The organism is Flavobacterium chungangense LMG 26729 (assembly GCF_000735715.2).
In the GTDB taxonomy this organism is placed as follows: Bacteria; Bacteroidota; Bacteroidia; order Flavobacteriales; family Flavobacteriaceae; genus Flavobacterium; species Flavobacterium chungangense.
This window is the reverse complement of the sequence record NZ_JASY01000002.1, coordinates 1-57,671: the sequence shown is the minus strand read 5'-3', so window position 1 is coordinate 57,671 and position 57,671 is coordinate 1. Positions and strand designations below refer to the sequence as shown.

41 protein-coding genes and 1 tRNA gene (1 of these 42 running past the window's edge) are annotated in these 57,671 nt (G+C 32.3%); 26 read left to right on the top strand and 16 right to left on the bottom strand.

Annotated elements, in window-relative coordinates; all coding sequences use genetic code 11:
• Positions 1-2,412, top strand: partial view of a T9SS type A sorting domain-containing protein gene (locus JE46_RS03300; protein WP_031453839.1) — the 3' portion only. It extends 87 nt beyond the left edge of the window; the window shows 2,412 of its 2,499 coding nt (coding positions 88-2,499); the start codon falls outside the window, past its left edge; it ends in the stop codon at positions 2,410-2,412.
• A gap of 55 nt (positions 2,413-2,467) precedes the next feature.
• Here the strand turns inward: JE46_RS03300 and JE46_RS03295 are convergent, their stop codons facing one another.
• The 3 genes from JE46_RS03295 to JE46_RS03285 are packed head-to-tail and all read right to left on the bottom strand — an operon-like array spanning position 2,468 to position 8,399.
• Positions 2,468-4,591 (bottom strand): Tex family protein, encoded by a 2,124-nt coding sequence (locus tag JE46_RS03295; RefSeq protein ID WP_031453838.1) that lies wholly within the window; start codon positions 4,589-4,591, stop codon positions 2,468-2,470.
• 41 nt (positions 4,592-4,632) lie between these two features.
• On the bottom strand, positions 4,633-6,537 hold the full coding sequence (locus tag JE46_RS03290) for a hypothetical protein (RefSeq protein ID WP_031453837.1): 1,905 nt from the start codon (positions 6,535-6,537) through the stop codon (positions 4,633-4,635).
• The gene (locus JE46_RS03285; RefSeq protein WP_031453836.1) at positions 6,537-8,399 is read right to left on the bottom strand and encodes a DUF3857 domain-containing protein; all 1,863 of its coding nucleotides are present in this window, start codon (positions 8,397-8,399) and stop codon (positions 6,537-6,539) included. The genes JE46_RS03290 and JE46_RS03285 overlap by 1 nt, the downstream gene beginning before the upstream one ends.
• Before the next feature lie 136 nt (positions 8,400-8,535).
• Between JE46_RS03285 and JE46_RS03280 the strand changes: the two genes are divergently transcribed.
• Entirely contained in the window at positions 8,536-8,805 is a 270-nt protein-coding gene (locus tag JE46_RS03280) for a DUF1294 domain-containing protein (protein WP_031453835.1), read from the top strand.
• A gap of 143 nt (positions 8,806-8,948) precedes the next feature.
• Here the strand turns inward: JE46_RS03280 and rpiB are convergent, their stop codons facing one another.
• Both rpiB and JE46_RS03265 read right to left on the bottom strand, forming a co-directional pair.
• Positions 8,949-9,380 carry a ribose 5-phosphate isomerase B gene (rpiB, locus tag JE46_RS03275; RefSeq protein WP_031453834.1) on the bottom strand — a complete coding sequence of 144 codons (432 nt, stop codon included), beginning with the start codon at positions 9,378-9,380 and terminating at the stop codon, positions 8,949-8,951.
• A 788-nt stretch (positions 9,381-10,168) separates the two neighbouring features.
• Positions 10,169-10,402 carry a DUF2007 domain-containing protein gene (locus tag JE46_RS03265; RefSeq protein WP_031453832.1) on the bottom strand — a complete coding sequence of 78 codons (234 nt, stop codon included), beginning with the start codon at positions 10,400-10,402 and terminating at the stop codon, positions 10,169-10,171.
• Positions 10,403-10,598: 196 nt separating this feature from the next.
• On the opposite strand from JE46_RS03265, the gene rnr reads away from it, so the two are divergent.
• The 4 genes from rnr to JE46_RS03245 are packed head-to-tail and all read left to right on the top strand — an operon-like array spanning position 10,599 to position 14,943.
• The gene (gene rnr, locus JE46_RS03260; RefSeq protein ID WP_031453831.1) at positions 10,599-12,779 is read left to right on the top strand and encodes a ribonuclease R; all 2,181 of its coding nucleotides are present in this window, start codon (positions 10,599-10,601) and stop codon (positions 12,777-12,779) included.
• 24 nt (positions 12,780-12,803) lie between these two features.
• The gene (locus JE46_RS03255; RefSeq protein WP_031453830.1) at positions 12,804-13,472 is read left to right on the top strand and encodes a head GIN domain-containing protein; all 669 of its coding nucleotides are present in this window, start codon (positions 12,804-12,806) and stop codon (positions 13,470-13,472) included.
• A 15-nt stretch (positions 13,473-13,487) separates the two neighbouring features.
• Positions 13,488-14,165 carry a LysE family translocator gene (locus JE46_RS03250; RefSeq protein ID WP_031453829.1) on the top strand — a complete coding sequence of 226 codons (678 nt, stop codon included), beginning with the start codon at positions 13,488-13,490 and terminating at the stop codon, positions 14,163-14,165.
• A gap of 10 nt (positions 14,166-14,175) precedes the next feature.
• A complete protein-coding gene (locus JE46_RS03245; protein WP_031453828.1) occupies positions 14,176-14,943 on the top strand; it encodes a GldM family protein in 768 nt (255 codons plus the stop codon).
• A 387-nt stretch (positions 14,944-15,330) separates the two neighbouring features.
• Here JE46_RS03245 and JE46_RS23985 read toward each other — a convergent pair.
• A tRNA-Cys gene (locus JE46_RS23985) sits at positions 15,331-15,401 on the bottom strand.
• A gap of 94 nt (positions 15,402-15,495) precedes the next feature.
• Positions 15,496-15,855, bottom strand: a complete 360-nt coding sequence (gene folB / locus JE46_RS03240; protein WP_031453827.1) for a dihydroneopterin aldolase — start codon at positions 15,853-15,855, stop codon at positions 15,496-15,498.
• Positions 15,856-15,961: 106 nt separating this feature from the next.
• Between folB and JE46_RS03235 the strand changes: the two genes are divergently transcribed.
• From JE46_RS03235 to JE46_RS03220, 4 genes are all read left to right on the top strand, one after another.
• A complete protein-coding gene (locus JE46_RS03235; RefSeq protein WP_031453826.1) occupies positions 15,962-18,088 on the top strand; it encodes a glutamine--tRNA ligase/YqeY domain fusion protein in 2,127 nt (708 codons plus the stop codon).
• Between the two features lie 640 nt (positions 18,089-18,728).
• On the top strand, positions 18,729-19,055 hold the full coding sequence (locus JE46_RS03230; protein ID WP_031453825.1) for a YtxH domain-containing protein: 327 nt from the start codon (positions 18,729-18,731) through the stop codon (positions 19,053-19,055).
• Positions 19,056-19,173: 118 nt separating this feature from the next.
• Positions 19,174-19,524, top strand: coding sequence for a hypothetical protein (locus JE46_RS03225; protein ID WP_031453824.1), 351 nt, complete (start codon positions 19,174-19,176; stop codon positions 19,522-19,524).
• Positions 19,525-19,527: 3 nt separating this feature from the next.
• Positions 19,528-19,782: a DUF6327 family protein gene (locus JE46_RS03220; RefSeq protein WP_031453823.1), complete on the top strand. Its 255-nt coding sequence runs from the start codon at positions 19,528-19,530 to the stop codon at positions 19,780-19,782.
• A 25-nt stretch (positions 19,783-19,807) separates the two neighbouring features.
• Here the strand turns inward: JE46_RS03220 and JE46_RS03215 are convergent, their stop codons facing one another.
• Both JE46_RS03215 and gltX read right to left on the bottom strand, forming a co-directional pair.
• Complete coding sequence (locus JE46_RS03215) at positions 19,808-20,785, bottom strand: SPFH domain-containing protein (protein WP_031453822.1); 978 nt, start codon at positions 20,783-20,785, stop codon at positions 19,808-19,810.
• 125 nt (positions 20,786-20,910) lie between these two features.
• Entirely contained in the window at positions 20,911-22,416 is a 1,506-nt protein-coding gene (gene gltX, locus JE46_RS03210; RefSeq protein ID WP_031453821.1) for a glutamate--tRNA ligase, read from the bottom strand.
• Positions 22,417-22,578: 162 nt separating this feature from the next.
• On the opposite strand from gltX, the gene JE46_RS03205 reads away from it, so the two are divergent.
• The 8 genes from JE46_RS03205 to JE46_RS03170 all read left to right on the top strand — a co-directional run bounded on the left by JE46_RS03205 (position 22,579) and on the right by JE46_RS03170 (position 34,236).
• Positions 22,579-25,965: a DUF4175 family protein gene (locus JE46_RS03205; protein ID WP_031453820.1), complete on the top strand. Its 3,387-nt coding sequence runs from the start codon at positions 22,579-22,581 to the stop codon at positions 25,963-25,965.
• A complete protein-coding gene (gene ybeY, locus JE46_RS03200; RefSeq protein WP_031453819.1) occupies positions 25,962-26,381 on the top strand; it encodes an rRNA maturation RNase YbeY in 420 nt (139 codons plus the stop codon). Before JE46_RS03205 ends, ybeY begins: the two co-directional genes overlap by 4 nt.
• Before the next feature lie 407 nt (positions 26,382-26,788).
• A complete protein-coding gene (gene mnmG / locus JE46_RS03195) occupies positions 26,789-28,660 on the top strand; it encodes a tRNA uridine-5-carboxymethylaminomethyl(34) synthesis enzyme MnmG (RefSeq protein ID WP_031453818.1) in 1,872 nt (623 codons plus the stop codon).
• Between the two features lie 153 nt (positions 28,661-28,813).
• Positions 28,814-29,290, top strand: a complete 477-nt coding sequence (locus tag JE46_RS03190; RefSeq protein WP_031453817.1) for a hypothetical protein — start codon at positions 28,814-28,816, stop codon at positions 29,288-29,290.
• A gap of 84 nt (positions 29,291-29,374) precedes the next feature.
• Entirely contained in the window at positions 29,375-30,223 is an 849-nt protein-coding gene (locus tag JE46_RS03185) for a class I SAM-dependent methyltransferase (RefSeq protein ID WP_031453816.1), read from the top strand.
• Positions 30,224-30,468: 245 nt separating this feature from the next.
• Positions 30,469-31,044, top strand: coding sequence for an OmpH family outer membrane protein (locus JE46_RS03180; protein ID WP_031453815.1), 576 nt, complete (start codon positions 30,469-30,471; stop codon positions 31,042-31,044).
• A 100-nt stretch (positions 31,045-31,144) separates the two neighbouring features.
• Positions 31,145-33,424 carry a helix-turn-helix domain-containing protein gene (locus JE46_RS03175; protein ID WP_031453814.1) on the top strand — a complete coding sequence of 760 codons (2,280 nt, stop codon included), beginning with the start codon at positions 31,145-31,147 and terminating at the stop codon, positions 33,422-33,424.
• A 47-nt stretch (positions 33,425-33,471) separates the two neighbouring features.
• Positions 33,472-34,236, top strand: coding sequence for a hypothetical protein (locus tag JE46_RS03170; RefSeq protein WP_031453813.1), 765 nt, complete (start codon positions 33,472-33,474; stop codon positions 34,234-34,236).
• A gap of 40 nt (positions 34,237-34,276) precedes the next feature.
• On the opposite strand, the gene JE46_RS03165 is transcribed toward JE46_RS03170, so the two are convergent.
• The gene (locus JE46_RS03165; RefSeq protein ID WP_031453812.1) at positions 34,277-34,636 is read right to left on the bottom strand and encodes a hypothetical protein; all 360 of its coding nucleotides are present in this window, start codon (positions 34,634-34,636) and stop codon (positions 34,277-34,279) included.
• 95 nt (positions 34,637-34,731) lie between these two features.
• Entirely contained in the window at positions 34,732-35,694 is a 963-nt protein-coding gene (locus JE46_RS03160; RefSeq protein ID WP_031453811.1) for an HU domain-containing protein, read from the bottom strand.
• 237 nt (positions 35,695-35,931) lie between these two features.
• Between JE46_RS03160 and dprA the strand changes: the two genes are divergently transcribed.
• Entirely contained in the window at positions 35,932-37,032 is a 1,101-nt protein-coding gene (gene dprA / locus JE46_RS03155) for a DNA-processing protein DprA (RefSeq protein ID WP_031453810.1), read from the top strand.
• A 476-nt stretch (positions 37,033-37,508) separates the two neighbouring features.
• Here the strand turns inward: dprA and trpS are convergent, their stop codons facing one another.
• Positions 37,509-38,483, bottom strand: coding sequence for a tryptophan--tRNA ligase (trpS, locus tag JE46_RS03145; RefSeq protein WP_031453808.1), 975 nt, complete (start codon positions 38,481-38,483; stop codon positions 37,509-37,511).
• A gap of 200 nt (positions 38,484-38,683) precedes the next feature.
• On the opposite strand from trpS, the gene JE46_RS03140 reads away from it, so the two are divergent.
• On the top strand, positions 38,684-39,436 hold the full coding sequence (locus tag JE46_RS03140) for a lysophospholipid acyltransferase family protein (protein ID WP_031453807.1): 753 nt from the start codon (positions 38,684-38,686) through the stop codon (positions 39,434-39,436).
• Between the two features lie 465 nt (positions 39,437-39,901).
• Here JE46_RS03140 and recA read toward each other — a convergent pair whose 3' ends face one another.
• From recA to JE46_RS03115, 4 genes are all read right to left on the bottom strand, one after another.
• Positions 39,902-40,909, bottom strand: coding sequence for a recombinase RecA (recA, locus tag JE46_RS03130; RefSeq protein WP_031453805.1), 1,008 nt, complete (start codon positions 40,907-40,909; stop codon positions 39,902-39,904).
• Between the two features lie 170 nt (positions 40,910-41,079).
• Positions 41,080-41,592, bottom strand: coding sequence for an acyl-CoA thioesterase (locus JE46_RS03125; RefSeq protein WP_031453804.1), 513 nt, complete (start codon positions 41,590-41,592; stop codon positions 41,080-41,082).
• Between the two features lie 35 nt (positions 41,593-41,627).
• On the bottom strand, positions 41,628-42,011 hold the full coding sequence (locus tag JE46_RS03120) for a hypothetical protein (RefSeq protein ID WP_031453803.1): 384 nt from the start codon (positions 42,009-42,011) through the stop codon (positions 41,628-41,630).
• Positions 42,012-42,018: 7 nt separating this feature from the next.
• Complete coding sequence (locus tag JE46_RS03115) at positions 42,019-43,167, bottom strand: DNA polymerase III subunit (protein ID WP_031453802.1); 1,149 nt, start codon at positions 43,165-43,167, stop codon at positions 42,019-42,021.
• A 449-nt stretch (positions 43,168-43,616) separates the two neighbouring features.
• On the opposite strand from JE46_RS03115, the gene JE46_RS03110 reads away from it, so the two are divergent.
• The 6 genes from JE46_RS03110 to JE46_RS03085 form a co-directional block, all read left to right on the top strand.
• Positions 43,617-44,069 (top strand): hypothetical protein, encoded by a 453-nt coding sequence (locus JE46_RS03110; RefSeq protein ID WP_031453801.1) that lies wholly within the window; start codon positions 43,617-43,619, stop codon positions 44,067-44,069.
• A 189-nt stretch (positions 44,070-44,258) separates the two neighbouring features.
• On the top strand, positions 44,259-45,551 hold the full coding sequence (locus JE46_RS03105; RefSeq protein ID WP_031453800.1) for a hypothetical protein: 1,293 nt from the start codon (positions 44,259-44,261) through the stop codon (positions 45,549-45,551).
• A gap of 103 nt (positions 45,552-45,654) precedes the next feature.
• Positions 45,655-46,074 (top strand): hypothetical protein, encoded by a 420-nt coding sequence (locus tag JE46_RS03100; protein WP_031453799.1) that lies wholly within the window; start codon positions 45,655-45,657, stop codon positions 46,072-46,074.
• Entirely contained in the window at positions 46,071-47,540 is a 1,470-nt protein-coding gene (sprC, locus tag JE46_RS03095) for a gliding motility protein SprC (RefSeq protein ID WP_031453798.1), read from the top strand. The genes JE46_RS03100 and sprC overlap by 4 nt, the downstream gene beginning before the upstream one ends.
• 1 nt (position 47,541) lies before the next feature.
• A complete protein-coding gene (locus tag JE46_RS24610) occupies positions 47,542-50,505 on the top strand; it encodes a PorP/SprF family type IX secretion system membrane protein (RefSeq protein WP_031453797.1) in 2,964 nt (987 codons plus the stop codon).
• 129 nt (positions 50,506-50,634) lie between these two features.
• Positions 50,635-57,671 (top strand): SprB repeat-containing protein (locus JE46_RS03085; protein ID WP_031453796.1); only part of this gene is annotated, 7,037 nt, incomplete at its 3' end.

Here is a 57,671-nt window from a genome sequence, read left to right as displayed (position 1 = left end):
GATAAAACTTTTGGATCCCAATCTCCAAAATCAACTTATGTAGCTGATATTGATAGAGATGGTTTTTTGGATATTATTTCAACATCATCCGATGAAGTTGTATGGTATAAGAATTTAGATGGTTCAGGTAATTATAGCAAGCCAAAGGTTATTACTAATACCCCAAGTAATAAACTGGATGTTGTAGATGTTGACGGAGATGGTTTTTTGGATGTAATTTTTACCGGAGGACCTAATAATGCAAAAGGAATATACTGGAGTAAAAATACAGATGGCCTGGGAACTTTTAATACACCTGTATTAATATTTGCAGTAACAACATTTGGAAATGGCTACAGTGACTATCAAGTGATTGATCATAACAATGATAAACATATTGATATCCTTTTTATATCATATCCTCAATATGGAGATACTTCTCTTAATTTTTTAAAAAATGATGGCAAAGGTAATTTTACAAGATCAATAATATTATCGAAATCTTTAAATTTTCACGCTACTGATGTGAATGGTGATAACTTACCTGACTTGATTGTTAGATATACAAATGAATTAAAAGTATTTAATCAAAACCCTGACGGCACCTATGCAGCTGCAAAAACCATTAACAGTTATTCTATGGAAAATCATTTTTCAAGCGGTGATGTAGACAATGATGGCGATCTTGATATTATAGCAATTTACAAAAATGGTCCTTCTGTTGTTGACATTAAATGGTATGAAAATAAAGATGGTTTAGGAACCTTTTCCGCTGCTAAATTTCTAGTAAATTTTCCAAATTTTACTAGTGAACTTGGATATTTTACTGAAGGACTAAAAGTGCTGTTTTGTTTAGAAGATTTTGATTCTGATGGTAAAGCTGATATCGTTTTCACATATACTGTAAATAATAAAATTATCTGGTTTAAAAACTTAGGAGAAGGTAAATTTAGTGCGGAGAATATTATTAGCACGACTTCTATTGATACCCAAAGTCTAGTAACTGGTGATCTTAATAATGATGGTAACAACGATATTGTAACTATTTCAATAGCTGAAAACAATATTTCCTGGTATAAAAACAATGGATTAGGAAAATTTGCCGATAAGCAAAATGTCTCTAATTATACACAAAATGTCATTACAATAGAAAGTGGCGACATTGATGGCGATGGTGCTATTGATATCATCTGTTCTTCGGGATATAACATTTCATGGTTTAAAAACAGTAATAATAATTTTTCTTCTAACAAATTGACTATTACCAATAATTACAATGCGAGAAATCTTTTAACTACAGACATAGACCATGATGGCGATTTAGATATTGTATTTACTTACCAGGATCAAAACGTTTTTCCTGTTATCAGTAAAATCCTTTGGTTTGAAAATGATGGAAAAGGTGCTTTTAAAGCAGTACAAACTATCCTGTCTACAGCTACTCCATACCAAATAAGATTTTATATAACGGATGTAAATAATGATGGTAGAAAAGATATACTTTACATCTTAAATAATGATACTGTCTATTTACTTAAAAATATTGGGAATGGTATTTTCGCTGAAAAAGAATTAATTCCTTATAATGATAAATATTACATTTATGGCTTTTATGTTCAGGATATGGATGAGGATGGCGACAATGATATCGTAATAGATAATAATTTGAAAGTAATTTGGTTAGAAAATATTGACGGTCTGGCAAATTACAGTATTAATCATATTTTAAACATTCCTGTAAAAGACCTTTCTAGTATTGTACTAAGTGATGTAGATGGAGACAATGACTTAGATATTATAGGTCAGTATGGAAATAAAATACGATGGTTTGAAAATTTAGATGGAAAAGGGAATTTTGGACCTAATAAAGAGATTGCTTCTACATCTTATTCTCAACCTCAAATATACACACTTGACATAGACTTAGACGGAGATGAAGACATTATTGGCACTGCTGTTGTTTCTGATTATAGAATTCCATTCAAGTGGTATGAAAATAAAGGTTCCGGAAAATTTGAAACAGGGGCAGAAATTCCAATTGAATTTAAAAATATCATCACCACTAAAATAGCAGATATTAATGGTGATGGGCGTCTTGATCTCATTACAGGTTCATATCTGGATGATAAAGTGGCATGGATAGAAAATTTGGGACCTAAGGGTACTTTGAATACCGAAAACCCTCCCAAAAATAATCTTCAGGCTTCTTTAAAAATATATCCCAATCCAACTAGAGATATCATTACAATTGAATTGAATGTATCCAATGAAAATAAATTGAAGGTTTTTGATATTAATGGGCGCTTTGTCTTTTCAAAAGAATTAAAATCCGCCTCTACACCTTTAAATATTTCAAATTTAGCTAATGGTATTTATCTGTTTGAAGTTTCAAATGAATTAGGAAGTGTAACCAAAAAAGTAATTAAAAAATAGTTCTTTATTTTGATTAATAAAAAAAGTCCCGAAATTTCGGGACTTTTTTCTGTTTTTACAATATCATCGTTAACTGAATTCTCTTTCTATCCTCATCAACCTCAGTAACTTTCACATCAACATGCTGATGTAATTTTACAACCTCGTTTACATCACTCACAAAACCGGCTTTCAATTGCGAAATATGGACCAGTCCGCTTTCCTTAATTCCGATATCAACAAAACAGCCAAAATTGGTAATGTTGTTCACAATTCCCGGCAAGATCATTCCGTTTTTTAAATCTTTAATTGATTTTACGTTTGCATCAAACTCAAAAACCTTAGCTGACTTTCTTGGATCTAATCCGGGCTTTTCAAGCTCTTTTATGATGTCTTTTAAGGTTAGTAAACCAATTTCAGGTGTAATGTAGTTTTCGGCCTTAATAAGCGCTGTTTTCTCTTTGTTGGCAATTAAGTCATTTACCGAAATTTTCAAATCTTTTGCTATCTTCTCCACAACCGGATACGCTTCAGGATGCACTGCCGAATTGTCCAATGGATTTTTTGCATTCGAAATTCTGATAAATGCTGCACCTTGCTGATACGCCTTATCTCCTAAACGAGGTACTTTTTTTAGCTGTTTTCTATCTTCAAAAGGCCCGTTTTCAGAACGGTATTGTACAATGTTTTCAGCGAGCTTCTCTCCTATTCCACTCACATAACTTAGTAAATGTTTACTGGCTGTGTTGATATTAATTCCAACTGAATTCACACATCTGATTACTGTATTATCAAGCTCTTCTTTTAATTTCGTCTGATCCACATCATGCTGGTACTGTCCTACTCCAATTGCTTTTGGATCGATTTTTACCAACTCTGCCAAAGGATCTGAAAGTCGTCTCCCGATAGAAACCGAACCACGAACCGTAACATCATAATTAGGAAATTCTTCTCTCGCAATTTTTGAAGCCGAATATACCGAAGCTCCGGCCTCAGAAACGATAAAAACCTGCAGCGGTTTGTCAAATGCGATTTTTTTGATAAAAAATTCCGTTTCTCTTGAAGCAGTTCCGTTTCCGATAGAAATTGCATCAATCTGATACGCATTGACCATCGAACGAATTTTTTTGATTGCCATTGCTTCCTCATTTTGAGGCGCGTGCGGATAAATGGTTTCATTATACAATAAATCGCCTTTTTCGTCCAGACAAACTACTTTACAACCGCTTCTGAATCCTGGGTCAATCGCCAAAATTCTTTTTTCTCCCAACGGCGGAGCCAATAACAACTGACCTAAATTGTTAGCAAAAACCTGAATAGAATTGGCATCTGCCTTTGCTTTTTCTTCTTGCAAAGTTTCATTTCCAATCGCCGGATTTAGTAAACGTTTGTAACTGTCTTCTATCGCCAGTTGTAAATGAGCCGTGGTACTATTTTGTTTTTTAATAATAATTTCATCAATAATATCGTATGCTTCATCCAAATCAACATCAATTTTCATCTTGATAAATCCTTCGTTTTCTGCACGAAGCATCGCTAATAAACGGTGCGCCGGAGCTTTTGTTAAAGGTTCTTCCCAATCAAAATACTGACTGAATTTTTGTGCTCCCTCTTCCTCTGCTTTCTTTTTAACTACTTTAGTAGCAATGGTTGCTTTTCGCTGAAACAATCTTCGCAGCTGCTTACGTACATAAATATTTTCATTGATCCATTCGGCTACAATATCTCTCGCGCCTTGCATCGCAGCTTCTTCATTAATTACATTTTTATTAATATATTGCGTTGAAATAAAATCAACATCGACATTACTTTCTGAGATAATGATTTTTGCCAATGGCTCTAAACCAAATTCGCGTGCGACATCGGCTTTTGTTTTTTTCTTCTTTTTGTACGGAAGGTAAAAATCTTCTATCTCTTGTAAATCAAAACTTTCATCAATTTTTTTCTTCAGTTCAGGCGTAAGGGCCTTTTGTTCTTCGATAGATTTTAAAACCGCTTCTTTACGTTTTATAAGTGTTTCGTATTCTTTTTGAAGCTTTGCAATCTGTTCAATTACAACTTCATCCAGATTTCCGGTTGTATCTTTTCGGTAACGGGAAATAAACGGAATGGTACAATCTTCTTCTAAAAGTTTTACCGTGTTTTGAATGTTTACTGGAGCCGTGTTAACGGATTTAGCGATAAATTGTATGTTAGTCATTTTTATTATTCTAATAATGAATATTTATTTTTAAAACCTTTTTATTTTTTTGGTCTCAATACTACTGATGCTTTTGTAAAATCTGAAGAAGCGTTGACTACATTTCTGTATTCCTGATAGATTTCTTTTGGGTAATTTATAGATTTGTAAATCTCAAAAACCTCAACAACTAATTGATTTCCTTCCACTTTTACGGTTGATTTGAAAGAACAATTTGTGGTTTCATCGCCACTTGTTTTCTTATCAATTTCCAAATCCTTAAAACTTTCAACCTCATAACCGTTCGGAATATTGAAAACTATTTTGTGTTTGAACGTTTTAGCATATTTTAAATCCACATCCCATTTTCTATCCGTTTCCTGATATAAATTTCCTTGTTTCCCAATCATTTTACCGAGGTTTACCAAAACCAGATTACCGGCATTTTCAGTTAAGGATTCCTGGGCTTCGGCTTTAACTATTACATGGTAAGGTGTGTTGGAGTAATTGTATTTGAACTCTTGATTTTCAAAACTATAATTGGTTATTTTTATATTAAAATCATCACCAAATACTCTTTCCTTGATATACTCCTCAAGTTTTTTTTCATCTTCATTTTCTTTAATGTATTTCACCCAATTCCTATTCAACTGTCCATCATACCCAGTATAAGAAAGTGTTTTTTCTATAGTAGCCATTGTCAGGTCGTCTGAAAATGAAACAGTACTTTGTGATTCGTTTACAGTAAATTCAGCAGGAGCAATTGGAAAACTTACTACATAATTCTCTTTAAGAGCAGGATAATATGTTCTGCCTTCTGAACCTTGAAGTTCATAAGATGGATAACCATAAGACAAATATTTCTCATACGGTGACAGGAATTTTTTAGTTTCAGGAATATAATACATGAATTCATGAGATAGAGGTACAACAAATTTTTCGGTATCAACCTCTCCATTAAATCGAGACATGCCAACTGCCACTTTATATGGAATTTTTAATTCTTTGAGTGTAAATCCATATAGGTCAAAAATATCACCGCCGGTTAATTTTTGTTTTCCATTGTTTAAATTCGTGATTTTTTGAGCTGTTTCTCCTCTACTTATAAAATCAAAATTGGTTTTTATGTACTCATCAATTTTAATTAATTTTTCTTCGGTTGATTCACTACCAATATTTAATTTTTCAATAAATTCTCTGGCCTGGGCTTTCTTAAAATATTGAAAAGACGGCTTAGAAACATATTGTGGTAAAAAATAATTCCAATTATAAATGTCCATTGATGGAGTCGAAACCATATAGATTAACTTCACTAAATTCTTTATGTTTCGTGCATTCGATTCTTCTTTAATAACCGGAATATTAGTAGCTGTTAATATAGTTTTGCTACTGCTGCCCGTTTTTTTAAACTCTGAAGAAGCATAGGTTTCAAATTTTACGCCATCCTGAGTATGTGTGAATTCGGCAAACAAAACCGGAATATCTTTCTGGAAAACTTCAACTCCATAAGCGGATGGATTTTCTTTTATAATGAAATAATATTCCAAAATATCTCCAGCTTCTACACCTTCAAAAACGATTGATTTTACTTTGTCTATCTCCGTTTCGATAATTTTATCCTGAGGTATTATTTTTATTTCTCCGTTAGGTTTTATGATACGCGCATGAAAATCACGAACATCACGAATGTATCCGTTATCTTGGGCTTTAATCTTATTGTATTTGTTAATTTCCCCGGCTTTATTGATTTTTATTGCAAAATGATTCATTCCAAAAGTTGCATATGCGTAAGCTCCAACTCGTGTATGTATCCAGCGTTTGTCAAACAAGACTACTGCAGGCTGGTCTTTGTGTTCAGCCGGAATTTCATTAAAGATTGGTTTTTCGTCCCAAGTATAGCTTTTTATTTCCTGAGAAAAACTTTGAAAGAAGAATAACAAGACAAAAATTAGAGTTATTTTTTTCATTATTTAGAAAGAATTATGGATTGATTGTAGTGTTTGGTTAGTGTTTTTATAAAGGAATTCCAAAGTATAAAATCCTTGTTATCCAATAGTAATTTTTTTGATTCTATCTTTTGAGTTACTATAATATTATTTTTCAGAAGCTTGTATTGCATATCAAAGCTTCCCAAATCGTTTTCAGTTTTCGAATTTTCAGGCATAAATTCTACTTTATAATCCAATGGTAATTGATACTCATACTGGATTTCATAAACATAAGCAAAGTCATTTTCTATAGAAAGTTTTCTTTTTTCAATATCAATAAGACTTTCTTTTAATGGAAAAAGCAATACCGGTTTTAATAATAATTTACCATTGACATCTTTAATACCATTTTCTAATTTTAATTTAAAATTTGCTTTTGATGGCAACTCCTGATAGTCGTTTTTTTGCAATTCCTGAATATCCAAAAGTATCTTCTGATTATTTTCAGTAATGATGTCTTTCCAAATTTCACTTTCTTTTTGATTATAAGCAGAAAGATGGTTTAACAAATAACTCTTTTTAAAACCTGATACAGTGACGCTTGCATCTCCCACAACACTGGAATTTTCCAGATTTAATTTCATTAGAATTGTGGTTTTATTCCTGCCGGATCCAACTTCCGGAATTTTTTCTATTTTAAATTCCTTTTCTGTTTTTCCTATCAAAGCTTCTTTACCCTGAATAAAAGTAGAAGGAAACGGAAAAGGACAAAATTTATCCGTGGCATCCATAAAATAACTTTTACCATCAATAACTACATTCGTAATCATATGGTTGTCTACCTGTGGCGTTGGAACATCTGCATATGTGTATGGTTTGTGGCGTGTTCCAATCCAGGTTAGATTAGAATTCAATTGCGCATATCTAAACATTTCATTCAAAAGATTCGCCATATCTTTACAGTCTCCATATAACTTTTGAAAAATATCTGAAGCTTCCCTGGGAATAAAACCGCCCATTCCGTCTTCAAAGGCAACATAATGTACATTTTGCTGAACCCATTGATAGATCGCTTTTGCCTTTTCTAAATCAGAGTTTTTATCTTTTACCAGCTCTAATGTTTTGTTCTCCAAAGCCGTTTGATCCGTTTTATTAATATCTTTTGTGATTGAATAATACCATTGATATAATTTTTCAGGTGTACCTAATAACTCTTCTTTTTTACCTTGTATTTCATAACTTTTGATATAAAAAATAATATGTGGCATGAAATATAAAGGACTTGGCATATCCTCTTCTCCTTCAAATTCAGGAATATCATTGGCTTCCCAGGTATAAATATCAAAATTTCCTTCTTTAGTTTTACTGAAAGCTATTTTTTCCTGATAATTTCCAAAAAGTTTATATCCAATTTCAGTAGAAGAATTACATCGAATCTGAAGTTTTGCAGTTTGTGTTTTTATCGGATTTTGAAATCGGAAACTGGATAAAAACCGAGGTTGTTTGAGTTTTGTTTTATAAGAGAATTCAATTAAGGAATTATCTTCCACTTTAGGCATCACAAAATATTTGTATTTATTGTCGCTTTTATAAATGTTTTCATTCTCTGCATCGATTGTAGCAATAGAATAAGAACTTAAATCTATCCTTTTATTTGTTTTTGTAATATAAGTCGACCCTTTTATATTTGAAATTTCACTAAAACTATCAAAAGGAATTCTAATAGCATATTCATGAGTATTTTTGCTTTTTGAAATTGCTCTGCTTTCGTTTACAAAAGTTTCAACTTCTAAGGCATTACCAGAATTTATTACCACGGTTTCGTTGCTGTAAACTATTTTTGACTTTTCCTGAGAATACAATTGAAAAGAAAATAAAAACAATACAATATACTTTTTCATTAATTTGATTTGGTCTAAAAAATATTCTTACTTATTATATTTATCACCGTTACTTGAAATTTTGTAAAAAATTAAATCTATTTTGGAGATAATTTCGGACAGCTAAAATAATATCTTTGTTTCTATTTTTTAACCCATGGAAGTTTTATTACTGTATTTTTTATTTGTAAATGTTCTTGAGTTTATAATTACAGGTTACGACAAATTTTTGGCTCGTAAACAAAAACGCAGAATTCCTGAAAACACCTTGTTTTTTCTCGCTTTTATTGGTGGTTCGATTGGCTTATTAACAGCAATGTTAATCTTTAGCCATAAAACGGCTAAAACTTCTTTTATTATAAAATTTATTGGAATTATTTTGATTCAGATTGTGATTATTTATTTGACAATCAATCATAAAATATAGATATCAACATTGTTAATAACTACATATTAAATATATAATAATTTGATTTACAATACTTTAAAATAAAAACCGGAAAGATTTAAAAAAATCCGCCCGGTTTGCTTTTGTTATATGGTGCGAAGCACCGAATTTTTTTGACTTGTTTACGAACAAGCTATTTTATTCACTCTGTTTTGATGTCTTCCTCCTTCAAATTCAGTACTAAGAAAAGTTTCCACCATTTCTACTGCCTGTGGAATTGAAGTAAAACGTGCCGGAATACTGATAATGTTAGCATCATTATGCAAACGGACTAAAACCGCAATTTCTTTACTCCAGCATAAACCGGCTCTTACTTTTGGATGTTTGTTAACTGTCATGGCTATTCCATTTCCGCTTCCGCAGATTACGATTCCAAAATCAGCTTTTCCTTCAGATACATCATTTGCAACCGGATGACCAAAATCAGGGTAATCAACAGAATCTTCAGAATCTGTTCCGTAATTTGTTACTTCATATCCTTTTGCTTTAAGCATTGCTACAATTGCTTTTTTATACTCCGGTCCTGCGTGATCGTTACCTATCGAAATTTTCATTTTAAATACTATTAAGTTGTGTTTGTGCAAATTTACTCAATAATTAAATGTTCTCCATAAATTACAGTAATTTTCACTTATTTTTTGTTTATTAACAGAAAATTGTTGTTCAAATATGTTCCTCAAAATGCAATACAAAAATGATAATTTCAATTATCTAAATTTCAAACCTTTATCAGTTATCAACATTTTTAATAAATATATAAAATACTGATATTCAATAAATAAAGATTATTTTTTTTATTAAATTTTTATGGTGTTAATAGGAGTTCTTAATTCGTTGATATTCAGTTAACTTTAAATTAACAGAAAATGTTAATAAGTTCAGATAGAAAATTAGAAGTTTTTTTTGGTTGTGTCGAAAAAAAACCTAATCCAAAACTAGAATTAAATATGCAAGAAAAGTTTCATGATTTTTTAGAAAAGTTATCAATATCAAAATTGCCATTTTCAACAGTAATCAACATATCAACTTATCTACAAAATCAATTCATTTTTGGTTGTCAACCTTTGTTAATTAAAATACAAAAAGTCTTATAAATTAATCATTTAACAAAATATAAGTATGTTGATAACTCTATATAACTAAGAGAAACTTCATTTCAATACTTTTAAAAATAAAATTATTATACATATTAACACACTATAATAACCATCAAAAATTAATTAAATTTAAAATTTTCTTTTTGTTGTATTTAATATATGTTGAAAACTAAAAAAGTTGAAAATGAAAAATTTTATTTTTGAAATGAATTTTAGTCTTATTTGAATTTGTTTGAATTTTTGTTTCAGACGATTTTAAGCGGATTGTTCAAATTGTCGAGAATTTCTTGAACTTGTTCGAAATCGCTCGGATGAACTTTGAGTTTGATTCCACCCAGTGCCGTTGTGTATAAAGGAACGACAGAGAGTGTTATTTCGTTTTCAAAAAAATAAGGAATCTCTTCCTGATCTAATAAGTGTTTGAGTATAACCGTTTCGTGGTCATAATTGAATATGGCGATTGTTTTAAAGCTTTCCATAAAGGTCTTTTTATAAAGATACGAAATGGGGAGTATTTAAGTTGGTAAATGCAATGATTAAAAAAAGCTAAATACAAATGACCTTTAAAATATTAATAGAATATTAGTTTGAAAGTTATAATTTTAATAATTCTATTTGTTAAAATCTATAATCTGGTATCTTATTTGTAATTTTAAACTTTATAAGAAAAGATATATGAGTAAGAAAATTAGAAAACCGATAAAAAATGAGAATGATTTCTCAGGAAAAATACTGAAGATTTTATCGAAAAGCCCTAATAAAGCATTTAATTACAAACAAATAGCTGCAAAGCTTGAACTTGATGATACAAAAAGCAGAAACCAGATCATAAAAGATTTAAAAATAATGGCTGGTTCCAAAAAAATTATTGAATCTGAGCCTGGAAAATATTTGGTGAAAGCGGAGAGTCAGGATTATTACGAAGGAACAATCGATATGACCAGCAGAAAAACAGCATATTTTATTTGTGAAGATTTTGCAGAAGATGTTTTTATCCCGACCAATAATCTCAATCGTGCACTAGACAAAGACAAAGTAAAAGTTTACGTTTACAACCGAAGAAAAGGAAAAAGACCCGAAGGTGAAGTGATTGAAGTTGTTGAAAGAAACAAAACAGAATTCGTAGGCGTAATTGATATTCAGCCCAATTTTGCATTTGTTTCGACAGCAAATCCTAAAATGTACACGGATATTTTTATTCCGAAAGACAAAATGGGAGACGCTGAAAATGGTGATGTAGTTTTAGTAAATATTGAAGACTGGCCAAAAAGAGCCGATAGTCCTTTTGGATCTGTAATTAAAGTTTTAGGAAAACCCGGAGAACACAATACGGAGATTCATGCGATTTTAGCAGAATATGGTTTACCATCAGATTTTCCGGTAGAAGTAGAGGTTTATGCACAAAAAATAGACACTTCAATTCAGGAATCTGAGATTGCAAAACGTCGTGATATGCGTGACACGCTTACGTTTACGATTGATCCAAAAGATGCCAAAGATTTTGATGATGCCTTGTCTTTCAAAAAGTTAGAAAACGGAAATTACGAAATTGGAGTTCATATTGCTGATGTTTCGTATTATTTAGAAGAAGGAACAATTTTGGATGATGAAGCTTATCAAAGAGCAACTTCGGTATATTTGGTGGATAGGGTAGTGCCAATGCTTCCGGAAGTTTTATCAAATTTTGCGTGTTCATTACGTCCAAATGAGGAGAAATACACATTTTCTGCTGTATTTGAAGTTTCTCCAACTGCTCAGGTGATCAATCAATGGTTTGGAAGAACGGTAATTTATTCGGATCAGCGTTTTGCTTATGAAGAAGCGCAATACATCATTGAAACAAAAGACAATACGATTCCAATTGATATTTCAATTACCGGAGATTCGTATGTTGTTTCAGATGAAATTGTAGAAGCTACTTTAAAATTAGATGAATTAGCTAAGATTTTAAGAAAGAAAAGAATGGCTAATGGAGCAATTTCTTTTGATAAAGTCGAAGTTAAATTTAATCTTGATGCTGAAGGAGAACCGGAAGGAGTATATTTTAAAGTTTCAAAAGATGCCAATCATCTCATTGAAGAGTTCATGCTTTTAGCCAACAGAAAAGTGGCGGAATATATTGGAAAACAAAAGAAAACATTTATTTATAGAATCCACGACGAACCAAACGAAGACAAATTAATTGCGATGGCAGGTGTAATTGCTAAATTTGGTTATAAAATTGATTTCCGTAACAAAGGGGATATTTCGAAGTCTTTGAATGCATTGATGGAAGAAGTTAACGGTAAAAAAGAGCAAAATCTTATTGATACCCTTGCTATTAGAAGTATGAGTAAAGCCAAATATTCGACAGATAATATTGGTCATTATGGTTTGGCTTTTGATTATTACAGTCATTTTACTTCACCTATCCGTAGATATCCTGACGTTATGGTACATCGATTGTTACAGTTTTATCTTGATGCAGGAAAATCTGTAGATGAAGAGATATATGAAACAAAATGTCTGCATTGTTCGAATATGGAAAGTTTAGCGACAAATGCGGAAAGAGACAGTATCAAATATATGCAGGTGAAATACATGCAGGATCATCAGGACGAAGAATTTTTAGGAGTAATTTCAGGAGTTACAGAATGGGGAATTTATGTTGAAATAATTTCAAATAAATGTGAAGGTATGGTAAGAATCAGAGAAATAAAAGATGATTATTATACTTTTGATGAAAAGCAATATGCTCTCGTTGGAGCAACTTCAAACAGTATATTGCAATTAGGAGATGAAATTTACGTTAAAGTAAAAAATGCGGATTTAGTTAAAAAACAATTAGATTTTCATTTTTTACGAAGAGCTGAATAGTTGTTAAATTTAAAAATTTATAAAATGAAAAAATTAATTATAGTAGCTGCAATTTTAATTGCACAATTGTCTTTTAGTCAGGTTACCAAAGAATTAGGAGATTTTGATTCGGTAAAAGTATTTGATAAATTACATGTAAAATTAGTTCAGTCCTCTGAAAATAAAATTGTAATAAAAGGAGCAAGAGAATCAGAACTTGAAGTTGTTAACAAGTCAGGTTTATTAAAATTAAGAATGCCTTTTCCAAAATTATTATCAGGTGACGATTTAGATATTACGTTATATTACAAACATATTGAACTTATTGATGTTAATGAAGGTGCTTTGGTTTCCAGTAGTAAAGCTATTAAAGCAACTTCATTTAAAGTAAGTGCTCAGGAAGGTGGCAAAATTGATGTAGATTTGGATGTTGATAAACTAAATGTAAGTTCAGTTTCCGGTGGAGAAATTACTTTATCTGGTAAAGCTTCAAATCAGGTCGCAAAACTGGGAGCTGGAGGATATTTATTAGCAAGTAAATTAAATACATCTCAAACTACTGTAAGCGTTTCTGCCGGAGGAAAAGCAGATGTTAATGCTTCTACATTGGTTGATGCAAAAGTTAGCGCAGGAGGCTCTATTTACATTTATGGAAAGCCAAAACAAATTAATCAGAAGACTGTTTTTGGCGGAAAAATTGAAGAAGTAAAGTAAACTAATTATATTTTAATGATAAATGATATTGTAGCTGGGCTGCCATGGGGACTTTTTTTAAGTTTTATGGTAGGCCCGGTATTTTTTATACTACTAGAAACCAGTATTACCAAAGGCTTTAGAGCTGCTATAGTCTTTGATTTAGGTGTAGTACTAGGTGATGTTTTTTTTATAGCAATTGCATATTTAGGAAGCTACAGATTAATTCAGAGTTTAAAAGACAAGCCAGCACTTTTTATCTTTGGAGGTATAATTATGTTAGCATACGGCATAATTTCTTTTGTAAGATTAAAGAATGAAGAAAAAATTGACGATGAAGAAATAGATAGGGATATCATTAAAAGAAATTACGGAAGTTTGTTCATAAAAGGTTTTTTACTGAACGTTATCAACATTGGAGTACTGGGTTTTTGGTTAGCGGTAATTATTTCTGTCGGACCAAAATTAGAAATGCAAAATTCCAGAATGTTTACTTTTTTTACTTCTGTTATTATCACCTATTTATTGGTTGATTGCCTTAAAATTTTACTAGCCAAACAATTAAAATCTAAAATGACACCAACCAATATCTTAAAGATTAAAAAAGGTATCAGTATAGTTCTAATGATTTTTGGATTTGTTTTGATGATTCAAGGCTGGTTTCCGAAAGAAAAAGAAATGGTTAAAAATGCTTTTGAGAAGATTGAGAAGTAGATGAATTATTATGATTAAAAAACTACTTTTATTCTTCTTTTTTTCTTTCGCGCTAAATAGTATAGCACAAAAAGATTCTGTAGTTGTTGATAAACCCAGTATAGCTGTAGTTTCTGCTGATAAATTAAATGTTGTTTACAGAGGAGTTTTAAATCCAATTTCTATTGCTGTTCCAAATTGTAAATCTTTTACTGCTTCTGGTTCAGGGTTAAATAAAAATAAGGAAGGAAAATATTATCTTTCTCCTGGTCAGGGACTTTACTCCATAATTAAAATTGATATTATATTAAATGATAATTCAATAATTAGTGAAGAGCATAAATTTAGGATAAAACAAATTAATAATCCTTTAGCAACTATTAACGAAAAAAGCTGTTATCAAAAATGTATTTTAGAAATGACAAGAAATGAACTTTCTAATGCTACAATTGGTTTTAGTTTACCACAAGATTTGCTTTTTGATATGGATTTTTCTAAGTATAAAATAAACAGCTTTATTGTAAAATTACCTAATAATGTAAAGATATTTATTTCTGGTAATCAGTTGAATAAGGAAGTTTTAGATAAAATTAAAAAATTGAAAAAAGGATTAATTTTTTCAATTACTGATATCGGATATTCTTTCCCTGGATCTGAAAATTATCTTTTACCAAGACTTCTTCCAATCAAAATTATGGTTGTAGAAGAAGAAATAAAAGAAAATTATTATGAAAGTAAAGAGTTTATCAGAGATAGTATTCGTAGAATAAAAAATGAAAAGAAACTTTTAAAAAGATAATTAAATCCTCTGAAAATCAGAGGATTTTTTATGCTTAATCAGTAAGTTTATCATCTGCCTGAGTAGAAATGTCACAGATGCAAAAAAATTAAACATAAAAAAACCTTCAAATTGCTTTAGAGGTATCGTCCGAATTCGAACCAATATTTTTAATTAATTTTCTCTAAAAATTAGACATAAAAAAAACCTCTAAATTGCTTTCAAGGTTTTAGGCATCGTCCGGATTTGAACCAATATTTTTAATTAATTTTTTCTAAAAATTAGACATAAAAAAACTCTAAATTGCTTTGAAGGTTTGAGACATCGTCTGGATTCGAACCCCTTTTTTTATCTAATTTTTTCTAAAAATTAGATAAAAAAACCTCTAAATTGCTTTAGAGGTTTTAGAGGCATCGTCCGGATTCGAACCGGAGTAGGAGCTTTTGCAGAGCCCAGCCTAGCCGCTCGGCCACGACGCCATTGCTTGAACGGATGGCAAAAGTAACCAAAATCTTTAAAATTCAAAAGTTTAAAGTAAAGTATTTTAAAAATTTACTGAAATGTATTCAAAAATTACTTTCTAATTTCCGTCATTTTTATAGTAACTGATTCAACATCACCACCAATAGGAGGATTTATTTTTGAAACCCAAACAGTTGTTTTTTCTGCAGTTTCTATTTCAGCAAGTACACGAATATTGATTCTTTTGGCCACATGTTCTAGTAAATGCGAACGAATTGCCATTTCTTCAGTCACAATTTTATTCAAATGAACATAGTCAACAGTATCCAAAAGATGATCTGTTTCAGCCGATTTTTGAAGATTAGTTTTCACTTTTAGATCGACTGTGTAGTCAGATCCAATTTTTCCTTCTTCAATCATACATCCGTGGTAGGAAAAAGTTCGGATGTTTTTTAGTTTAATAACTCCCATTTTTGTATTGTTTCAGGTTTAAAGTTTCAGGTTTTACGCCACTTAAGTAACTTTAAACCTGAAACCTGAAACCTTTTTTTTATCTTTGCTAAAATTACTATAAATAATGGCATCAGAAGATAAATCACTCAATTTTATTGAACAAATCATAGAAGAAGATCTGAAATTAGGTCTTTCAAATACCAAACTTCGTTTTCGTTTTCCACCGGAACCAAATGGTTATTTGCATATTGGGCACGCCAGTTCTATTGCATTAAATTTTGGTTTAGGAATTGATTATCAGTCACCTGTAAATTTACGTTTTGACGATACGAATCCGGAAAAAGAAGAACAGGAATTTGTTGATGCTATAAAAAGAGATGTAGAATGGCTGGGTTATAACTGGACAGAAGAACGTTATGCTTCAGATTATTTTCAGCAGCTATATGACTGGGCAGTTTTACTAATCAAAAAAGATAAAGCGTATGTTGACAGTCAATCTTCTGAAGATATGGCAATTCAAAAAGGAACTCCATCGACTGAAGGTGTTGACAGCCCGTTTAGAAATCGTTCTATAGAAGAAAATCTAGACTTGTTTGAAAGAATGAAAAGCGGCGAATTTGAGGCTGGAACTCATATTCTTCGTGCTAAAATTGACATGAAATCTACTAACATGTTAATGCGTGATCCCATCATGTACAGGATTTTGCACAAACATCATCATAGAACAGGGGATACCTGGAAAATTTACCCAATGTACGATTGGGCTCACGGTCAAAGCGATTATTTAGAAGCCATTTCACATTCATTTTGTACACTGGAATTTTTGCCTCACCGTGAATTATACGATTGGTTTTTAGATCAGATCATTGATGAAAATCTGATTCGTCCAAAGCAGAGAGAATTTGCAAGACGCAACTTATCTCATACGGTTGTTAGTAAAAGAAAATTGCAGCAACTCGTTAAAGAAAAGCATGTTAACGGTTGGGATGATCCAAGAATGTCAACTATTTCCGGATTAAGAAGACGTGGTTATACAGCTGTTTCTTTACGTAATTTTGCCAACACAATTGGTATTGCAAAACGTGATAACTTGATTAATGTATCGGTTTTAGAATTTTGTATTCGTGAAGATTTGAACAAAATTGCACCTCGTGTAATGGCTGTTTTAGATCCTGTAAAACTGGTAATTACAAATTATCCGGAAGGAAAAGAAGAGTGGCTTGAAGCTGAAAATAATCAGGAAGATGAAAATGCAGGTTTTAGAAAAGTACCTTTTTCACGTGAATTATACATTGAAAGAGAAGACTTTTTAGAAGATGCTCCGGCTAAATATTTCCGTTTGACTTTAGGGAAAGAAGTACGTCTTAAAAATGCATATATCATTAAGGGAGAATCAGTTGTAAAAGATGCTGAAGGAAATATTACCGAAATTCATGTAACGTATGATACCGATTCTTTAAGCGGAAGCGGAACAGAAGCAAGCCAAAGAAAAGTATCCGGAACTTTGCATTGGGTTTCTATTTCACATGCTGTAGAAGCAGAAGTTCGTTTGTACGATCGTTTGTTTACTGATGAAGCGCCTGATAGTTACAAAGACAAAAATTTCTTAGATTTTGTAAATCCAAATTCGTTAGAAATTGTTACAGGATTTGTAGAACCAAGTTTAGCAACAGCTCAAAATGAAGATAAATTTCAGTTTCAGCGTTTGGGTTATTTTACTGTTGATAAAGACTCAACTCCTTCAAAATTAGTATTTAATAAAACGGTTGGATTAAAAGATGCTTGGGAAGAAAAAGGTAAAAAAGAAGAAAACAGCATTAATAATTCTTTGAAAGATATCAACAAATATTTTAAAGTTGAATCTGAAGGTGAGCGTATGTTAATTGAAATGTCAATATCAGAAAATATTAAAAACATTTCTAGTTTCTCCCTTTTACAGAATTCATTCAAGAAAAACATCAATAATAATAAAAGTTCATTATTGTTTGCGCAATTTATTTTAAAACATTCTTATTTTAGATTTGATTTTGAAAAAGAAGATATTATAAAATTATTTTCAATGTCATTAAGAAGCGAATCTACATATGTACGTTATGAAGCACTTTTGAATTCGAGAGATTTTATCAAATTTGAAATTAAAAATAGTTTCTACAACGATTTTTTAAAGTTAGAAGCAAATATACCTAAAAATGCATCTGAGCAAGAACTTGGTCTTATATCGACAATTAGTATTATCAATAAATCATTATAATCTATTAAAAGCGCTTTTATAAGCGCTTTTTTTATTATTTATTTTTTCTATTAAAATTTTAAATTTAATAATTTTAATATATTAAAATTCACCTTCATAAATTGATTTTAAAGTACTTTTTAAATACTTTCGATTCATTTATCATCTTTTTAAAAATCTTTTGAAATTGAGCTTTATTTTAATTTTTGAATATATTGATGGCTGTTTTAACGCTTATCAACATTGAATTGTTGATAAAGTTTAAAACGAGATTTTATTTTCATTTAATTCAGCATATAAACTTCAAAAATCTATTTTTCTATAAATATCAATTTTATTTATCAATTAATTTAAATTTTAATATTTTAATTATTATTTATAAAAACTATCATATTTTTAAAATACATAGTTTATTATAATTAAAATTAGCCTCCATAAATTAATTTTAAGACCACTTTTAATTTCTTTTATCATATTAATCATCTTTTGAATTATTATTGATTTAATGGCTTAATTTTAATTTTTAACCTCAAATTTGTCAGTTTAACGGGTTGTTAACATTCAATTGTTTATAAAGTCAGTATTTTTATCTAAAGGTCAAATATGAAATTTTATAATTCAGAAAAGAGTATCTTTATTAATCACTTTAAATTTTAATATTATGTCAAACAATTCAAATACGATTGCAGCAATTTTAGCCGGTGCAGCTGTAGGTGCAGCGATAGGAATTTTGTTAGCTCCTGATAAAGGCTCAAACACAAGAGCAAAAATTAAAGAAAATCTGGGAGATACTGCCAACAATTTAAAAGACTCCTTAGAAGCAAGTTCAGAAGTTTTGCGTGAAAAATTTGCAAGTGCTACAGAGAATCTTGATGGAACTTTTGATGAATTACTTTCAAATGTAAGCCATAAAACAGAAGAAGTTATTTCTTTTTTAGAATCTAAACTAGCTGATTTGAAAACGCAAAACGCTAAATATCAAAAGTAATAATCCAAGCAACACAAAGCATACCTGATTTATAGTTTATATAATATTTTTTATAATATTTGATATTCAATTTGTAATCAGTTTGTTTTGTGTTTCTTTTTTAATGAAATTTAAAATTATGGCTTTTGAAGAATTAAAAGAAAATACAGAGAATATACAGGAAAATACTAAAGCTTATATTGACAGTAATTTAGCTTATTATAAATTATGGGGTTTTAAAGTAGCAATGAAATCAACAACTTTAATATTTAAGTTTACGTTGATTTTATTATGTTTTAGTATGGTAATGATTTTTGGATCTTTTGCTGCTGCTTATGCTTTTGGATCTTTATTCGAAAGTAATGCACTCGGATTTTTAGCAGTAGGAGGGATCTATTTTGTGTTTACAATTTTACTTTTCTTTATAAAAGATAAGTTTGTTGAAGGTCCGATTTTAGAGAAATTTTCAGAAATCTTTTTTAACGATTAATTTATGGAAGTAAAAAAATACTCATCGTATGCTGAAATAGAAAAAGATCTTGAAATTTTGAAACTCGAAAAAGAAATCAATTATCAGAAATTGGTTTTAAGTTTTCAAAAAACTAAAGAAAGTATTACACCACAAAATGTTATGAATGGCATTTTTTCTTCATTCAAAGATTACCTTTCAAATTCTTATGGAAGTATTTTTCAATCGATTTTACCTTATATAATCGGTTGGTTTATAAATAAAAAAAGAGGCAATTGAGCCTCTTTTTCGTTTTTGATATTTATTAATTTTCTGGAGTTATATCATCTTCATAACCGCTTTGTGGTTGTATTGGTTTTGGTTTCTCCACTTTTTTATTGTTTTTCTTCATCATTTCCCCAACTTGGTTAGATGCTGAGAATGAAGCCACCATATTGTTCAGCATGTCACTTCCTGCCTGTGGAGAATTTGGTAACAAAATTAAATTTGAATTTGCATCAGCTCCAATTGCCTGCAGTGTATCATAATGTTGCGTAACCACAATTAAGGCAGAAGCTTCCTGAGAATTAATTCCCACATTATTCAAAACTTCAACACTTTCTACTAAACCTCGTGCAATTTCACGACGCTGATCTGCAATACCCTGACCTTGTAAACGTTTACTTTCAGCCTCAGCTTTTGCTTTTGCAACAATTCTGATTCTTGAACTTTCAGCTTCAAATTCTGCAGCCGTTTTTTCTCTGTCGGCAGCGTTGATTCTGTTCATGGCATTTTTTACCTGGATATCAGGATCAATATCAGTAACCAAAGTATTGATAATATCATATCCATAAGTAGACATTGCTTCGTTTAATTCACGTTTTACAGCAACTGCGATATCATCTTTTCTTTCAAAAACATCATCTAATTTTAGTTTTGGAACTTCGGCACGAACCACATCAAATACATAAGAAGTTATTTGATCATGCGGATATTCAAGTTTATAAAAAGCTTCATACACGCTTTCCTGAATCACTTTAAACTGAACAGAAACTTTCATTTTGATAAAAACGTTGTCTTTGGTTTTGGTTTCAATGATAACATCTAATTGTTGAATCTTAAGATTTACACGTCCTGCAATTCTGTCAACAACCGGAATTTTAAGTTGCAAACCTGAATTTCTAACACTCTGAAATTTTCCAAATCTTTCGATAATTACAGAGGATTGTTGTTTTACTGTAAAGAATGACGATAGGAAAATAAAGAATGCAATTACAAAAATGATAATGAATGGGATACTCATAGTGATATTGATTTAAGTTTTTAGGTGCGGTAAATTACGAAATTTCTTCGGGTTTGAATATAAAAAAAACGCTAAGAACATTTTATTAATGTTACTTAGCGTTTATATTTTGAAAGTATATTTTTTTACAAAGAACTTATTGCCTTCTGAATCCTAGATATAGTTTCTTCTTTCCCGATGATTTCAACAATGTCAAATAGGTGAGGGCCTTTTAAAGCTCCAACTAAACTTAAACGGAAAGGCTGCATTACTTTGCCCATTCCAATTTGGTTTTTAGTTAACCAGTCTTTTACAATTGCTTCGATATTTGCGGAATCAAAACCATCAATATATTCTAGCGTTGAAATCAATTCCTGCATTAAAGCCGGTGTATCTTCTTTCCAGTTTTTACTTGCTTTTTCATCATAAGATGTTGGAGCCTGGAAAAAGAAATCAGTTAAATCCCAAAATTCAGAAACGAAATGTGCTCTTTCTTTAATCAACGAAACAATTCTTGTAACGTCATATTTAGAAATGTCAACACCTTTTTCTGCTAAAATAGGAGAGAAGCTCTTTGCTAAATCAGCATCATTTTGTTTGATAAGATATTGATGATTGAACCATTTGTTTTTTTCAGGATCAAATTTTGCTCCGGATTTATGAACACGGTTTAAGTCAAAAGCTTCCACCAATTCTTCTAATGAAAATAATTCCTTATCAGTTCCGTCATTCCATCCTAAAAGAGCAAGAAAATTTATAACTGCTTCCGGAAAAAATCCGTTCTCTCTGTAACCGGACGAAATACTTTCTTCCGTTTTCCATTCAAGAGGAAACACAGGAAATCCTAATTTATCACCATCTCTTTTAGATAATTTACCATTTCCAACAGGTTTTAAAATCAAAGGTAAATGTGCAAATTCCGGAGCATCCCAGCCAAAAGCTCTGTACAATAAAACGTGAAGTGGCATAGAGGGTAACCATTCTTCACCACGAATTACATGTGAAGTTTCCATCAAATGATCATCAACAATATTAGCTAAATGGTACGTTGGCATTCCGTCACTTTTAAACAAAACTTTATCATCAAGTAGATTAGTTTCGAACTTAACATCGCCACGAATGATATCTTTTAAATGTAAAGTTTCATCAATCGGAGTTTTAAAACGGATTACATAATGTTCTCCATTTGCAATTCTTTTAGCAGTTTCTTCAGAAGAAATTATTAATGAAGTATCTAATTTTTCACGATTGTGATGATTATATATAAATGTTTTTCCTTCAGCTTCGTGCTGTTTTCTATGAGCATCCAAAGCTTCCGGAGTATCAAAAGCATAATACGCCCAACCAGAATTGATCAGCTGATCTGCATATTGTTGGTATAATGCTGCACGATCACTTTGTCTATACGGACCAAATTTTTCATTTTTCCCAACGGTTTCTTCAGGAGCAATTCCTAACCATTCCAAAGCTTCCATAATATAAGCTTCAGCTCCCGGAACAAAACGCGTTTGATCTGTATCTTCAATTCTTAGATAAAAAACACCATTGTTTTTTTTGGCAAATAAATAATTAAATAAGGCAGTACGAACGCCGCCAATATGTAAAGGTCCTGTTGGACTTGGTGCAAAACGCACACGAACTTGCTTTGACATTTGTTTAAATTTTGATGCAAAGATACAACTCTGAATTAGAAAATTAGAAAATGTGTATAATGAGATAATGTCTTGTTTGTAGCTTAATTGACTAATTTTCTAATTGGTCATTTTCTAATTAAAATTACTACTTTTATAGGTTATAAATCAAACAGATTCATTTTGAAAACAACGTCTGCCATATATCAAAAGCTGGAAGCTTTTATTAAAAAATATTATACGAATGAATTGATAAAAGGAATACTTCTTTTTACCGGTTTTGGACTTTTGTATTTTTTATTTACGCTTTTTATTGAGTATTTCCTTTGGTTAAAACCTTTCGGAAGAACACTTTTATTTTGGGTTTTTATAGGAGTAGAAGTTTTTCTTTTGTTTCGATTTATTCTGTTTCCAATATTTAAGTTGTTCAAACTTCAAAAAGGAATTGATTATAATCAGGCTTCGGCTATTATTGGAAATCATTTTACAGAAGTAAGTGATAAACTAACGAACTTTTTACAGCTTTCGGCTTCTGAGAATTCAGCAGAAAGTTCAGAGTTGATGTTGGCTTCTATAGAGCAAAAAGCAAATTCATTGCAGCCAATTCCGTTCAGCAATGCCATCAATTTTAATTCAAACAGAAAGTATTTGCCATTAGCAATTATTCCAATTTTACTTTTTGTAGTGTTTTATATTTCAGGAAACAGCAATATTATTTCTCAAAGTTTAAATAGAGTAGTGCATTTTAATGCTACATTTTTACCTCCGGCGCCTTTCAAATTTGTAGTTCTAAATCAAAATTTACAAACAGAACAGAACAAAGATTTTGTTGTAAAAATGGAATCTGTTGGAAACATCATTCCCGAAAATGTCATGATTCACATTGGTGATGAAAGTTATTTTATGGAATCTTCTCAACCAGGAAAGTTCGAATTCAAAATTGAAAAACCAGTTGATAATGTTTCATTTTCTTTTGAAGGAAATTCAGTTTCCTCTCAAGAATATGAATTAAAAGTTATCACGGTTCCATCAATTACCAACTTCGAAATGGTTTTGAATTTTCCTTCTTACTTAAAAAAGAAATCAGAAACTATTCAGGGAACCGGAAATGCAATCGTTCCTGAAGGTACTTTGGTAACCTGGAAAATGAATACACAGTCGACTCAGGAGATTGTTTGGAAGGATGAAAACGCAACTTTGAAGTTTAATAAAGCTGAAAATGAGTTTAAATTGAGTAAAAATATCGCTCAAAATACAGAATATCAAATTCTTACTTCTAATAAGAAGGTTAAAAACTATGAAAAACTGGATTATCAGCTGTCTGTTATCAAAGATCAGCATCCAACAATTACAGTTGCACCAGCTCCGGACAGTTTGAAATTAGATAAAAATTATGTCTTAGGAAGATTAGGAGATGACTACGGATTATCAAAATTGCAAGTAGTTTTCTACGAGCGCAACAAACCACAAACGGCAAAGCGTGGAACTATTCCGGTAAAGCAAGCTGTGTTCGATCAGTTCGTTTTTTCTTTCCCAAGTAATTTACCTGTAGAAGAAGGAGTATCTTATGAATACTATTTTGAAGTTTTTGATAACGATGCACCACATGGTTTTAAGCGTACTAAGTCTTCTGTTTTTTCAGACAGAGTTTCTACCACTGATGAAGTTCATGATTTGGAATTGGAACAGCAAAATCAAAACATAAATGGTTTATCTAAATCATTAAAAAATCAAACCAAGCAAATTTCTGAAATGGATAAAATCCAGAATACAGGAAAAGAAAAAGATAATCTGGAATTTAAAGACCAGCAAAAGATTAATGATTTTATTAAACGTCAGAAACAACAAGACGAAATGATGAAACAGTTTGCTGAGAAAATGAATAAGAATCTGGATAAATTCAAAGATGATAAAAAGGATAAAACAGCAGAAGATTTACAAAAGCGTTTAGAGAATGCTGATAAGGATTTAGAGAAAAATCAAAAATTATTAGACGAACTAAAGAACTTAAATGATAAATTAAACAGCGAAGAGTTGTTTGATAAAATGGAAAAATTCAAACAAATCAGTAAAAATCAATCCAGAAATTTAGAACAATTAGTTGAATTGACCAAACGTTTTTATGTAGAAAAGAAAGCAGGGCAGGTTGCTGAGAAATTAAATAAACTGGCAGAAAAACAGGAACAGCTTTCTAATAAAGAAAAAGAAAACACTCAGGACAAGCAGGAAGAAATTAATAAAGCTTTTGATAAAATTCAGGAAGATTTAAAAGACTTAAAAGAGGAAAACAAAACGTTAAAATCTCCTTTGGATATTCCTTCTGATGCTTCTAAAGAAAAAGATTTGAAAGATGATTTACAAAAAGCATCTGATGAATTGAATAAAAAAAACACTTCTTCGGCTAAGCAAAAACAGAAAAGCGCTTCTAAGAAAATGAAGAGTATGGCTCAACAAATGGACTCCAGTATGGAAGGTGGAGAACAAGAACAACTGGAAGAAGATGTAGCAATGCTTCGTCAAATTCTGGATAATTTGCTGGCTTATTCATTATCTCAGGAAAATGTAATGAAACAATTTAAATCCATGAAACTTGGTTCTTCTATATATACGAAGAACATTAAAGTACAACAGAATTTAAAACAACAATTTAAACATGTCGACGATAGTTTGTTTGCTTTGTCTTTACGTAACCCAAAAGTAGCAGAAGATGTAACTAAGGAAATTGGAAATGTACAATATAATGTAGACAAGGCCATTGAATCTTTGACAGACGTTCAGGTTCCAAAAGGAGTTTCGCACCAACAATATGCAGTTTCCTCTGCCAATAAGTTAGCTGACTTTTTGAGTGATTTATTAAATAACATGCAGATGTCTATGTCTAAACCGGGCGTAGGAAAACCAAAACCAGGAGACGGACAAGGAATGCAATTGCCGGATATTATTCAAAAGCAAAAAGGATTAGCTGATAAAATGAAAGAAGGAATGAAGCAAGGAGAAAAACCGGGAGAAAAACCAGGTGATAAACCGGGAGAAAAACCAGGACAAGGACAAGGTGGAAAATCGGGCCAATCTCAAAATGGACAAGGCAAAAATGGACAATCTGGTAAAGATGGGAAAAATGGGAAAGGAGAAAAGAATAATAATGAAGGAGAAGATGGAGAAGGGGACGCTGAAAAGATAATGGAGATTTACAAAGAGCAAGTTAAACTTCGTGAAGAGTTGCAAAAAGAGTTAGCTAAAAAAGGATTAGATTCTCAGGGAAGATCTGTTATTGAACAAATGAAACAATCTGAAAAGCAACTTTTGAATAAAGGATTTAAGAATGAGAACCTGCAAAGAATCTTAAATATCCAACAAGAATTATTAAAATTAAATAATGCAGTTCAGCAACAAGGTCAGGATACGAAGCGTCAATCAGAAACAAACAAGGCTGAATTTACTAATAGAAGTAATGCGTTGCCAAGCTCATTATTGGATTATTTAAATAGTGTAGAGATTTTAAATAGACAATCGCTACCTTTGCGCTCAAATTTCAACCAAAAGGTTCAAGAATATTTTAATACAAAATGATCAATTTTAATTACGAAACAGATTTTAATTTAGAAAACGAAGAAGCCCTTACTGATTGGTTGAGCGCTGTAATTGTTTCTGAAAAGAAAAACGAAGGAGAGATAAATTACATTTTTTGTGATGATGAATATCTCCATAAGATCAATGTTGAATATCTGGATCACGATACATTAACAGATATTATCAGTTTTGATTATACAGTTGGAAACGAATTAAACGGAGATATTTTTGTTTCTGTAGAAAGAGTAAAAGACAATGCAAAGGATTTTAATGTTTCTTTTGATGAAGAATTGAAACGAGTTTTAGCTCATGGTATTTTACATTATTGTGGGTACAAAGATAAAACAGATGCCGATGCTGAGTTAATGCGTTCCAAAGAAGATGAAAAAATAGCGATGTTCCACGTGAAACTTTAACTTAAACATCTCTTTTTAAAGTTTAGAGTTTATGTTCCACGTGAAACACTGTTTTAAATTTTATATCAACAATTAAACGTTCCACGTGGAACGTTTTTTAAGTTTTAAGTTTTTGTTGAATTCGTTCCACGTGGAACACGAAATCTTTATTTCATGTTTAAAGGTTAATTAGTTCGTTGTTCCACGTGAAACAGTTTTAATTCGTAGTTAGTAAATCAGAAAGTGATAAAAATGTTTCACGTGGAACATGTCTCAGGTTTACCGAAAAGATGAAATATAAATAATGGAGATAAAATATATGTTTCACGTGGAACATAGTTCAGGGGTAAATTTGAAACCTGAAACAAGATAAAGAATGTTAATTCTGAGAACTGACTTAACCGGTTTCCAGAGAATAATAAAACAAAATGTTTTTAGAAGAATACGATGTTATTGTGGTCGGTGCCGGCCATGCAGGATCTGAAGCTGCAGCTGCGGCTGCAAATTTGGGATCAAAAACTTTATTGGTTACAATGAGTTTGCAGAACATTGCACAGATGTCTTGTAACCCAGCGATGGGAGGAATTGCAAAAGGACAGATCGTTCGTGAGATTGATGCGCTTGGAGGTTACTCCGGAATTGTTTCAGACAGAACGGCAATTCAGTTTAAGATGTTGAATAAATCGAAAGGTCCAGCAATGTGGTCGCCGAGAGTTCAAAGTGATCGAATGCGTTTTGCTGAAGAATGGAGAATGATGTTGGAGGGAACTCCAAATTTAGATTTTTACCAAGAGATGGTAAAAGGTCTGATTATCGAGAATGGAAAGATAAAAGGAATCAGAACTTCGCTTGAAGTTGAGATTCGTTCGAAATCTGTTGTCCTGACAAACGGAACTTTTTTGAACGGATTGATTCATATTGGAGACAAACAATTCGGTGGGGGAAGAGCGGGCGAAAGTGCCGCTTTCGGAATTACCGAAGATTTGGTTGCTGTAGGTTTTGAATCTGGAAGAATGAAAACAGGAACGCCGCCGAGAGTCGATGGACGTTCTTTGGATTATTCTAAAATGAACGAAGAAAAAGGAGATACGAAACCGGATAAGTTTTCGTATTCTGATTTGACCGTTCCATTGACCGAACAAAGATCTTGTCACATGACATACACGTCATTGGATGTTCATGATATTTTGAGATCAGGATTTGATCGTTCTCCAATGTTCAACGGAAGAATAAAAAGTATCGGTCCGAGATATTGTCCTTCGATTGAGGATAAGATAAATCGTTTTGCAGATAAAGAAAGACATCAATTATTTGTTGAACCGGAAGGATGGAAAACTTGTGAGGTTTACGTTAATGGATTTTCAACTTCGCTTCCCGAAGATATTCAATTTAAAGCATTGCGTTCGGTTGCCGGTTTTGAGAATGTAAAATTTCTTCGTCCGGGTTATGCAATCGAATATGATTATTTTCCGCCAACACAATTGAAACATACTTTGGAAACGAAGTTAGTTGAAGGATTATATTTTGCCGGACAAATAAATGGAACAACAGGATATGAAGAAGCAGCTTCGCAAGGTTTGATGGCCGGAATAAATGCGCATTTAAAAGTGCATGAAAAAGCGCCGTTAATTTTAAAACGTGATGAAGCCTATATCGGAGTTTTGATTGACGACTTAATTACGAAAGGAACAGAAGAACCTTATCGTATGTTTACATCAAGAGCAGAATATAGAACATTGTTGCGACAAGATAATGCCGATTTCAGATTGACACCAATGTCGCATGAAATTGGTTTAGCTTCTGAAGCTCGTTTGCGCAGAATGGAACGTAAATTAAATGAGTCTGAAAAGATGGTTCAGTTCTTTAAAGAAACAAGTGTTTCGGTAGCAGAAACGAATCCGATTTTAGAAGCGAAAGATAGTGCACCAATTTCTCAGGGTGATAAAATGTTTAAAGTTTTTTCACGTCCGCAATTAGATTTGGAGGATATGATGAAATTTGAAAAAGTGAAAGCTTATGCTGAAGAAAATGATCTTGATCAGGAAATTTTAGAGCAGGCCGAAATCCAGGTTAAATATTCTGGTTATATCGAAAAGGAAAGAAATAATGCAGACAAACTTACTCGTTTAGAAGAAGTGAAAATACCTGAAAATTTCGACTATAATAAAATTAAATCTATGTCAATCGAAGCGAAACAAAAATTAAGTAAAATTCGTCCGATTACAATTTCTCAGGCATCAAGAATCAGCGGAGTTTCTCCGAGTGATATTTCAGTGCTTTTGATTTATATGGGAAGATAAAATAAATGTTTCAAGTTTCAGGTTTCAAATTTTGTTGGAATCTGAAACTTGTTTTTATTTGTTTCTCGTTCCATGTGAAACTTGAAACCTGAAACAAAGAAAACCTGAAACAACTTTAAATTTGTTCCACGTGAAACACTGAATTTAATTTTAATGAAAATCATTAGTAAAGAGATTTTATCTGAAGAAGAAAAAAAAGTTTTGAGAGAACTCTGGAACGAGGAATATCCGGCACGATTAAATTGCAAAACGATGCAGGATTTTGAATTGTACTTAAACGGTCTTTTAAATACAAAACATTATTTGCTGCTTGATGATGAAAATAAAATTAATGGTTGGGCTTATACTTTTTTAAGAGAAAATGAAGATTGGTTTGGATTAATTTTGAATCATAAATTTCAGGGGAAAGGAAACGGTTCTCTTTTGATTAATTTAATTAAAAGCAAAAACAATAGCTTGAATGGATGGGTAAGCGATGGAGAAAATGACGTAAAACAAAATGGATTATTTTATAAATCTCCGATGCAGTTTTATTTCAAAAATGGTTTTACAATTATTCCGGAAATACGAATTGAAAATGAAAAATTATCAGCTGTAAAAATTAATTGGAAAGCTGAAAAGAAAATATAAATATTAAGAAAGAGAAACCCTAAAAGTGAAATTTTACTTTTAGGGTTTACTATGAAATTAAACCAAAATACCTATAATTTAAAAATGGACGTTTTAAACAAAAAACATTTTCTGACTGTAAAAGACCATTCAGTTTCAAAAGAAATTTTCGATTTGTATTATGATGAAAATCTGGATATGCTGATTACATCTCCGCAGCCGGATTTGGAAAATCTTGGAAGATATTACGAAAGCGAAGATTATATTTCGCACACAGATAACAAACGTTCTGTTTTTGAAAAAGCGTATCATTTTGTAAAAAACATAGCGCTAAAAAATAAACTGAATCTGATTAATTCAGAACAATCTCAAAAAGGAAAAATTTTAGATATTGGAGCCGGAACCGGAGATTTTTTATTAACTGCAAAAAATGATGGCTGGGAAACGGTTGGAGTAGAACCAAGCGTAAGAGCAAAAGAAATTGCAAGAGGAAAAGGAATTTCATTTGTAGAAGAAATCAGCGAACTTGAAAATAATTCTTTTGACGTAATTACGATGTGGCATGTTTTGGAACACGTTCCAAATTTAGAATTGCAAATCCAGGAATTGAAGCGTTTATTAAAGCCAACTGGAACATTAATTGTTGCGGTTCCAAATTTCAAATCCTACGATGCAAAACATTATGGAGAATTTTGGGCAGCTTTTGATGTACCGATTCATTTTTGGCATTTCTCGAAAAAAGCAATAAAATCGCTGTTCGAAAAAGTAGACATGAAATTGGAAAAAGTACTTCCGATGAAATTTGATTCTTTTTATGTGAGTCTTTTGTCAGAAAAGTATAAAACAGGAAAAATGAATTTCATTAGCGCATTTTTTATCGGTTTACGATCAAATTTAAAAGCGTCTTCAACAAAAGAGTATTCATCTCACATTTATGTCTTAAAAAACAGCTAAAACGTAAAATAAGCTTATTTAAAGCGTTTTCTTAAACAATGTGAGGGTTTGTGTTGTCTTTTTTGAGAAAACTGCTCTAAGAAAAGATATGAAAGCCGCTTTCAATAGTGATATCTTATTGTTGATTTTTAGTCCATAAATAAAACTAATATGATAAAATTATAGCATTTTTTGAACTTTATGTCTATGCTATTTATTTTTTTATATTTTTGTCTTTCATACATAAAAAATAGAAAATTCAGAAAATGAAAAAAGCATTAGTAATTATCGCGCTTTCGGTTTTAGTTGTTTCATGTAATAAAACAGCTGAAGTAAAGGAAGTAAAAACAGCTTACGTAGATACTTCGGTTTTGATGAAAGAGTACACTGAAGCAAAAGACCTTGAAGCAAAATACAAAGCACAATCAGAAGAAAAAGGAAGACAACTGCAAGCTGAGATAAATCGTTTCAAACAAGATGCTGCTAATTTTCAAAGTCAGGCACAGGCTAACGGTCAGGCCTGGGCACAACAAAGAGGTGCTGAATTACAAAAGAGAGAACAACAATTGGGTTATGCTCAACAGCAATTAGCTCAGCAACTGCAACAAGAAAGCGGAGTTGAAATGGATTCTCTTGTAAGCGGAGTGAAAAAATTCATAAAAGATTATGGCAAGAAAAACGGATATTCTTATATCTACGGTACAGGTGATGCTGCAACTGTTTTGTATGCTGAAGATAAATATGACATTACAAAAGAAATTATCAAAGCTTTGAACGATAAATACAAGGCTGAGCCAAAAGCAGATGACAAAGCTGCAACTAAAGAAGAGGCTAAGAAATAACAACCAAAATAACTAACTATTTTAAAACCTAAATCTATTAACAGATTTAGGTTTTTTTATTTATAAAAATGCGATACTTTTAGTTTTCAATATACGCCCAATGCAAAACGTTTCAGAAGCAGCAGCTTACACTTTACAATTCATCAATCAAACGCAGAAATCGATATTCTTGACGGGTAAAGCCGGAACGGGAAAGACTACGCTTTTGCGCGAAATAATAGCCACGACACACAAAAATACTGTAGTTGTGGCACCAACCGGTATTGCGGCCTTAAATGCCGGTGGTGTTACCATTCATTCTATGTTTCAGCTGCCATTTTCGGCCTTTATTCCGTCTTATGAAGCAAATCCTCAATTTACTGATACTGTGAAATTTGAGAATAAAGAGTCTTTACGCAGGCATTTCAAAATGAACAATGTGAAGCGAAATGTAATCAAAAACATGGAGTTGCTAATTATTGATGAAGTCAGTATGTTACGCGCTGATTTACTGGATGCAATAGATTTTATGATGCAGACTGTTCGCAGAAATTCACACGCTTTTGGTGGAGTTCAGGTGCTTTTTATTGGCGATTTATTACAATTACCTCCCGTAATTAGGGATGAAGAATGGCGAACTTTGCGTAATTATTACAAAGGAAAATTCTTTTTTCATTCGCATGTAATTCAGCAAAACCCGCCGCTTTATATTGAATTATCTAAGATTTACCGCCAAACGGATGACTCTTTTATCTCGGTTTTGAATAATTTGCGGAATAATCAGATTTCTCCACAGGATGTTCAGTTTTTAAACCAATATGTGAAGCCCGATTTTGATTTAAAAAATAATCCTGGTTATATTACTTTAACAACGCATAATGCAAAAGCAGATTCTATCAATGAACAGTCAATAAATGATTTAGCAGGAAATGAATACTCTTATCTACCATTTATTGTTAGTGATTTTCCTGAAAAAATATTTCCTGTTGAAGAAAATCTGAAACTGAAAGTAGGTGCACAGGTAATGTTTGTAAAAAACGATTTATCGTTTGAAAAGCGCTATTTCAATGGAAAAATGGGCGTCATCAAATCACTTTCTCCGGAAGAAATCTTTGTCCATTTTCCTGAAGAGAATAAAACCATCGAAGTTGAAAAATATGAATGGAAAAATATCCGTTATAAAGTAAACGAACTTACAAAAGAGATTGAAGAGGAGGTTTTAGGCACTTATGCACATTATCCTCTAAAATTAGCCTGGGCAATTACGGTTCATAAAAGTCAGGGCTTAACTTTTGACAAAGCTGCGCTCGACGTATCGCAAGTTTTTCTTCCCGGACAAGCCTATGTTGCATTATCTCGTTTGCGTTCCTTAAACGGGCTTATTTTGCTTTCTCCGATGCAGATGAATGGTATTTCTAACGATCAGGATGTAATGGATTATGCTTTGAATAAAGCTACTGAAGACATTTTACAAAAATCATTGCATTTCGAAACCAAAAATTTTATTCATAACTATTTGATAAACAGTTTTAATTGGACAGATTTAGCGCAGGAATGGCGTAATCATCGTTTTAGTTATAATGAAAATGCTGTGGCTTCAGAAAAATCGAAACATGCAATTTGGGCTCACAAACGATTAGAAACGATTGATCAACTTATAGATCCTGCGCAGAAATTCATTAATCAGCTTAACAAAATTTTCAATAAAAAAACGGTAGATTTATTTTTTGTCAAAGAAAGGGTAGAGGCGGCTTACGATTATTTCTTTAAGCCTATGGACAAATTGGTGACTGATATTTTACAAAAAATGGCTGAAATTCAAAAGTTTAAAAAAGTAAAAGAATATTACGAAGAACTAGCTTTTTTGGACGATTTGCAGACTAAAGCTGTTTTACGCTTGATGAAAGCTAAATTATTGATTGAAATTGTTGTTACCGGTGAAAGCATCTGTAAAGAAAAGCTAACATCATCGGCTATAAAAAACTTTAAATCAAATAAACTTGAGAAGATCCGCGAAGAGTATAAAATGAGCAATACTGACATTTTTAAGGCAGATGAGCCAGTAATTCGTTACTCATCAAAAAAGCTGGATAAAAACGAGTCTAAAACAGCCAAAAAAACTACGGTGGAGGAAACTTACGACTTATGGATTCAAAAGCATTCTGTTCAGGATATAGCCCGTTTACGTACTCTTACAGTTCAAACTGTCGAAACGCATTTGATAAAGCTTATTCAGGCAAAAAAAATAGAGATTTCTGATGTTCTGCCTTATGACAAGATTTTAGCTTTACGTGAAGCTTTTGAATTTTATCAGGAGGAATCCTTAAACGGACTCAAGGAAAAACACGGTGATGAATTTACCTGGGATGAATTAAAAATGTTTAAAGCCAGTATTAATTAAGTATCTTTAAAATTAATGTTCCACGTAAAACATAGACAATACAGATTATGAAAAAGATAAAAATTATATGCCTGTTTCTATCAGTACTTACAATTAATTTAGTTAAAAGTCAGGATTTGAAACCGGAATATCAAAAGTTTATTAAAACCTTTATTTCGAATGTAAAAAATGATAAAAAGCAAGCTCTTGCTGCTATGATTTCGTATCCGTTCAAAAGAGAATATCCAATTCCGGAAATTAAAAGTAAAGAAGAGTTTGTAAAACGATATTCTGAAATTTTTGATGCGACCTTGAAGAATGAAATTATAAAATCGGATCCTGAAAAAGACTGGTCAGAAATGGGCTGGAGAGGAATTATGCTGAATCAGGGTACAATATGGATTGATACCGACGGTCGCCTGATTTCGATAAATTATCAGTCCAAATTCGAAAAGGATCTTAAAAGTAATATAATCGCTAAAGAGAAAACGAAATTACATACTTCAATAGCTAAGTTTAAAGCGCCTGAATGTATATTAGAAACCAGTAAATTCAGGATTAGAATAGATGATTTAGGAAATAATAACTATCGTTATGCTTCCTGGCCTTTGAAAAAGAAAATGACTGAAGAACCTGATCTGGTGATTTCTAAAGGAAAAGTGATTTTGGATGGAAATGGTGGAAATCATCGATTTGAATTTAAAAAAGGACAATATATTTACGAATGTCATATATCGCCTCTACGAGAAAATGGCACTGCTCCGGCAGGATTGACTATTTACCAAAACAAAAAAATAATTCTTTCTCAGGACGCTGAAATTGTTCCACGTTAAACAAAAAATCCTATTCGTTCAGAATAGGATTTTTTATATATTAAAAAGAGGCTCTAATTTCGTCTAATTCTTTTTTCTGTTGTAATAGTTTGAGCTCCAGTTTATCAATTTCAAGTTTTTGCTTAGTTGACTTTATTTTTAATTTCTGAATTTCTTCTTCAGAATTTTTGCTGCTTGCAATTTGACTGTCAGTTTTTTGATTTGCAGCTTTTTGTTTTTCTATTTTCTTTTGTGTTTTCTTAATAGATTTTTCTGCGTTATTAACCTCCCGCTGATGCTTCTCAATTTTTTTCTGCTCTTTATTTATTTTATTTTGATGTTCTTCCGCTGTTTTAGCTTCCTGAATCGCTTTTTCTGAAGGAACGCTTGTTTCCTGTGCAAAAAAAGATTGTGACGTCATAAGAAGGCATATAATAATAAATAGTCTAATAGTAAACTTCATAATCTTTGTAGTTCTAAAGTGAATAATAAAACAAATGAATTTTTTTCTAAGCTTTATAAATTTTCGATTAAAATCCAAGCGTCAGGATTTTCAGCTTTACGAATTTCTCTTTGTGCTTTTTCAGCTTCAGACATTGTAGCGTAACTTCCATATAACACAGGGAATAATCCGTGTTTATTTTCGCCAAGCATTCTGGCTTCGTACCCATTTTTTATTAATTGGTTATATGCTTTTTTAGCGTTTTGCTCACTTCTAAAAGCCCCTGCAATAATGTGATAAGGCATTGTTTTATCAACTGCTTCTGTTTTTGAAGTATCTACAGATAGCGTTACTGCAGGTAAAGGATTTTGAATCATAAAGGTAGCTTCCTGAATTTTGTTCTGCACCTTTTTCTGAACAGTACTTTCAACAACTAGGGTTTGTGTTGCAATTTCTTGTTGATACAGAGGATAGCCAATGCTTCCTGTAATTCCAAGACCCAATACAAATATGGCTGCATATTTTAAATACCAATTTGAAGATTTTCTTTCTTCGTCAGCGTATAGAGCTGCAGGTTCTTTTTTCTCGATTCTTTGAATTTCTTTCTCGAAATTTTCTCTTTTTACCAAAGGTGAAACAAAAGGGCTCAATCCAAATGAACTTGTTAAATAATTATTTTGTTGGTTTGGACTGAAAACAAAGTTGTTATCACTATTTAGACGAATTTCACCAATGTTTTTTAAATGTAAAATTCCATCCTCTTCTAAGGTCTTTTTCCAATTTAAAATTTCAAAAGCAATGGCACTAACAGCAAAACCATAAGATGTTTTTTCTGAATTAGCTATATGATTTGCCAGTAAACCATCATTGTTTTTGATTTGACTGTTAAAAGAAACCATTTTCTTAGGTGGAAAAAACGAATTTGTGCTTTCATTAAGCTGTGCCGACTGAATTTCGGTTAAAAAAGCTCCGAATCCTGGAACCGTTACACATTGATAACGATATAATAACTGCGCGATGTAAGTTTCGATTTTCATAGTAACAAAGTTATAACTCCAATATAGTTATCAAAATTTTATTCACAATTTTTATTAACAATTTGTATGATTTATAGATAATTAATTTTCAGCAATTTAAAATACAATTAATTTTTCCAAATTGTTTTCATTATATAGGTTATTTTATTTTTGAGCGAATTTACTTCTAAATAATTATCTTTGTTTGTAAGAAATAGTTACTTATAAATTATCATCCGCAATAAAATTATACAAGCCATGACAGAACAAGATTTATTTTATTTATTAGCCTTACTCAGGGTTGAAGGTGTAGGAGATATTATGGCTAAAAAATTATTATCAAATTTTGGAAGCGCTGAAGAAATTTTCAAAACAAAATCCAATAAAATTGCAGCTATTGATGGTGTTGGATCAACATTACTAAAAAATTTAAAAGATAAATCTGTTTTTGAAAAGGCGAATCAGGAACTAGAATTCATTAAGGAAAACAATATTCAAACCTCATTTTTTAAAGAAGAAAAGTATCCGGAAAGGCTGAAACATTGCATTGATGCCCCGGTTTTAATTTTTTCGGCCGGAAATATCAATTTAGAAAACAAACGAATAATAAGTATTGTGGGTACACGTCAAATAACCTCTTACGGAACGGAATTCTGTAAAAAACTGATAGAAGATTTGGCTCCGCTTGATCCTGTAATTGTTAGTGGTTTTGCGTATGGAGTTGATATTGTGGCACATCAGTTAGCGATGGAAAATGAGTTACAAACTATTGGAGTTCTCGCGCATGGATTAAATCAAATTTACCCGAAAGCGCATAAAAAATACATGGCAAAGATGGAACAAAATGGTGGTTTCATTACCGAATTTTGGAGTTCTACTAATCCTGATAAAGAAAATTTTGTACGACGCAATCGAATAGTTGCAGGCATGAGCGAAGCAACAATCGTTATAGAGTCTGCTGATAGGGGTGGTTCGCTTATCACAGCCAATCTCGCCAATGACTACAATCGGGATGTTTTTGCCGTTCCTGGCCGTGTCACAGATAAATATAGTCAGGGCTGTAATCAATTGATTAAAACACAAAAAGCAAATGTGCTCACTAATGCTGCTGATTTGGTTTATATGCTCAACTGGGATATCGAAAAGAAGTCAAAACCGGTACAAAAACAATTGTTTGTAGATTTAGAATCAGACGAGCAAAAAATTTACGATTACTTGCTTAAAAATGGAAAGGAATTGTTGGATATAATTGCACTTCACTGTGAATTTCCAATCTATAAAATTTCAGGGATGTTATTGAATATGGAACTAAAAGGCGTTATTAGACCTTTGCCAGGAAAGTTGTTTGAGGCGATCTGATTTTAAAAGATCATAATTTATTTATGTGACTTGAAAGCATTTGTAAAAAATAGGATCATTGAGAGAACAGAAAAAATGGCATTCACTATAAAATTTTCTGAAAAAACTAATGTGAGGATAATAATCTCGAAATGAGCAATAGAAAGATAATAGTTAGTCTTTCGCCGAATAAGGAAAAGGATCAAATATCCAATGATAAAAAGAATTTGAGAAAGGGTAAAAATTAATGAAGTGAAGAAAACCTGATTGGATATATCATATGCCCATCCCACGGTTTTATTTATTCCATAAGATTGCTCATATCCAAATAGATAAGCCAGTATAAATCCAAATCCGAAAAGCAATATTAAGAGAAAAAACAGGTATTTTGTAAATATTTTTTTCAGCATTTTGCTTAATAAATTTGACCCAATGAGTTAAATTTTCAATATTACCCAACAAGTTTTCACAATCCTGCCGGGGTTTTAATATTTTAATTATTTTTCAAATCCCAGCACTTCACGAACTCTGGCCAAAACGTCATCAGCGACAACAGCAGCTTTTGAAGACCCTTTTTTCAATAAAGCATCAACCTCTTCAAGGTTGTTAATATAGTAATTGTATTTCTCTCTTTCTGTTTTGAATTTCTCAGTAATCAATTCAAATAAAGCTTGTTTAGAATGACCATAACCGTAATTTCCTCCTAGATAATTGGCTCTCATTTCGGCTATTTGAGTTTCATTTGCCAATAAAGAATAAATAGCAAACGCATTGCAGGTATCCGGATTTTTAGGATCTTCCAGCGGAGTACTGTCAGTTTCGATACTCATAATTTGTTTACGCAAAACTTTATCATCAAGGAAAATATTGATAATATTGTTAGCAGATTTACTCATTTTCCCGCCATTTGTTCCCGGAATCAATTTGCCTTCTTCCTGAATTATAGCTTCTGGCAGTACAAATGTTTCTCCCATTTGACGATTAAAGCTTGAAGCGACATCACGCGTGATTTCTATATGCTGTTTTTGATCTTTTCCAACCGGAACAAATTCAGCATCATATAATAAAATATCTGCAGCCATTAACATCGGGTAGGTAAAAAGCCCGGCATTGACATCACTTAAACGATCAGATTTATCTTTAAATGAATGTGCTAAAGTCAAACGCTGGTATGGAAAAAAGCAGCTTAAATACCATGTCAATTCAGCTGTCTGAGCCACATCAGATTGTCTGTAAAATGTAACTTTATCGGGGTTTAAACCACATGCAAGCCAAGCTGCAGCAGTACTATAGGTATTTTCTCTTAATGTTTTTCCGTCTTTTATTTGAGTAATCGAATGTAAATCGGCTATAAACAAATAAGATTCGTTTGCCGGATTATTTGATAATTCGATTGCGGGAATAATCGCTCCCAATAAATTGCCTAAGTGTGGGGTTCCGGTACTCTGAACACCGGTAAGTATTTTTGCCATTTTGGTTCTTATTTCTAATTGCAAAGTTCGCAAACTTTTTTGCAAAGGATGCAAGGTTTATTTTTTTCTTCTGCAAAAATTAAAAAAGTTTTCTAAAAGTTCTCCGAGATTTCAACTTTTATTTTCAGAAAAATTTAAATATTCTAAAAATCTAATGGTCTAAAATCTAAATTTACATCGGTTTTCTTACATTTGAAGCTATGAAAGGAATTAAAATTGTTTTTTGGATTATTTGGCGTATTTGGTTTTACATTGTAATGGCGATTCCAATATTAATCATGCTGCCGTTTTTGCTGGCTTCTATTATAACTGAAAAAGGTTATCCTTATTTTTTTAAAATGGCTCGTATTTGGGCAAATTTTATTCTTTTTGGGATGGGTTTTTATTATAAAATTGAACGTCTTCAAAAGCTTGAAAAAGGAAAAAGCTATATGATTGTAGCCAATCATACTTCAATGACAGACATTATGCTGATGTTGGCAGTGGTACGTAATCCATTTGTTTTTGTTGGTAAAAAAGAGTTGGCCAAGATACCGTTATTTGGGTTTTTCTATAAAAGAACCTGTATTTTAGTCGATAGAAATTCTTCAAAAAGCAAAAATGAAGTTTTCAAAAGAGCTCAGGACAGATTGAATCAGGGACTTAGTATTTGTATTTTTCCCGAGGGAGGAGTTCCTGACGATGAATCAATTCTACTCGATGAGTTTAAGGATGGAGCCTTTCGATTAGCAATAGACCATCAAATTCCAATTGTGCCAATTGTTTTTGCCGATAACAAAGAACGGTTTTCTTATACTTTTTTAAGTGGAAGTCCCGGAAAAATGAGAGTCAAAATTTTTCCTTTTATCGAAACAAAATCTTTAACAAGTGACAATAGAAAAGACCTTAGGGATCAGACCAGACAATTGATTTATAAAGGTTTACTTGAATTTAAGAAAGAAGAATTTAAATAAATTAATAAACCCGACAAAATTTTTAGTTTCTGTCGGGTTTTCTTTTTGAATTAAAACCCCTTTTATATTCAAAAATTTTATCTGTAAATTTATTTCTAAGAAATAAATCGTATGTCTTTTTTTAATTTTAGGAATGTTTTTCTCTTTCGATTACAAATATTGACTGATTTTTAGATGATTGAAAATTAAAAAGTCTACTTAAAAATCGATAAAAATCTTCAAAATAATAAAAACCCGCTAGTAACCAAAACAAAAAAACTAACGGATTTTTATTGAAATAACCAACCCAATTTATTCTAAAAAGTTTCGAAAGTATTTTACAAACACCATTCGAAAATTGTACGTTACTAATTAGATGGTAAAATTTATAAAAGGTTGCGTCTTTAGTTTTATTTTTAAATAAAAAACCCGACAAGTTAAATTTGTCGGGTTTTATAAAGTATGTAATTTGCAGATTTTTAAAGATTAAGCGTTAGCAGATTCTTTAATATGTGCTTTAATTTTTACTTCTAATTCATCAGCTAATTCAGGATTGTCTTTGATTAATGATTTAACAGCATCGCGTCCTTGTCCTAATTTTGTTTCTCCATAACTAAACCATGATCCTGCTTTTTTAACTATTTCGAATTCTACCGCTAAGTCTAAAATTTCTCCTGTTTTAGAAACTCCTTCTCCATACATGATGTCGAATTCTGCAGTTTTAAAAGGCGGAGCCACTTTATTTTTTACAATCTTAACTTTCGTTCTGTTTCCAATTACATTTTCTCCATCTTTTATTTGTGAAGAACGGCGAATATCTAAACGCACAGAAGCGTAAAATTTCAATGCATTACCACCAGTTGTAGTTTCAGGGTTACCAAACATAACACCAATTTTTTCTCTCAATTGGTTGATAAAGAATACAGTACAGTTTGTCTTACTGATAGTCCCGGTAAGTTTTCTTAAAGCCTGAGACATCAAACGTGCGTGAAGACCCATTTTAGAATCTCCCATTTCACCTTCAATTTCACTTTTTGGAGTTAAGGCTGCAACAGAGTCAATTACAACTATATCAATTGCTCCTGAGCGAATAAGGTTTTCTGCAATTTCTAAAGCTTGTTCACCATTATCTGGCTGAGAAATGATTAGGTTTTCTATATCAACACCTAATTTTTCAGCATAATTTCTGTCAAAAGCATGCTCAGCATCTATAAAAGCTGCAATTCCTCCAGCTTTTTGAGCTTCTGCAATCGCATGTAGCGTTAATGTAGTTTTACCTGAGGATTCCGGACCGTATATTTCAATTATTCTTCCTTTTGGATAACCATTTACTCCAAGTGCTAAATCAACACCCAGAGAACCTGAAGAAATTGTTTCAACTTCTACAATGGCTTTGTCGCCCATTTTCATTACGGTTCCTTTTCCGTAAGTTTTATCTAATTTATCAAGCGTAAGTTGTAGCGCTTTTAATTTGGCATCTTTCTCTGAACTCATCTCTTTTTTTTCTTTTTCTTTCATCTAAATTTTTATAATTCTTCTCTTTCAAACATACTATCAGAAAATCAATAACCTTCTGATTTATATTTATATGGCTTGTAATTTTGTAAAAATACTTCTTTTTTTTGAAGTAGCAATCAAATATGATATCTTAAAAAGTAAGATTTTTAAGATATAAACAAAGCTTTCAATTCTGTAGCATCTTCGGGTTTTATTTTTCCTGCTAATAATAAACTTAATTGCTTGCGACGTAATGCAGCATCAAAACGTTGTTTTTCAATTTCTGTTTCTGGTTCAATTGGTGCTACTTCTACAGGTCTGCCGGTATCATCAACAGCGACAAAAGTATATATGGCTTCGTTGGCTTTTGTTCTAAGTCCGGATTCTCGATCTTCTACCCAGACATCAATAAAAATTTCCATAGAACTTTTGAATGATCTGGACACTTTAGCTTCAACAGTTACAACACTTCCTAATGGAATTGCTCTGTTAAAAGCTACATGGTTCACAGATGCAGTAACAGTAATCCTTCGTGAATGTCTTCTTGCGGCAATACTGGCAGCACGATCCATACGGGCTAATAATTCACCTCCAAAAAGATTATTTAAAGGATTTGTTTCGCTAGGTAAAACTAAGTCGGTTAATATTGTCAAAGATTCTGAAGGATGTTTTGGATTCATTTTTTTGATATAAAATTTAAAATAGTTGTGTTGATTTAATTCAACCAATAAACAGCCATAACGGCTGGAATAAAATAGATTACAATGGTTCTTGCACCATCATAATCTTTCGCCAATCGTTGTCCGAAAAGCATCATTAACAAACAAATACAAGAAAATATAGCTCCATAAAAACCAAATTCCCGACCACTGTTTGTTAACAATTGTATAGCACCAACCACGCATAGAACACCGGAAATTAATTCTAAAACTAAAAGGTGAAGTAAGGCTAGTGGTACTTGTTTTTTTAATATTGTTTTTGCAAAATGCTCTGTGAGCCAGCTAACATTATCTTTCCAGTAAAAAATTTTCTCATAACCTGATTGTAAAAAGGTTAAGGCTAAAAAGGCTAATAGTAAAATGGATGCAACATTATTCATACGGAAATTATTTTTTATGAATTAAACGAGTCAGTTTTATAGATAAATCAGTTAAAATTATTTTTGCATTTCCGTTTCTTTCAATATGATACATCGCATCTGAAAGTTCTTTGAAAATATCGTGGATGTTGTTTCCGTTTACAAAAGGAGCAAAATTTTCCAGTTTAAATTTGTCCACTTTTGGCTCAATATAAACTAAATCAGGAGCTTCATAATTCAATAAAAGAGCCTGACGAAACATTTCAATACAAAATTGAATGAATTTTTTCTGGCTTTCACGACCTAAAGATGCAATTTCTTCACTCCAGGAAATTAAATCCTGAATAGCGGAAGCATTTCCTTTAGCTCTGAACGCAGCACGAACCCAATTGACAAACCATTGCTCAAAAGGATATTCTGAATCATCATCTTTTAAGATAGAAATAGCTTTATTGAAATTTCCCTGAGCCTGATGTGCAATTTTTTTAGCTAAGTTCTGATCTATTTTTTTCTGAGAAATTAACGCTTCTGAAATTACTTTTTCAGGCAAGCTATTAAAGTGAATTACCTGACAACGTGATCGAATGGTTTGTATTATATCTTCTTCATTTTCAGAAATAAGAATAAAAATGGTCTTATCAGATGGTTCTTCCAGCAGTTTCAAAAGTTTATTTGATGCTGCAATATTCATTTTATCGGCCATCCAGATAATCATGATTTTGTATCCTCCTTCGTATGATTTTAACGAAAGTGATTTTAAAACTTCCTGAGCATCTTCTACACGTATCTCACCTTGTTTGTTTTGTACACCCAAAATTTTATACCAGTCAAATAAGCAACCATATGGCATTTCCTGAATAAAATTTCTCCAATCCTGAATGAAATCTAAACTTTTGGGTTTTGTTTTAACATCTTCAGTTGTTACTGTTGGATAGATAAAATGTAAATCGGGATGAGAAATGTTTTGAAATTTTAGATTGCAGGAATCATTCCCATTTGAATTTTCATTCCCTTTGTTATTGCATAAAATGTATTGGGCATAAGCAATAGCAGTTGATAATGTACCACTTCCTTCTGGCCCAATGAAGAGTTGTGCATGAGGAATTCTCCCTGAAGAAGCACTTTTTATTAAGTGGCTTTTGATATAATCCTGACCTAAAATTTCTGAAAATTGCATAGAGCAAAGATATAAGAAAATGAGAGAGTCAAAAAAATTATAAATTAAACTTTAATTTATTCATTTAATTTCTAATTGCCTAATTTGTTTTTAACTTAATTGTTAATTTTTATTCTCTTAAGTTTTGTTAACATTGATGTTATTTCGAAGAGATATTAAGAATTTTTTGTTAATAGTTTTTTCAGATCCAAGATCAAATCATGTTTTTTTTTGATATTTTGTTCAACATACAAGCATCTTTTTTTTCTAAATTCAAATAAAAATCTTACATAAAAAGGCCTTGATATAATGAAACAGTAATAGACGTCAAGGGCATATTTTACTGACATAAAAAGATGATTTTAAGTTTTTTTTAAGTCTTTTTTTCAAAAAAAAAAATATTAAAGTTGCAGATTAAGTTAATTTATATATTTTTGTTTTCATCAACAACGAACTTTTAATAAGAATCTATGAAAGGGAAAATTATTTTTTTAAGTGCATTTTTTTTATTGACTACAGGGGCTATAAATGCCCAGGCTAAAAATGCTCCTCGCAGTATCATTAGTACTACAGCTCTTATTCGTAAATATCACGATCAAAAGGAATTGAGTGGAATGCAAAAAGGAGAATTATTAGAGTTGTACATTGAGCGTATTAAAGTTTTAGTAAAAACACTTCCTTACATTGCTTTGGTTACCAAACCTGGTGTTACCATGGCAGACTTAGGTATACCAGACGATAATGAACACAAAAAATCTTTAGAAAATCAAGCTTTAGGAACTAGTGCTTTTTTAGATACTACTGTAGATTTTCAAAGAAAAATGATGCCTTATTCAGACAAGGCAAATTTAATAGCAGCAATTTTATTTTACGAAGGAACATTGAAATCTTTACATGAATTCAACGAATTGAACGAAATGTAATCTTTTTAAATATTTTTGAAACCCTTTTTAAAATGTTTACGTAAATGGATTAAATTTTCATTTAGCATTTTAAAAAGGGTCTTAAAAACAGCTCGTTTTCGATGTATTCTGATTTTTTGGAAAACACGGGATGAGTTTTTATAATTTACGCATACCCAAATTTATTATTAACCCTAATACCCCCTTATCATGAAAAAATTTACTCAAATTATCTGCGTTCTTTTGACAGTTGCAAGTATGAGTGCTCAACAAGAAAAAGGAATTATGGGCTACAACAATTGGTTGAATAACTGGACCGAATTTAAGCCTAACAAAGTTGAATACGGTGAAGCCAACCAAATTTTAGCTGGAAACATTTCAACAAACACAAAACTGCTTAAGAAAAACATTTATGTTTTGCAGGGAAATGTTTATGTTACTAACAATGCTGTTTTATCAATTGAGCCGGGAACATTAATTATTGGTGATTTCGAAACAAAAGGAACGTTGGTAGTCACAAAAGGTGCATCAATTATTGCAGACGGTTTAGAGACTGACCCAATCGTATTTACTTCTAACAGAAGTCAGAAAAAAGCTGGTGACTGGGGAGGAATTGTAATTCTTGGCGATGCTCCGATTAATAAATTTGGAAATGTTGGTTCTTATAATTTAGATCTTGATCCTACAAAAACTACTTATGGTGGTGATAATGTTGCAGGAAACTCAGGGATATTAAGATTTGTAAGAATTGAATTTGCCGGTAAAAAAGTAAAAGGTTCAGGAACTTTCAATGGTCTAACACTTGCTGGTGTTGGAAATAAAACAATCTTAGAAAATGTAATGGTAAGTTATTCTGCAGGAGATTCATTTGGATTTTTTGGAGGAGATCTTAATGCTACTAAATTAGTTTCTTATAAATCTATCAATGATGATTATAAGTTTACTCAGGGAGTTCAATGTCGTTTGCATAACTCACTTGCAGTAAGATCTTCTTATTTATCAAGTAACAAAGATGGATCCCGTTGTTTAGAAGTTGCTTCATATGAGAAAAAGAGTGAAACAGATTTTACTAAAAAACAAACTTTAGTTGTAGCATCAAACATTACAATGCTTAATGATAGTGAAAATATAAATGCAGATATTCAGTCAGGTTTAGTAAAAGAAGCTGTATATATTGCTGAAAATGCTTCATTGGAAATAAAACGTAGTGTAATTTCAGGTTTTAATCCTGCAGTTTTATTAGATAGTAAAACTGAAATTAACGATGCTAACCTTAAGAAAATTAAATTTGAAGAAATGTTTTTCAACCTATGTAAAGGTAATATATTTACAGAATTCAATTCTAACAATGAAGATTTAGAGAGTTGGTATGGTAACAGCGTGTTTTTTAACGTATACTCTCAAAGTGATAACAAAGAAACTTTTATAGATATTTTTAATCCAAAAAAACCAGATTTCAGACTTCAATTAGGAAAAATTACTGCTTCAAGCGGTAATAGATAATAGATTTAGATTTTTATTTCAAAGCGTAAATTTTATTAATAAAGTCCCCAGACAATTTATGTATACGTCTTAAGACAGGACCTAAATAAAGATCAAATAGAATATGGCCCCAAGTATTAAAAAGTATTTTATATATACAATATTTTTGGTTTCCCCTTTATCGTTAAGTTTATATGCCCAAAGCAAAATTGAAAAACCTATAAATTCAAATGTTGCTGTTGGACAAGATCATACGTTAAAAAATTTAAACCAAATAACGGAAATTACATCTGTAATTAATTTAGAGTATTCTAAACAGTTTATAGTAGAGCTATCCATCCCCAAGGGTAGCTTTGCTGTAGAAGCTGACGGAATTGACAAAACAAATACAGCTGTCAATTCAGAAAAAGAATCAAAAAAAATCTCATCTTATTCTGTTCTTGCAAAAGATATTATTGAGAATTATAAATATGACTTTTCTGAAACCTTTATAGACATTTTGTTTTTTGAAGATATAGACTTATCAAGAATTCGTACTATATGATGCAAAAAACTACTCTTTCTCTGATAAAAACATTATTTTTTTCAGGAGTATTTTTCTTTACCGTTTACCATTCTAATGCGCAAACAATTTCAGCCAGTAAGTTTGATTTTGTAAATATTTGCGCAGGAGATATAGTAAGCGGCATACCCTTTAATGAGTATAATGTGACCTTTACATACAGCGATTTCTCTTCCGATGTCGTTTTTGATGTAGAATTAAGTGATGAGAACGGAGTATTTGTAACTTCGGCTCCAATTCTTGCTACAAAATTAGATGTAAGCAATCCGTCTGTAACTCAGCAAACAATAAAATTTGCTATTCCTGCCGGAATCAAAGGATCTAATAATTATAGCATAAGAGTTAGAAGTAACAAAGGAATAAATAGTACAAGAATTAGAAATTTTGCTAACGCAACTTCTTTTGCAGTATACTACAAAGATTATGTAAAAGCATTTACAATTAATAATCAAGGCACTTCTGCAACATTTTGTTCAGGAGGAAGCCTGACTCTTTCTGTCGATAATCCGACACCAAATACAACTAATTCATCTCCGGCAAATTATCCAAACCTTAAATACAAATGGTATAAAGATGACGTATTAATTTCAGGACAAAGTGATAAAATTTTGACTGTTAATGCTACTGGAAGCTATTATGCGGAGTTGGATTATGGAGTATGCTCAGATGTTAATTTTAGTTCTAATCGTGTTACTGTAACGAGTGCATCCGGATCAGGTTCATCTACAACTATTAGCTCCAGTTTAGGAAATCCTTTTTGTGCAAACGGAAGTAACACTATCCTGACTGCTACTGGTGGTGGAAATAGCTATATATGGAAAAAAGATGGTTCTGTAATTGCAGGAGCAACTAGCAGGACATACAGTACTATTGAATCAGGAGTTTATACAGTAGATATTAATTTTGGCGGCTGTTCGGGTTCAGGAAGTATAAATCTGATACGGAATAGTTTCGATGCTAGTATTGATGTTGCTGATGAAACATCTATCGACGAAGGTGAAACTTTAAGTGTCACTGTAACAGATGATGCTTCAAACCCAACTTATGAATGGTATTTGAATGGTAATCTTATTGCAGGAGCAACTACTGATACTTATTTAATATCTTTTAGAGGAAAATATAAAGTAAAAGTTTCTCAGGCAGGTGGGTGTATTTCTACAAAAGAATTTAGTTTTAAAGTTAACGGACCAGCGGGTAATGCTACAGTAATTCCAAATATCATTAAGCTAAGTGATTCTCCATATTGGAATATTCCTGATGTTTATAGAAATGAAAGCACAAAGGTTATAATTATAAGCTCAAGTGGCGAAAAGGTTCTGGACGTTGTCAATTATCAGGGTGATTGGCCACAGACAGGATTAGATATTAAAAATGTAAATCCGGTATATTACTATGTTATTAAAGGCGATGCAGGTGAAAAAAAAGGATCAATAACGGTGCTGAAATAATATGAAGAAATTTTTACTATTCTTAACTTTATTATACGGTACATCACAGTTGCTCTATTCTCAGGATACAAATGAGAATGGAGTTGTTTCGTTTTCATTACCTGTCCGAAATTCATTAAAGTTTAATAGATATTTAATCAACCCAACATTCAGTTTTGTTCGTGAGCAAAACCCAATGTTAAGTTTTTATAATAAAAGACAATACGTACAATTTGATGATGCACCTAATACTTACCTTTTTAATTATTCAGGACGTTTAAAAGAAAATGATGGTTATGCTATAGGTTTGTTTCAGCAAAATTATGGCTTAATGACCGTTTTTGGAGGAGTTGTCAATTTTGCCCATAATATTGTTTTACAGGAAGATAGTAATTTAACTTTTGGATTAAACGTTGGTGCTTATCAAAGTGGTTTAGACAAAGGAAAAATAACATCTGATGATGTATTAGACGCTGATTACCCATCAAATACTTTAATTGCTATAAATCCAGGTATTAATTACGGAACTGCTTTTCTTGATTTCGGATTATCCATGAATAATTTGGTACTGTATAATTTTGGTTCCGGAATGGTAAAAGAAGATCCTGAAAAAGCAATTCAACTGCATGCTATGTACACAGGTTACATTGACAGTTACGGATTTTTTGATCAAAGTAAATTTTCAGGAATTGTAAAAACAGAAATTAAAAAAGACAATACGATTATTTCTGGACTTGCCATGCTTACTATGCCTCAGGGAATTTGGGCACAAGCAGGTTATAATACTCTATATGGTCTTTCCGGTGGATTAGGAGTTAACATAACAGCTAATATCGCAATTGAATACAATTATGAAAGAGGTTTAGGTAATTTCACAAATTTAGGAGCTTCTCATGAATTTGTTATTGCGTACAAATTTAAAAATACAAGATACTATTATGGAGATGATGAAGAAGGTTCTTTAATAGATACTTCAAAACCAAAACCAAAACCTGTAATAGCCAAAAAATCGACTCCTACTGTTACAAGAGTAGATGGTGCTACAAAGGCAAAATTGGCAGCAGAAGCAAAAGCAAAAGCTGATGCTGAAGCACAGAAAGCTAGATTAGCTGCTGCAGAAAAAGTTAAGGCAGATGCAGAAGCTTCGGCAAAAGCAAAATTAGATGCTGATAATAAGGCTAAAGCCGATGCAGAAGCTTTAAAAATCAAATTAGCAGCAGAAAACAAAATTAAAGCCGATGCAGAGGCTACTAAATCGAAATTGTTAGCAGAAGCCAGAGCCAAAGCTGATGCAGAAGAGGCTAAACGTAAAGCAGAAGCCAAGGCAAAAACAGAAGCTGCAGATTTGCAATCTATCATAGCAGCTGATGCTAAAGCAAAAGCCGATTCAGATGCCTTACAAGCCAGAATAGCTGCAGAAGCTAAAGCTAAAGCTGCGGCTGAAGCTAAAACAAAAGCGGCGAAAGATGCAGCAATTAAAGCTAAGGCTGCTGCTGATGCTAAAGCGAGAACAGCTGCATTATTAGCAGAAAAGGAAAGATTAGCTGCTGAAGCTAAATTAAAAGTAGATGCAGAAGAGAGACAAGCCAGAATTGCTGCAGAAGCGAAGGCAAAGGCTGATGCAGAAGCTTTACAGGCTAAACTTGTTGCTGATGCTAAAGCAAAAGCTGATGCAGAAGCCCTTAAAATAAAACTTGCAGCCGATGCTAAAGCTAAAGCCGATGCAGAAGCTATTCAGGCAAAATTAGCTGCTGATGCCAAAGCGAAAGCTGACGCAGAAGCCTTACAGGCTAAACTTGTTGCTGATGCTAAAGCAAAAGCTGATATGGAAGCATTACAAGCGAAATTACTTGCTGATGCTAAAGTTAAAGCTGATGCAGAAGCAACTAATAAAGCAAAAGCAGAACAAGAAGCAAAACAGTTAAAGTTAGCTGAGGAAGCAAAAGCCAAAGCGAAAGCTGATGCAGAAGCTCTTCAGGCAAAACTTGCAGCAGATCTTCAGGCAAAACTTGCAGCAGAAGCTAAAGCAAAAGCCGATGCAGAAGCTCTTCAGGCCAAACTTGCAGCAGATGCTAAAGCAAAGGCCGATGCAGAAGCATTAGCCGCTGCAGCTCAAAAAGATGAAACTGCGAAAGAATTAGACAACTTAACACAATTAGTTGAAAATTCAGGGAAAGCACAGTCAGACTTAATTGCCCAATTCAATTCTACAGTTGCTAATAAGCAAAAAGACTTGAATGATATGAAGGAAGAAAATGATTTGAGTGAAAAAGGTATTTACAAAGAGCCTAAACCATTTAAGAGTGTAAGCGCTGAAAATGCTCAGATAGAATCATTAAAAGGTCAAATAGCAGATGCTAATTTTGCTCAAAAAACTGCTATTGCTAATTTAACAAACTTATACAACGAAAGACTTAAAAAAGTTCCTAATAAAGATGATGCTTTAAATAGAGCTTATTTAGAAAAAATAAATCAATTGAAAGCTGCTCAGTTAAAAGCTGAACAGGATAATATCGCTTTGATTGCAAATTTAGAGCGTATTAAAACAGAGACAGAAATTGAGAAAAAACGTAGAATTAAACGTGCAGCATATGAAAACGATCAAGGAAGATACGCACAAGATCTAGCTGCTCTTAAACGTATAAAAGAAACAACAAAATTGAGTAACACACCATTAACAGAAAGCGATTTTGACTTTGGAGAAGACCAGTCAAACATGCAAATTATTAAGAATATTAAAAATTCTGAAAGTGGTTATTATCTAATTATTGCTGTTCATAACAGCGTTGAAAAACGTGATGAATTTTTAACAAAAGCAGTTGCTGCAGGTCGTTCAGATGTTAATTTCTTTTACAATGTAACGACAAGTAAATATTACATTTATTATGAAAAACATGAAGATTTATCAGAAGCAACTAAAGCGTTAGAAGCAAAAGGAAATAAACCTTATAATAGCAGAATGGCTATTGTAAAAGTTGAAAATTAATAATAGAAATAAAAAGCCAGTATTTTTTAAAATTCAAGAGATACAAAAAAATAAATATTTTTAAAGTGCCAAAGTTTTATTTTTTAACGCCCCTTAAAAAATAAAGCGCAGCCCCAAAAAAAGTAAACCATGAAAAAACCTACGATTCTGAAAATTGCATTATTGTTTTTGTTCTTTTTACTAAGCAATGTTGGGTCTTCCCAGAATTTAAAACCTTTTGTTAGGGAGTATAATCAACAGCTGAAAGGAGATATTCTTGTAATTGGGAATAACATACTTAATAGACGTTCTGTAAGTAATAATGGTACTGTTACCAGTCCTAATACAGCTTATAACGGCACTGGTTTCAACGGTGATTTTGATATGCGCTATATTAATATCGATAATGGTGCTACTTCCGGAATTTTTAGTTCGAGTAGTGCTAACTTAACGATACCAAATAATCAGGCTCCTGCAGATCCATGTTATAGAATTGCCTATGCCGCTTTATATTGGTCAGGTACTTTAAAATCTCCTGCAGACAGATCAAATATTAATAAAGTAAAGATTAAGGTACCCAACACTGCTAATAATTCGTATCAGGATATAACAGGTACAATTATTCACGATATCACAACTAGTGCTGGTGGTATTAACCCGGATAATACTCAGGCATATGCTTGCTTTGCTGAAATAACAAGTTTGCTAAGTCCTACAAATCCTAATGGAACATATACAGTTGCCAATGTAATTGCAAGTCAGGGTTTCAATGGGGGGACAGGTAATTCTGCGGGTTGGTCTCTTTTTATTGTTTATGAAGATTCCAGTTTACCATCAAAAGCAATTTCTACATTTAATGGATTTACTGCGAGGGCACAAGGGGGGGGACCAAACAATACTGTGATTAGTGGTTTTACTACTATACCTATTGGTCCTGTTCAGGCCAGATTTGCATTTGCGGCTCTTGAAGGAGATAGAGGATATAGAGGAGATTATCTTAGTATAAACGGAACTACAATAACCCCAACCACCAGACCATTAGATAATGGTCAAAATAACTTTTTTAATAGTACAATAAATAGCTTAAATACAAGTTTTACGGATCGTGTCCCTAATAGCACTAATACATTAGGTTTTGATACAGGGGTTATTGATATTAATCCTTCTTCAAATATTATTAAAAATAATGATACATCTGCGACAATAACTTTAGGAACTAACAGCGACATTTTCATTTATTATTTTACAGCATTTTCTGTAGACATTATTGCACCTAAAGTTATTCTAACCAAAGGAGTAAGAGATGCAAGTAACAATGATGCAAGTAACGCGCCTGTTAATTTGGGTGATGTTTTAACCTATGAGTTAGGTTTTAAAAATGAGGGTAATGATAATGCCAGAAACTATGTAATTACAGACGAATTACCTATTAATACTGAGTTTAATTTTCCTGCTGACATCCTTACATTGCCTACCGGGATGACAATGCCAACTACTGCAGCAGGTAATCAATATGTACAATATAATGCTACTACAAGAGTACTGACATTTAATGTTCCTAATAATTTATTAGAAATAAACGATCCTTTGTCACAAATTCGTTTTAAAGTTAAAGTAGTAGATGATTGTTCTAAATTAACAAATGCTTGTTCTAATTTAATAAAGAACACAGCATATTCTAATTATTTAGGAACTAATAATACGGGTACATTTAATGACCAAAGTTATACTTCGGTTGCGGGTTGTACTATTGTACCTCAATCTACCAATTTCTTAGTTGGTGTAGATGCTTGTAAAAACAGAAGACAAGAATTGTGTGGTGCGAATATGACAATTTCTGCATCTGGTGGTTATAAATCTTATTCGTGGTCTACCAGTTCTACAGGTTCACCTGTTATTGGTACTTCACAAACATTGACAATAACACAACCGGGTACTTATTATGTTTATAATACGGCGAATCCTCCATGTGTAGATTTACAGGAAATTATCACGGTTGAACCTTATAATCAGTTTAAAACAAATCCAATAATTGAATATGCTGATAATAAAGAATCAAACGGAACCATTATTGCTTGTCCGGATAATGGAAAACCATTACCTAAAATTTTTCTTTGTGGAGCAAATGATTCAAGGTTATTAGACACAAAAATTACAGGAGCCACTAGTATAGTTTGGGAAATGACTTCTTGCCTTCCTCCTGCGGCTTTGTCAGACCTTTGTGCAAATGAAGGTAGTACATGTGAAAATCAATGGGTGTCCGCAGGACCTAATGGGCCTACTTTTAATGCTAACACAGCAGGACAATATAGAGTGACAATTAGTTCAGGAATTTGTTTTAACCGTTATTATTTTAATGTTTATAAAAGTAATTTAACGATAAATGAAACTCACAAAGATATTATTTGTAATAACAAAGGTAATATAACGGTTGATAAATTAACAGGATATGAGTATGTTTTAGCTAATGCAAGCGGAAACAATATTACTGGTTACCAGGATAGTAATGTATTTGATATATGGAATCCGGGTACTTTTATTGTCAAGTATCGTCTTAAAGGTGTTTCAAAAACTTGTGAATACAAAACAAATACTATTGAAATCCGTCAAATAAATTTAGATGCTAAAGTTGATAATCCTAACGTACAGCCACTTTGTTTTGGTGAGAAAGGAAGTATTCAGGTAAGTGCCAGTGATGGTCTTTCAGGATACTATTTTGCGTTATATGATGGAGGCACATTGTTACAACAGGTAGGTCCATTATCAAGCCGTGTTCATGAATTTTCAAATTTAACGCCTGGAAAATATTATGAAGTTGAAGTAACTACCAGAGATGAAAATAATAATGTTCAATGTAGACAGCGCGTTGGTAAATATATCAATGGGACTGCTTCAGATATAAAACTTACAGGGCTTATTATAGAACCACTTACAAGTTGTAGTGAAGGAAAGATTAAAATTTCCGCACAAGATGGTAATTGGGGATTTTCTTTTTTTGTTAATGGTTCAACTGAACCTCAGGCCTCTTCTTTGAATGGGAATACAGATTCCAATGCTATTATAATCTTAGCTCCAACCCCAGGTAACTATACAGTATTAGTACGTGATTCCAAACTTTGTACAAAAACAATTACTGTAAACGTTCCTGATAACACTAAACCGACATATACTATTTCGCACACAAATAGTAATTGTTATGATGATCCGTCTAGGATAGATGTAAATTTAACATCCGGAGGTAATGGATATGCTATAGAATATAGTATTAATAATGGCGCTACTTTTCAGGCGAGTCCTACGTTTTTAAATCTTACACCTGGTACTTACAATGTAGTGGTAAGATACGGTATAACGTATACTTCTGAATGGAATGGTCAACAGACTAAATATTGTACCGATCCTGCTCAGCAAGTTATAATAACAGGACCAAGTTCATCAGTAACTGCTTCTGCAGGTGTTGCTGAATTAGCGGGTTGTGGACCTTTGCAAGGAGGTCAGCCAACAGGATTGATAAGATTTACAAATGTTGAAGGAGGAACACCTCCTTACCAATACAGTTTTAATGGTGGAGCTTCATGGCAAACTTCTCCCGAAAAGTATGTATTATCTACGACTGCTTCTTATGATTTGCGAGTAAAGGATAATATAGGCTGTACTTATAAAATTCCTTATGATATTATTCTGGATCCTAAACCTGAAGATCCTGTTATCGATAGTAATATTAATCCAGTATTTAATTGTGATGGTACCGCTACAGCTACTGTTGTAGTCAATACTCCAACAACTGCCGGATCAACAACCTATACTTATGAGTATTATCTTAAAACAGGATCAGCTGCTCCTGTTCCAAATACTCCATTAACAAATAATGTCTTTACAAATGTTCCTTCAGGAAATCATACTGTAATTGTAAAATACAATATTAATACAGTTTCTACTTATAGTAATTTATTGCAGGAAAATTTTGGAAAAGGAGGATTTACAACAACTCCAGGTATTAATCCTGCTTATTGTTTTGAAGATGAAGCGACTACACATTTAGATCCAAATTACAAGTGTAATAAGGACGAATGGATTAATGATGGAGAATATGCAGTAGCAAGTAAAATTAGAACTACTTTTGATAATTCTTGGATAAATGATCCAAGGGATCACACCAATCCATCCGACACAACAAGTAGATTTTTATGTGTGAATGTTGGAGGTTCAGCTGGTATTGGGGGTATTTTATATAGTAAACCTATTCACGATGTGATACCTAATCAGCCTGTAATTATTTCATTATGGGCAGAAAATTTAATGAGGGCAGTTCATACAGGACATGATGATCCAAAATTAACCATACAATTAATTAATAATTTGAATGGGGTAGGCGGTGCAGAAACTATTGTTGCTACCACAGATACTTCAAATCCTTGGAGAGTACCAAAATCAGAAAAATGGGAATTTAAGGAGCTATCTTTAAATCCGGGAACTTACAATAATCTAAGTTTTGTTATTCGTTCATATAGTAACGAATTTCATGGAAATGATGTACTTATAGATGATATTTGGGTACGTCAAATACCTAAAGCTTGTGGTAACGAAAAAAGCTTCCCTATTGTTATTGATACTAATGGTGCTTTTAATGTGCCAACACCTGGTATTCAGGATGCGAAATGTAGTACTTCGAATGATGGAACTATTACTATTAATGCAACTAATTTTAATACTACGACAGGATTTTATTATTCTACAGATAACGGTTTGAATTGGCATACTTCAACTACTTCACCAGTAACTATTTCTGGATTAGGTGCAGGTACTTATAAGGTAATTGTAAAACATAATACTACAGATCCTGCAGGAAAATGTGAATTTAGATTTGATTCAGTTATTAAAGCACCTCAGGCAATTCTTATTGTTCAGGTAGATAAAACAGCCCCAACTTGTACAACACCAGCAACTATAACTGTTACTACTGTTACAGGGGGTACAGGAAGTTATCAGTATCAGCTAAGTGATGGTTCAGGAATTGTAAAACCATTCCAGTCAAGCAAGACGTTTACAAATGTAGCACAAGGAACATACACAGTTCTGGTAAGAGATGCCAATAACTGTTTATCTCCAGCCTCTGCACCTATAACAATAAGTACATTAACTTCTCCATCTGCAACTTTAGCAGCAACTACCGATTGGTGTTATACGCCATCAAATCCTGCTAGTTTAGTTGTTACTGCAACTGGAGGTGTTGGGCCTTACACTTATAAATTAGACAATAATACACCAGTTACTACAAATACTTTTAATAATGTAGCGCCAGGTACACATACTATTTTAGTGACTGACAGTAATAATTGTACTGCGCCTGCAATTACGAATATTGTTATTGAACCTCAATTACAATTGAATGCAACTTTGGTACAAGATTTAACATGTTTGGTTGATGCTTCAATTAATACAGTTGTAACAGGTGGTTATGCAGGACCTTATACTTATACGGTTTCTCGTAATAGTGGTGCAGCAACGGCTGTTACTTCTTTTCCTTATACAGCTACACTTGCAGGAAATTATGTATTTACAGTAACAGACAGTAAAGGTTGTCCTGCAACAAGTAATACTATCGTAGTTTCTCCAAAAACAACGCCAGCTTTAACAACTAATAAAACAGATATTACATGTAACGATGCAAATAATGGTACTATTACGGTTACGGCTTCGAATGGTGCGACTACTGTTTATACGTATGCAATTAAATTAAGTTCTGCGGCTGCTTATACTACTCAGTCAACAAATCAGTTTACCGGTTTGGCTGCAGGTACTTATAATATTAAAGTAATTGACAGTAAAGGCTGTGAATCTGCAGTAAGTAATGTTACTATCATAAATCCAACACCTGTTGGTGGAACAATTAGTGCTACCGATTTAGGTTGTAGCAGTACAGGTACAGTACCAGCTGTTGTTACTGTTGTTGCTTCAGGTGGCTCAGGATCTTACCAATATAGTTTCAACGGAACCTCTAATTTTACTTCGAGTAATATGTACTCTACCAGTTCGGCAGGAACAGTAAATGCATATATTAAAGACAGTAAAGGTTGTCAATATGGACCAATACAGGTAGTGATTAATCCTAAATCATCTATTACTGGTATTGATGTAATGTTTGATACAGGATTAGAGTGTCCGGCCTATGAAGCTCACGTTAAATTTCAGGCAATAGGCGGAATATCGCCTATTCGATACCAAATAATTTCTGGTCCTGCAGGATACAGTTCTGCTATTGTATCAGATGGAGAGTTTAAAAATCTTAAACCTGGAGATTATATTTTTAGAGCTACAGATAAAAACGGATGTAGTTTTGATTTAAATTATCAGATAAAAAGTTTTCCTGATATTGTAGCAGGTGGTTCTGTGTTAACACCAATTAAATGTTTTGGTGAAACCGGTACTATTCAATTCACTGTAAGTGGAGTTAAAGACAGAGGATATGATTATGTAATTAGAAATGCTGCTAATACAGTTATTCAAAGTGCTAATAACATAAGTGAGACTACTACCACTATTAATGTAACTGCTCCACAACCAGCAGGTGTCTATACTATTACAGTTACAGATAGAAAAACTAATTGTCCGGCTACTTATAGTATTACTCTAACTCAACCATCAGCGCCTGTATCTATCACAAGCGCATTTGGTACTAATGTAAATTGCAACAATGACAATTCACAAATAACGGTAACTGCTACAGGCGGTACGCCGGCATATACTTATGCTTATGCAATAAACCCATCGGCAGTTCCTACATCAGCTTATGCCTCAGGTTCAGTTTTCACGATTGATACAAATTCAGGAGCGAATTTGGCATGGGATATTTATGTAAAAGATGCCAATGGATGTATTGCAAAAAGTAAAGTTGACATTATAAGCGACAACACACCGACAGTGACAGCATCAGTAAGCAACCAATGTACGGGCTCAGGCAGTACTTTCCAGATTGTAGCCTCAGGTACAGGTCTTGCTCCATTGAGTTATAGTATTGGCGGAGCTACTGGCACATTCCAGGCAGGCAATACTTTTAGTGTTTCAGCAGGTACCTATACGGTTCATGTTAAGGATGCCAATGGCTGTATTGCTCCATCAGCAGCAGTAACTGTTTATCCACAGTTGACAGCAAATACAGCAGTAACCAGAGAGCTTAGCTGTTCAGC

What these genes read in the sequence shown, in the direction of transcription:
- JE46_RS03110 (WP_031453801.1), top strand. Translation starts at nt 43,617, where the DNA reads ATGAAAGGGAAAATTATTTTTTTAAGTGCATTTTTTTTATTGACTACA.
- recA (WP_031453805.1), bottom strand. Translation starts at nt 40,909, where the DNA reads ATGAGTTCAGAGAAAGATGCCAAATTAAAAGCGCTACAACTTACGCTT.
- JE46_RS03225 (WP_031453824.1), top strand. Translation starts at nt 19,174, where the DNA reads ATGGCTTTTGAAGAATTAAAAGAAAATACAGAGAATATACAGGAAAAT.
- ybeY (WP_031453819.1), top strand. Translation starts at nt 25,962, where the DNA reads ATGATCAATTTTAATTACGAAACAGATTTTAATTTAGAAAACGAAGAA.
- rpiB (WP_031453834.1), bottom strand. Translation starts at nt 9,380, where the DNA reads ATGAAAATTTCGATAGGTAACGATCACGCAGGACCGGAGTATAAAAAA.
- JE46_RS03185 (WP_031453816.1), top strand. Translation starts at nt 29,375, where the DNA reads ATGGACGTTTTAAACAAAAAACATTTTCTGACTGTAAAAGACCATTCA.
- JE46_RS03230 (WP_031453825.1), top strand. Translation starts at nt 18,729, where the DNA reads ATGTCAAACAATTCAAATACGATTGCAGCAATTTTAGCCGGTGCAGCT.
- JE46_RS03220 (WP_031453823.1), top strand. Translation starts at nt 19,528, where the DNA reads ATGGAAGTAAAAAAATACTCATCGTATGCTGAAATAGAAAAAGATCTT.
- dprA (WP_031453810.1), top strand. Translation starts at nt 35,932, where the DNA reads ATGACAGAACAAGATTTATTTTATTTATTAGCCTTACTCAGGGTTGAA.
- JE46_RS03125 (WP_031453804.1), bottom strand. Translation starts at nt 41,592, where the DNA reads ATGAATCCAAAACATCCTTCAGAATCTTTGACAATATTAACCGACTTA.
- JE46_RS03250 (WP_031453829.1), top strand. Translation starts at nt 13,488, where the DNA reads ATGATAAATGATATTGTAGCTGGGCTGCCATGGGGACTTTTTTTAAGT.
- rnr (WP_031453831.1), top strand. Translation starts at nt 10,599, where the DNA reads ATGAGTAAGAAAATTAGAAAACCGATAAAAAATGAGAATGATTTCTCA.
- JE46_RS03265 (WP_031453832.1), bottom strand. Translation starts at nt 10,402, where the DNA reads ATGGAAAGCTTTAAAACAATCGCCATATTCAATTATGACCACGAAACG.
- gltX (WP_031453821.1), bottom strand. Translation starts at nt 22,416, where the DNA reads ATGTCAAAGCAAGTTCGTGTGCGTTTTGCACCAAGTCCAACAGGACCT.
- JE46_RS03295 (WP_031453838.1), bottom strand. Translation starts at nt 4,591, where the DNA reads ATGACTAACATACAATTTATCGCTAAATCCGTTAACACGGCTCCAGTA.
- JE46_RS03190 (WP_031453817.1), top strand. Translation starts at nt 28,814, where the DNA reads ATGAAAATCATTAGTAAAGAGATTTTATCTGAAGAAGAAAAAAAAGTT.
- sprC (WP_031453798.1), top strand. Translation starts at nt 46,071, where the DNA reads ATGATGCAAAAAACTACTCTTTCTCTGATAAAAACATTATTTTTTTCA.
- JE46_RS03120 (WP_031453803.1), bottom strand. Translation starts at nt 42,011, where the DNA reads ATGAATAATGTTGCATCCATTTTACTATTAGCCTTTTTAGCCTTAACC.
- trpS (WP_031453808.1), bottom strand. Translation starts at nt 38,483, where the DNA reads ATGGCAAAAATACTTACCGGTGTTCAGAGTACCGGAACCCCACACTTA.
- JE46_RS03165 (WP_031453812.1), bottom strand. Translation starts at nt 34,636, where the DNA reads ATGACGTCACAATCTTTTTTTGCACAGGAAACAAGCGTTCCTTCAGAA.
- JE46_RS03255 (WP_031453830.1), top strand. Translation starts at nt 12,804, where the DNA reads ATGAAAAAATTAATTATAGTAGCTGCAATTTTAATTGCACAATTGTCT.
- mnmG (WP_031453818.1), top strand. Translation starts at nt 26,789, where the DNA reads ATGTTTTTAGAAGAATACGATGTTATTGTGGTCGGTGCCGGCCATGCA.
- JE46_RS03115 (WP_031453802.1), bottom strand. Translation starts at nt 43,167, where the DNA reads ATGCAATTTTCAGAAATTTTAGGTCAGGATTATATCAAAAGCCACTTA.
- JE46_RS03215 (WP_031453822.1), bottom strand. Translation starts at nt 20,785, where the DNA reads ATGAGTATCCCATTCATTATCATTTTTGTAATTGCATTCTTTATTTTC.
- folB (WP_031453827.1), bottom strand. Translation starts at nt 15,855, where the DNA reads ATGGGAGTTATTAAACTAAAAAACATCCGAACTTTTTCCTACCACGGA.
- JE46_RS03235 (WP_031453826.1), top strand. Translation starts at nt 15,962, where the DNA reads ATGGCATCAGAAGATAAATCACTCAATTTTATTGAACAAATCATAGAA.
- JE46_RS03290 (WP_031453837.1), bottom strand. Translation starts at nt 6,537, where the DNA reads ATGAAAAAAATAACTCTAATTTTTGTCTTGTTATTCTTCTTTCAAAGT.
- JE46_RS24610 (WP_031453797.1), top strand. Translation starts at nt 47,542, where the DNA reads ATGAAGAAATTTTTACTATTCTTAACTTTATTATACGGTACATCACAG.
- JE46_RS03170 (WP_031453813.1), top strand. Translation starts at nt 33,472, where the DNA reads ATGAAAAAGATAAAAATTATATGCCTGTTTCTATCAGTACTTACAATT.
- JE46_RS03100 (WP_031453799.1), top strand. Translation starts at nt 45,655, where the DNA reads ATGGCCCCAAGTATTAAAAAGTATTTTATATATACAATATTTTTGGTT.
- JE46_RS03180 (WP_031453815.1), top strand. Translation starts at nt 30,469, where the DNA reads ATGAAAAAAGCATTAGTAATTATCGCGCTTTCGGTTTTAGTTGTTTCA.
- JE46_RS03285 (WP_031453836.1), bottom strand. Translation starts at nt 8,399, where the DNA reads ATGAAAAAGTATATTGTATTGTTTTTATTTTCTTTTCAATTGTATTCT.
- JE46_RS03105 (WP_031453800.1), top strand. Translation starts at nt 44,259, where the DNA reads ATGAAAAAATTTACTCAAATTATCTGCGTTCTTTTGACAGTTGCAAGT.
- JE46_RS03140 (WP_031453807.1), top strand. Translation starts at nt 38,684, where the DNA reads ATGAAAGGAATTAAAATTGTTTTTTGGATTATTTGGCGTATTTGGTTT.
- JE46_RS03245 (WP_031453828.1), top strand. Translation starts at nt 14,176, where the DNA reads ATGATTAAAAAACTACTTTTATTCTTCTTTTTTTCTTTCGCGCTAAAT.
- JE46_RS03280 (WP_031453835.1), top strand. Translation starts at nt 8,536, where the DNA reads ATGGAAGTTTTATTACTGTATTTTTTATTTGTAAATGTTCTTGAGTTT.
- JE46_RS03175 (WP_031453814.1), top strand. Translation starts at nt 31,145, where the DNA reads ATGCAAAACGTTTCAGAAGCAGCAGCTTACACTTTACAATTCATCAAT.
- JE46_RS03160 (WP_031453811.1), bottom strand. Translation starts at nt 35,694, where the DNA reads ATGAAAATCGAAACTTACATCGCGCAGTTATTATATCGTTATCAATGT.